Source organism: Spongiibacter taiwanensis, assembly GCF_023702635.1.
GTDB lineage: Bacteria > Pseudomonadota > Gammaproteobacteria > Pseudomonadales > Spongiibacteraceae > Spongiibacter > Spongiibacter taiwanensis.
The window spans coordinates 2,813,899-2,871,569 of record NZ_CP098455.1 but is presented as its reverse complement, the minus strand read 5'-3'; the positions used below and the strand labels follow the sequence as shown (position 1 = coordinate 2,871,569).

At 56.6% G+C, this 57,671-nt stretch carries 49 protein-coding genes and 1 tRNA gene (1 of these 50 running past the window's edge); 21 read left to right on the top strand and 29 right to left on the bottom strand.

Going from position 1 to position 57,671, the window contains the following annotated elements; translation table 11 throughout:
• Positions 1–352, top strand: partial view of a Sec-independent protein translocase protein TatB gene (gene tatB, locus NCG89_RS13075; protein ID WP_251086993.1) — the 3' portion only. 89 nt of this gene lie to the left of the window's left edge; the window shows 352 of its 441 coding nt (coding positions 90–441); its start codon lies off the left edge, out of view; it ends in the stop codon at positions 350–352.
• The gene (tatC, locus tag NCG89_RS13070; protein ID WP_251086992.1) at positions 349–1,110 is read left to right on the top strand and encodes a twin-arginine translocase subunit TatC; all 762 of its coding nucleotides are present in this window, start codon (positions 349–351) and stop codon (positions 1,108–1,110) included. Before tatB ends, tatC begins: the two co-directional genes overlap by 4 nt.
• A gap of 356 nt (positions 1,111–1,466) precedes the next feature.
• Here the strand turns inward: tatC and orn are convergent, their stop codons facing one another.
• Positions 1,467–2,006 (bottom strand): oligoribonuclease, encoded by a 540-nt coding sequence (orn, locus tag NCG89_RS13065; protein ID WP_251086991.1) that lies wholly within the window; start codon positions 2,004–2,006, stop codon positions 1,467–1,469.
• Between the two features lie 151 nt (positions 2,007–2,157).
• Between orn and rsgA the strand changes: the two genes are divergently transcribed.
• The 11 genes from rsgA to NCG89_RS13010 all read left to right on the top strand — a co-directional run bounded on the left by rsgA (position 2,158) and on the right by NCG89_RS13010 (position 14,466).
• Positions 2,158–3,165, top strand: a complete 1,008-nt coding sequence (gene rsgA / locus NCG89_RS13060; RefSeq protein ID WP_251086990.1) for a small ribosomal subunit biogenesis GTPase RsgA — start codon at positions 2,158–2,160, stop codon at positions 3,163–3,165.
• Positions 3,166–3,300: 135 nt separating this feature from the next.
• The gene (locus NCG89_RS13055) at positions 3,301–4,149 is read left to right on the top strand and encodes a sulfurtransferase (protein ID WP_251086989.1); all 849 of its coding nucleotides are present in this window, start codon (positions 3,301–3,303) and stop codon (positions 4,147–4,149) included.
• Positions 4,150–4,251: 102 nt separating this feature from the next.
• Positions 4,252–5,103, top strand: coding sequence for an archaetidylserine decarboxylase (asd, locus tag NCG89_RS13050; RefSeq protein WP_251086988.1), 852 nt, complete (start codon positions 4,252–4,254; stop codon positions 5,101–5,103).
• A gap of 186 nt (positions 5,104–5,289) precedes the next feature.
• On the top strand, positions 5,290–6,585 hold the full coding sequence (locus NCG89_RS13045) for a TetR/AcrR family transcriptional regulator (RefSeq protein ID WP_251086987.1): 1,296 nt from the start codon (positions 5,290–5,292) through the stop codon (positions 6,583–6,585).
• A gap of 330 nt (positions 6,586–6,915) precedes the next feature.
• Positions 6,916–9,192, top strand: coding sequence for a TonB-dependent receptor (locus NCG89_RS13040; RefSeq protein ID WP_251086986.1), 2,277 nt, complete (start codon positions 6,916–6,918; stop codon positions 9,190–9,192).
• A 92-nt stretch (positions 9,193–9,284) separates the two neighbouring features.
• Entirely contained in the window at positions 9,285–10,229 is a 945-nt protein-coding gene (locus NCG89_RS13035) for a DUF7064 domain-containing protein (RefSeq protein ID WP_251086985.1), read from the top strand.
• A 54-nt stretch (positions 10,230–10,283) separates the two neighbouring features.
• The gene (locus NCG89_RS13030) at positions 10,284–11,273 is read left to right on the top strand and encodes a DUF7064 domain-containing protein (RefSeq protein ID WP_251086984.1); all 990 of its coding nucleotides are present in this window, start codon (positions 10,284–10,286) and stop codon (positions 11,271–11,273) included.
• A gap of 21 nt (positions 11,274–11,294) precedes the next feature.
• Positions 11,295–12,266 carry a DUF7064 domain-containing protein gene (locus NCG89_RS13025; protein WP_251086983.1) on the top strand — a complete coding sequence of 324 codons (972 nt, stop codon included), beginning with the start codon at positions 11,295–11,297 and terminating at the stop codon, positions 12,264–12,266.
• 36 nt (positions 12,267–12,302) lie between these two features.
• Positions 12,303–13,538, top strand: coding sequence for a phosphotransferase family protein (locus tag NCG89_RS13020; protein ID WP_251086982.1), 1,236 nt, complete (start codon positions 12,303–12,305; stop codon positions 13,536–13,538).
• Complete coding sequence (locus NCG89_RS13015; protein WP_251086981.1) at positions 13,535–14,062, top strand: hypothetical protein; 528 nt, start codon at positions 13,535–13,537, stop codon at positions 14,060–14,062. Before NCG89_RS13020 ends, NCG89_RS13015 begins: the two co-directional genes overlap by 4 nt.
• Before the next feature lie 110 nt (positions 14,063–14,172).
• Positions 14,173–14,466, top strand: coding sequence for a putative quinol monooxygenase (locus NCG89_RS13010; protein ID WP_251086980.1), 294 nt, complete (start codon positions 14,173–14,175; stop codon positions 14,464–14,466).
• An 18-nt stretch (positions 14,467–14,484) separates the two neighbouring features.
• On the opposite strand, the gene NCG89_RS13005 is transcribed toward NCG89_RS13010, so the two are convergent.
• From NCG89_RS13005 to efp, 15 genes are all read right to left on the bottom strand, one after another.
• Positions 14,485–15,246: an SDR family NAD(P)-dependent oxidoreductase gene (locus NCG89_RS13005; protein WP_251086979.1), complete on the bottom strand. Its 762-nt coding sequence runs from the start codon at positions 15,244–15,246 to the stop codon at positions 14,485–14,487.
• A gap of 18 nt (positions 15,247–15,264) precedes the next feature.
• The gene (locus tag NCG89_RS13000) at positions 15,265–16,497 is read right to left on the bottom strand and encodes an MFS transporter (RefSeq protein WP_251086978.1); all 1,233 of its coding nucleotides are present in this window, start codon (positions 16,495–16,497) and stop codon (positions 15,265–15,267) included.
• Positions 16,498–16,539: 42 nt separating this feature from the next.
• Positions 16,540–17,526, bottom strand: coding sequence for an EthD domain-containing protein (locus tag NCG89_RS12995; RefSeq protein ID WP_251086977.1), 987 nt, complete (start codon positions 17,524–17,526; stop codon positions 16,540–16,542).
• Positions 17,527–17,576: 50 nt separating this feature from the next.
• Positions 17,577–18,263 (bottom strand): glutathione S-transferase family protein, encoded by a 687-nt coding sequence (locus tag NCG89_RS12990; RefSeq protein WP_251086976.1) that lies wholly within the window; start codon positions 18,261–18,263, stop codon positions 17,577–17,579.
• A 4-nt stretch (positions 18,264–18,267) separates the two neighbouring features.
• Positions 18,268–19,698 (bottom strand): FAD-binding oxidoreductase, encoded by a 1,431-nt coding sequence (locus tag NCG89_RS12985; protein WP_251086975.1) that lies wholly within the window; start codon positions 19,696–19,698, stop codon positions 18,268–18,270.
• 5 nt (positions 19,699–19,703) lie between these two features.
• Positions 19,704–20,018: a Rieske (2Fe-2S) protein gene (locus NCG89_RS12980; protein ID WP_251086974.1), complete on the bottom strand. Its 315-nt coding sequence runs from the start codon at positions 20,016–20,018 to the stop codon at positions 19,704–19,706.
• 33 nt (positions 20,019–20,051) lie between these two features.
• Positions 20,052–21,251: a cytochrome P450 gene (locus tag NCG89_RS12975; RefSeq protein ID WP_251086973.1), complete on the bottom strand. Its 1,200-nt coding sequence runs from the start codon at positions 21,249–21,251 to the stop codon at positions 20,052–20,054.
• Between the two features lie 61 nt (positions 21,252–21,312).
• Positions 21,313–21,729 carry an ester cyclase gene (locus NCG89_RS12970; protein ID WP_251086972.1) on the bottom strand — a complete coding sequence of 139 codons (417 nt, stop codon included), beginning with the start codon at positions 21,727–21,729 and terminating at the stop codon, positions 21,313–21,315.
• A 118-nt stretch (positions 21,730–21,847) separates the two neighbouring features.
• Entirely contained in the window at positions 21,848–22,609 is a 762-nt protein-coding gene (locus tag NCG89_RS12965) for an SDR family oxidoreductase (protein ID WP_251086971.1), read from the bottom strand.
• An 11-nt stretch (positions 22,610–22,620) separates the two neighbouring features.
• Complete coding sequence (locus tag NCG89_RS12960; protein ID WP_251086970.1) at positions 22,621–24,021, bottom strand: aldehyde dehydrogenase family protein; 1,401 nt, start codon at positions 24,019–24,021, stop codon at positions 22,621–22,623.
• Between the two features lie 187 nt (positions 24,022–24,208).
• Positions 24,209–27,721 (bottom strand): indolepyruvate ferredoxin oxidoreductase family protein, encoded by a 3,513-nt coding sequence (locus NCG89_RS12955; RefSeq protein WP_251086969.1) that lies wholly within the window; start codon positions 27,719–27,721, stop codon positions 24,209–24,211.
• A gap of 136 nt (positions 27,722–27,857) precedes the next feature.
• Complete coding sequence (locus NCG89_RS12950) at positions 27,858–28,940, bottom strand: AraC family transcriptional regulator (protein ID WP_251086968.1); 1,083 nt, start codon at positions 28,938–28,940, stop codon at positions 27,858–27,860.
• A 149-nt stretch (positions 28,941–29,089) separates the two neighbouring features.
• Complete coding sequence (locus NCG89_RS12945; RefSeq protein ID WP_251086967.1) at positions 29,090–31,210, bottom strand: TonB-dependent receptor; 2,121 nt, start codon at positions 31,208–31,210, stop codon at positions 29,090–29,092.
• 305 nt (positions 31,211–31,515) lie between these two features.
• Entirely contained in the window at positions 31,516–32,493 is a 978-nt protein-coding gene (epmA, locus tag NCG89_RS12940; protein WP_251086966.1) for an EF-P lysine aminoacylase EpmA, read from the bottom strand.
• Positions 32,494–33,063, bottom strand: a complete 570-nt coding sequence (gene efp, locus NCG89_RS12935; RefSeq protein ID WP_251086965.1) for an elongation factor P — start codon at positions 33,061–33,063, stop codon at positions 32,494–32,496.
• A gap of 48 nt (positions 33,064–33,111) precedes the next feature.
• On the opposite strand from efp, the gene epmB reads away from it, so the two are divergent.
• The 3 genes from epmB to NCG89_RS12920 all read left to right on the top strand — a co-directional run bounded on the left by epmB (position 33,112) and on the right by NCG89_RS12920 (position 38,033).
• Positions 33,112–34,122, top strand: a complete 1,011-nt coding sequence (epmB, locus tag NCG89_RS12930; RefSeq protein ID WP_251086964.1) for an EF-P beta-lysylation protein EpmB — start codon at positions 33,112–33,114, stop codon at positions 34,120–34,122.
• An 89-nt stretch (positions 34,123–34,211) separates the two neighbouring features.
• A complete protein-coding gene (locus NCG89_RS12925; protein WP_251086963.1) occupies positions 34,212–35,987 on the top strand; it encodes a cyclic-di-GMP receptor FimW-related protein in 1,776 nt (591 codons plus the stop codon).
• 39 nt (positions 35,988–36,026) lie between these two features.
• A complete protein-coding gene (locus NCG89_RS12920; RefSeq protein WP_251086962.1) occupies positions 36,027–38,033 on the top strand; it encodes an EAL domain-containing protein in 2,007 nt (668 codons plus the stop codon).
• 12 nt (positions 38,034–38,045) lie between these two features.
• On the opposite strand, the gene serB is transcribed toward NCG89_RS12920, so the two are convergent.
• A complete protein-coding gene (gene serB, locus NCG89_RS12915) occupies positions 38,046–39,257 on the bottom strand; it encodes a phosphoserine phosphatase SerB (RefSeq protein ID WP_285236378.1) in 1,212 nt (403 codons plus the stop codon).
• Between the two features lie 118 nt (positions 39,258–39,375).
• Here serB and NCG89_RS12910 point away from each other — a divergent pair, with 118 nt between their 5' ends.
• Positions 39,376–40,581 carry a hypothetical protein gene (locus NCG89_RS12910; protein WP_251086960.1) on the top strand — a complete coding sequence of 402 codons (1,206 nt, stop codon included), beginning with the start codon at positions 39,376–39,378 and terminating at the stop codon, positions 40,579–40,581.
• A gap of 12 nt (positions 40,582–40,593) precedes the next feature.
• On the opposite strand, the gene parC is transcribed toward NCG89_RS12910, so the two are convergent.
• Positions 40,594–42,843 (bottom strand): DNA topoisomerase IV subunit A, encoded by a 2,250-nt coding sequence (gene parC / locus NCG89_RS12905; RefSeq protein ID WP_251086959.1) that lies wholly within the window; start codon positions 42,841–42,843, stop codon positions 40,594–40,596.
• Positions 42,844–42,966: 123 nt separating this feature from the next.
• Between parC and NCG89_RS12900 the strand changes: the two genes are divergently transcribed.
• Positions 42,967–43,221: a hypothetical protein gene (locus tag NCG89_RS12900; protein WP_251086958.1), complete on the top strand. Its 255-nt coding sequence runs from the start codon at positions 42,967–42,969 to the stop codon at positions 43,219–43,221.
• 25 nt (positions 43,222–43,246) lie between these two features.
• On the opposite strand, the gene NCG89_RS12895 is transcribed toward NCG89_RS12900, so the two are convergent.
• Positions 43,247–43,426, bottom strand: a complete 180-nt coding sequence (locus tag NCG89_RS12895; protein WP_251086957.1) for a hypothetical protein — start codon at positions 43,424–43,426, stop codon at positions 43,247–43,249.
• Positions 43,427–43,547: 121 nt separating this feature from the next.
• Between NCG89_RS12895 and NCG89_RS12890 the strand changes: the two genes are divergently transcribed.
• The 3 genes from NCG89_RS12890 (at position 43,548) to NCG89_RS12880 (ending at position 46,766) form a co-directional block, all read left to right on the top strand.
• Positions 43,548–44,030: an FKBP-type peptidyl-prolyl cis-trans isomerase gene (locus NCG89_RS12890; protein WP_251086956.1), complete on the top strand. Its 483-nt coding sequence runs from the start codon at positions 43,548–43,550 to the stop codon at positions 44,028–44,030.
• A gap of 275 nt (positions 44,031–44,305) precedes the next feature.
• The gene (locus NCG89_RS12885; RefSeq protein WP_251086955.1) at positions 44,306–44,818 is read left to right on the top strand and encodes a DUF3015 family protein; all 513 of its coding nucleotides are present in this window, start codon (positions 44,306–44,308) and stop codon (positions 44,816–44,818) included.
• 67 nt (positions 44,819–44,885) lie between these two features.
• Positions 44,886–46,766 (top strand): Lnb N-terminal periplasmic domain-containing protein, encoded by a 1,881-nt coding sequence (locus NCG89_RS12880; RefSeq protein ID WP_251086954.1) that lies wholly within the window; start codon positions 44,886–44,888, stop codon positions 46,764–46,766.
• Between the two features lie 91 nt (positions 46,767–46,857).
• Here NCG89_RS12880 and pnp read toward each other — a convergent pair whose 3' ends face one another.
• The 10 genes from pnp to tpiA all read right to left on the bottom strand — a co-directional run bounded on the left by pnp (position 46,858) and on the right by tpiA (position 57,670).
• The gene (gene pnp, locus NCG89_RS12875) at positions 46,858–48,969 is read right to left on the bottom strand and encodes a polyribonucleotide nucleotidyltransferase (RefSeq protein WP_251086953.1); all 2,112 of its coding nucleotides are present in this window, start codon (positions 48,967–48,969) and stop codon (positions 46,858–46,860) included.
• A gap of 73 nt (positions 48,970–49,042) precedes the next feature.
• Positions 49,043–49,312 carry a 30S ribosomal protein S15 gene (rpsO, locus tag NCG89_RS12870; RefSeq protein ID WP_251086952.1) on the bottom strand — a complete coding sequence of 90 codons (270 nt, stop codon included), beginning with the start codon at positions 49,310–49,312 and terminating at the stop codon, positions 49,043–49,045.
• Positions 49,313–49,465: 153 nt separating this feature from the next.
• A complete protein-coding gene (gene truB, locus NCG89_RS12865; RefSeq protein ID WP_251086951.1) occupies positions 49,466–50,392 on the bottom strand; it encodes a tRNA pseudouridine(55) synthase TruB in 927 nt (308 codons plus the stop codon).
• A 3-nt stretch (positions 50,393–50,395) separates the two neighbouring features.
• Entirely contained in the window at positions 50,396–50,782 is a 387-nt protein-coding gene (gene rbfA, locus NCG89_RS12860; RefSeq protein ID WP_251086950.1) for a 30S ribosome-binding factor RbfA, read from the bottom strand.
• Positions 50,783–50,798: 16 nt separating this feature from the next.
• The gene (infB, locus tag NCG89_RS12855) at positions 50,799–53,558 is read right to left on the bottom strand and encodes a translation initiation factor IF-2 (RefSeq protein ID WP_251086949.1); all 2,760 of its coding nucleotides are present in this window, start codon (positions 53,556–53,558) and stop codon (positions 50,799–50,801) included.
• A gap of 30 nt (positions 53,559–53,588) precedes the next feature.
• A complete protein-coding gene (gene nusA, locus NCG89_RS12850; protein ID WP_251086948.1) occupies positions 53,589–55,091 on the bottom strand; it encodes a transcription termination factor NusA in 1,503 nt (500 codons plus the stop codon).
• A 48-nt stretch (positions 55,092–55,139) separates the two neighbouring features.
• The gene (rimP, locus tag NCG89_RS12845) at positions 55,140–55,595 is read right to left on the bottom strand and encodes a ribosome maturation factor RimP (protein ID WP_251086947.1); all 456 of its coding nucleotides are present in this window, start codon (positions 55,593–55,595) and stop codon (positions 55,140–55,142) included.
• An 842-nt stretch (positions 55,596–56,437) separates the two neighbouring features.
• Positions 56,438–56,523: transfer RNA gene (locus NCG89_RS12840), tRNA-Leu, on the bottom strand.
• An 8-nt stretch (positions 56,524–56,531) separates the two neighbouring features.
• Positions 56,532–56,915 carry a preprotein translocase subunit SecG gene (gene secG / locus NCG89_RS12835; RefSeq protein ID WP_251086946.1) on the bottom strand — a complete coding sequence of 128 codons (384 nt, stop codon included), beginning with the start codon at positions 56,913–56,915 and terminating at the stop codon, positions 56,532–56,534.
• A complete protein-coding gene (gene tpiA, locus NCG89_RS12830; RefSeq protein WP_251086945.1) occupies positions 56,915–57,670 on the bottom strand; it encodes a triose-phosphate isomerase in 756 nt (251 codons plus the stop codon). Before tpiA ends, secG begins: the two co-directional genes overlap by 1 nt.
• Position 57,671 lies beyond the last annotated feature (1 nt).

Below are 57,671 nucleotides of genomic sequence, written 5' to 3'. Positions count from 1 at the left end.
TACCACCTCCCTGTGGATCGGCCGCCTGCGCCGCAGCTTTAACAATATTCGCAAAGAAATTGAACGAGAGGTGGGCGCAGACGAAATTCGTCAGCAGCTGCACAACGAGTCAATTATGGCGTCCCTCAAAGAGGGAGAGCAGAAGCTGCGCAGTACCGTCGAGCGCACCAATCGCGAGTTACGCGATATCGAAAAAGCCGCCAACACTGACATCGCCGCCGCCGCGCCACAATCTGAGTTATCAGAGCCCACGTCGCCAAACGCTGAGACACCAGAAGCGCCGACCCCCACCGAATCGCCAAAATCACCCAAAACCACCCAGCCTGCTAGCGGGAAAGATGACACACCATGAGTGAGCGGCCCCACCCCGAGGAGGATGTTGGCCAGCCGCTGGTTGCCCACCTGACCGAACTGCGCAACCGCCTGCTTTACTGCGTACTGGCCATCCTTGTTTGCGCCCTGGCGCTGATGCCCTTTTCCGGCGAAATCTACAGTTTTGTGGCTGAACCCTTGCGGCGCTATCTGCCCGAAGGCAGCAGCATGATTGCCACCGAAATTGCGTCCACCTTCCTGACCCCCTTTAAATTAGTGCTGGTGGCCGCCTTTTGTCTGGCCATCCCGGTGGTGCTCCACCAGGCCTGGCGCTTTGTCGCACCTGGCATGTACCGCCACGAGAAGAAGCTCGCAGTCCCCTTGCTGGTCTCGAGTGTGCTGCTGTTTTACGCTGGTCTGGCCTTTGCCTACTACGTGGTGTTTCCACTGGTGTTTGGCTTTTTCAGCGGCATTACCCCGGAAGGGGTTTCCTACACCCCCGATATTGCCCGCTTCCTCGACACCGCGCTAAAACTGTTTCTGGCCTTCGGTATCGCCTTTGAAATCCCGATTGCCACGGTATTGCTGATCAGCGCCGGCGTGACCAGTGCCGCCGATCTGGCGAAAAAGCGCCCCTATGTGATCGTTGGCTGCTTCGTGTTTGGCATGCTGCTCACGCCGCCGGATGTAATCTCCCAGGCGCTGCTGGCCGTGCCGATGTGGTTGCTGTTTGAAGCGGGGATTCTGTTTGGTCGGCTGATACCCGCGCAGCGGGAGCCAGAAACGCCTGGCGAATAGCTAGACGCTAGACGCTAGACGCTAGACGCTAGACGCTAGACGCTAGACGCTAGACGCTAGACGCTAGACGCTAGACGCTAGACGCTAGACGCTAGACGCTAGAAAAGCATGATTTGGTACCGGCGCATGTCAAGCACTAAGCACACTTTTTTAATTCAACGCCAATCTCTATTCAGCGTCGCCCTCAAGACAAACTCCTAACTCCGTCGCCCCGGCCCCCGAGCCGGGGCCCAGTTGCTCCCATGTTCAAACCCCACTGGATTACGGATCGCAAACAGCGCGTCCGGAATGACGGATTTGGATTCTTCCAGAGACGCCGCGCCGAACGTCCGGCCAAGCAGCGCCAACCACCCGGCTCAGCGAATAAAATGCTCCCGGTAATACTGCAGCTCGGCGATGGAATCGCGAATATCATCCAGCGCCAAATGGGAGCTGCCCTTCTTTAAACCCGCCATAATCTCTGGTCGCCAGCGTCGAGCCAGCTCTTTCAGGCTGCTCACATCGAGGTTGCGATAGTGAAAATATGCCTCAAGCTTGGGCATTTCACGCGCCAAAAATCGCCGGTCCTGACAGATGCTATTGCCGCACATGGGTGACGCGCCTGACTCACTGTAGTTATCCAAAAACGCCAGGGTCAGGCGCTCCGCCTCGTCGGCGGTCATGCAGGTTTCTCTGACTCGCTTGGTTAAGCCCGAACTGCCATGCTGGCGAGTATTCCACTCATCCATACCATTGAGCACCTCATCGCTTTGATGAATCGCCAACATTGGCCCTTCAGCCAACACGTTCAACTCGCTGTCAGTGACCACGGTAGCGATTTCAATAATGTGATCGTTCAGAGTATCCAGCCCGGTCATTTCCAGGTCTATCCAGATCAAATTGGTTTTCTTCGACATTCAGCGGTCTCCGTCATCCCAGCGCCGACGGCCGGACTGGGCAAAATGGAATTGTAGCAGCGCCATTGCCCGGTCAGCATCCCAAACGCAATTTCATTGGTGGTGACTGGGGCATGCAGTAAACTGGGCGCCGAGCCCATAGAGAGCCCCAATGAGCAAACGAAAAATCAGCCGACAACAGCGCTGGCGCATCGAGAAAATTCAGGCCGAGCGCAGCGAGCGCGCCACCCGCCGTCAGAGCCAGATCGACGAGGCCATCAGCGAGGGCGCGCTCGGCCATGAACAGCACGGCCTGATCGTTAGCCACTTTGGCCAACAGGTCGAAGTCGAGGGCGATCAGGGGCAGCGCCAACGCTGTCATGTCCGCAGCCAAATTGGCGATCTGGTCACCGGTGACGCGGTAGTCTGGCGGGCGGGCAACCCCACCGGCGCAGTAGAAGCGAGACTGGAGCGCCGCTCGTTGCTTTCGCGGCCCGACAATCACGGCAAGCTCAAGCCCGTGGCGGCAAACATCGACAACATCCTGATTGTGATCGCTCCCCGCCCCCAGGCCCATGCCAACCTCATCGATCGGTACCTGGTCGCGGCAGAGGCTATCGGTATCAGTCCGGTGCTGGTATTAAACAAACACGACCTGATCGACGACGACAACCGAGAGACCTTGCAGGACATGCTGGCGCGCTACCGCCGGATTGGATACCCCATTATCGAAGCATCAACCAAAACCCGGGACGGGCTGGTGGGCCTGAAAGCATTGCTGAATAACAAGATCAGTGTCTTTGTGGGCCAATCAGGCGTCGGCAAGTCGTCCCTGGTCAATATTCTGCTGCCGGGCAGTGACCTGCGCGTTGGCGAGCTATCAGAGGGAACCCAAAAAGGTCGCCACACCACCACTACCGCTCGACTGTTTCACTTCCCCGAGGGCGGCAGCCTGATCGACTCCCCCGGTATTCGCGAGTTCGCCCTGTGGAACCTGAGCCGGGAAGAGATAGAGCAAGGCTTCATCGAATTCCGCCCCTTTACCTCCACCTGCCGCTTTAGGGATTGCCGACACGAGGCCGAGCCCGGCTGCGCCTTGTTGGCCGCTGTCGCTGACGGTCAGGTCGAGGAACAACGACTCATCAGCTACCGTCAAATAGTCCAAAGTTTAACCGGCTGAGCCTTTTGCCTGCGAAGGGTGTCCAAGCAACTCAACCGGGGCGGCAAACTGTTACAATCCGGCCCATAACACCATCAAAGCGGCAGTTTCCGTTTCACCGTGACCACAACCCAACAAAACGACGACAGGTTAACTATGAAAGACTGGCCATTACTCATCCAAGCCCGGGACCTGGTGACTGACCTCGACGATCCCAACTTGTTGATCGTCGATGTTTGCAGCCAGGACAATTTCCTGCGCCACCATATTCCAGGCGCCGTTCATATCAACCCCAGCGAGTTGCAGCGGGGGGAAAAGCCGGCGGTGGGCAAACTGCCGGAAAAGGCGGCGCTCGAGTCTCTGTTCAGCCGCATTGGCCTGACACCCGACAGTCATGTGGTGTGTTATGACGACGAAGGCGGCGGCTGGGCGGGTCGACTGATCTGGACCCTGGACGCCATTGACCACCAGCTCTACTCCTATGTTGACGGCGGCTTGCACGCCTGGCTGGCAGAAGGTCACCCGGTCGAAAGCGGTGAACACCAGGCCAGCCCAACCCGGGTCAGCGTCGAAATCAACACAACCCCCATCGCCGAAATTGAAGATTTCATCCACCTGCTCGACAACGCGCAGCTGGCCATTTGGGACGCCCGCTCCCCCCAGGAATACAGCGGCGAAAAAGTGGTTGCCGCCAGAGGCGGACACATTCCCGGCGCGGTCAATCTGGATTGGCTGGAGTTGATGGACAAGAACAACCACCTGCGCTTCAAAGACTTGAACGAACTGCAACAGCGCCTCAACGAACTGGGCATTACGCCGGACAAAACCGTTATCACCCACTGCCAGACCCACCATCGTTCGGGCCTGAGTTACCTGTTGATGAAAATACTGGGCTACCCCAACATCAAGGGCTACCACGGCTCCTGGGGCGAGTGGGGCAACCGGGAAGATACCCCTATCGAGACCGGCGAGCAGGCCAGCTCCGGCAGCGCCAATATGCCCTGAAGATGGGCTGCGAAAATCTGACAACGCGGCCTATTAACAACGCGTTTCGACCGTTACCAACCATCATCGCCAGACACCGTTAACCAGACTCAAGGACACGCCGTGAAAATTGCTTTTGTCATCCTGCAATACCTCCTCCCCCAACAGCTGCTGTCGCGGCTGGTAGGTCGGCTTGCCGAGTGTCAGACACCGTGGCTGAAAAATCTGCTGATCAAGCAATTTATCCAGCGCTATAAAGTGAACATGGCCGAGGCAATCGAGGGAGAAGCAGAAAGCTACCCCAACTTTAATGCCTTTTTTACCCGGGCACTGAAAGCTGATGCGCGGCCAATCTGCGCGGATGAGAACAGCGCTGCCTGTCCCGCCGATGGTGCCATCAGTCAAATCGGCAGCATCGCCAGTGCCCGCATCCTGCAAGCCAAGGGGCAGGACTACTCCCTCAGCCAGCTGCTCGGCGGCGACGAGGCCCTGGCCAGTCAGTTTCGCGACGGCGCCTTTGCCACAATTTACCTGTCTCCCAAAGACTATCACCGGGTGCATATGCCCCTGGATGGCGAGCTTCGCCAGAGTATCTATGTGCCGGGGCAGTTATTTTCGGTAAACCAGACCACCGCAGAAAACGTCAACAGTCTGTTTGCACGTAACGAAAGACTCATTTGTCTGTTCGACACCCCCGCCGGCCCCATGGCAATGATTCTGGTGGGCGCAATGATCGTGGCCGGCATCGAGACGGTGTGGGCTGGCCAAGTGGCACCGCCGCCCCGCCAGCTGACCCGGGTGGAGTATCCCCGCAGCGAGTCGATCAGCCTCAAAAAAGGCGAGGAAATGGGTCGCTTCAAGCTGGGCTCCACCGTCATTCTGCTGTTTGCCAAAGACCGAATGGACTGGGACAGCAAATTTACTGCCACCAGCCCAACCCGACTGGGCGAAAAGTTGGGTGAGCGCAAAGGCTAATTCCGCTGCAAAAGGGAGTGGGCCGAGTGACAAGCTTGACCGATTCGACCGCCCCAAGGGCTACAACCAGCATGAGCAAGCCGGACAAAAGCAACCGGGAAATTTACAGAACGAAAATAAGTCCATAACATCAAAGATTCGCTGGCTGCCAGAAGGGCAAGCCGGCCCCCAAACCCACGCCAACCAGTGAACCGCCGTACCGCCATGGAAAAACCCGACGACCTTGCCGAGCAGCTCATCGACCTCTCCCTCGAGCTGGTGTGCAATCTGGGCTTGGAAAACTATTCCATCAGAAATGTGGCCGCTGCAGCCAATTGTTCCAACACGCCGATCACGAGCCGCTTCAAAAACAAGTCGGGACTGATCCGGGCGGTGCAAAAGAGGGCATTCGCATTAGACAGCGAATTTCACAATCAGCTCGCTCAGCAACTGGTGGGTATGCCCATCAACTCGGCTACCCTAACCACCTTCTTACGCAGCTATTTGCAACAACGCAGCAAGCTGAACACTGCACGCTTTTGGTCAGAGGTCATCGCAAAATTTGATCAGGGCCTGTCATCCCGCGCCGAGATTCAGCGCTGGCACGACATGCGGATTGACTTCTGGCAACAAATACTGGCCCGCAGCGATATCCCCTACCACCCCCAGTTTGCCGAAACACTGTGCTGCTACCTGTTTATGGAGGAGTTTTACATTTACGAGCTGGCGGATGACCTTAACTATCAGCTGCTCATGGATGAAAGCATCAAAGCTCTTCTCAGCGGCAGCTTTGACGCCGAGCCCGAATCCCGCCGAGGTGAGGTAATACGCTGGCTCAATAAGAACTCTGCTCAGTTTCCGGACTTTGAACCCCACGAACGCTCAGAGCTGGCCAACCGACTACTGGATTTGGCCGGCGATGCCATCCGCAAAAAGGGCCTGAATGCCCTGAGCTTGCGCACCCTGACCACCAAGGCAGGCGTGTCCTCCGCCGCCATTGCTTACCATTTTGGCAATATGGCGAACTTCTCCAACGAGGCCCTGTGGCATGTATTGCTGCGGGAGCTCCCGGCCCAGTTCGACCCCACCAAAGTCCCCGAACGCCAACGCGATATCAAGGAGTGGGCCGATTATTTGCGGGTACTGACCCGATCCGCAGATGAAGGAAAGCCACCCGGGTTCTACAATGAGTATTCCCGCCTGACCGGACAGGCCTGCTTGCTCGCCAGACAGGATCACCTCCTCCACCCCCTGATCAACCATCTTAGGCAAATCGATGGCTGGGGAACCTATCGGGCCGGTAATGCTTTTTGGCCTGCCCAATTCAGCGTCGACCGCGGCAATGCCACCACATTTGGTATTTGGATCAAAGGCCGCTCGATGCTGCAAGAAGCGATTTCAGATCAAGCACTGATTCCGGCTGAGGAATTCATTAACGCCGCTGAAATTCTGCTGCAACCCACCGCCAAGTCCGAACCTCAACAAGCCGCGTCTGACCTCTGACAACTCCCATCTGGCCGTCAAACTCGCTCGCTTTTAGCGACCGCGGTGTACTTTTGCACTGCTGCCGCCCCCCGAAATTCCTTGCGCCCGGCTCCCAAGACCGCGCCGCAAAACCTTCAAAATTTGCCCAACCTCCATAAAAACACCGTGTGATATGTTCTGTTTTTTCAACTTAAAAAATATAACAATATGTTTTTTATACAATTTTTCAAATTAAAAAATTTGGTTGATTTTTAAAAACACCATCTGATAACCTTTTCGGCAGTGGGATTACGCCCCCTCAACAAACGACCGCATCACTACGACACAAATAAGAAAGCAGGAACCACCATGAAAAAACGGCCCTTAGATAAAAGTTTTCGCCTCTCCCTGATCGGTTCTGCCGTCTGCGCGGCAACCCTGACTCTACCCCAGCATGCACTGAGCCAAACGCGGGGATCCGTATTGGAAGAAGTCACGGTCACCGCACAAAAGCGCGAAGAGTCTGCCAGCGATGTCGGTATCGCCATCTCGGCGTTTTCGGCAGAGCAATTGGAAGCGCTCAACTTCAAAAATGCGGCGGACGTCGCCATGCAATCGCCCAACGTGGAAATTCGTCGCCACTTTGTCGGTAAGGGCTTGACCACCAACCTGTTTATCCGCGGCGTGGGCAATACCGACCTGAACAATGGCGCGGAATCACCGGTGGCGGGATTCGTTGATGAGTTCTACATGATCTCCAGCAGCACCGTCGACTTCTCCCTGTACGACATGGCCCGTACGGAAATTCTCAAGGGCCCCCAGGGCACCCTGTTTGGCCGCAACGCCACCGGCGGTGCTTTCTCCTTCTTCACCCAGAAACCCGAGGATGAGTTCAGCGCCTACGCCGAGGGCACCACGGGCACTGACGGCATTCTGCGCGGTGAAGGCCGCCTCAATCTGCCAGTGAATGATCAACTGAAACTGCGCATCAGCGCCTTCCACGACAGCCACGATGGCTTTACCGAGAACACCTATCCCGGCCGGGATGACTTCCGCGAAGGTAATTTCAATGCTTTCCGCTTTCAGGCGCTTTATGACGTCTCCGAACAATGGGAAGCCCTGCTGAAGTTTGAATCTGGCGAGGCAGAGGGCAATTTGGTGGGTGACAACCTCAACCCGATGATGAAACAGGGTGACGATATCGTGTTTGCACCCACCAACGGACTGGGTCAGCCAAAAGATGCCGACCCATTCAAAGTGGCTCACAACAGCGCCGATTGGGCCAGCAACGAGGTAAACAGCTTTCTGTTAACCAACAATTTTTACCTGGACGACCTCACCATCACCGCCATCACCGGTTTGCTGGACCAGGACTTCGAGCTGACCGAGGACTGCGATGCCAGCCCGGTCAGTATCTGTAACTACCACTCGTTCTACGAGTCCAAACACTTCTCCCAAGAGGTGCGCCTGAACAAACAGGCGGACAAGTACAACCTCACCGTCGGTGTGTACTACTTGAATCAGGATGCCGATGGCGGCCTGAACCTGAACGTGTTCAACGGCCTGGTGGACCCCAATGACCCCGATGGCGGTATTTTACAAGCCACCACCAATGATATTGAGGTGGAAGCCTACGCCTTGTTCGGTCAATTTGATTACTACCTCACCGAGGAGGTGACGCTGATCGCCGGTCTGCGCGCCCAGAACGACAAGAAGGACTTCTCTCAAAGCACCTATCAGTACTACGTGTCGGTGGCTGATTTTGATTTCGATGGTCCGTCGGATTTTCGCGCGCCAAACATCACTATTGAACAGACCCTGCAAAGCAATATTTTCACCCCCAGTAGCGCAGGCGATCTGACCAAGATCGACAAGGACAGCTATGCCGGCACGCTGCAGGCCAACTGGACACCGACCGATGAGGCGCTCTACTACGCATCCTTCCGTCGCGGTGTGAAAGCGGGCGGCTTTAATGTCGGCGTGGTCCCACTTGGCCTGGCCCCCGAAGCCTTCCCCTACGATCAGGAGACCCTCAATGCCTATGAAGTCGGCGGCAAGCTGTCCTTTATGGACGGCAAAACCCGGGTCAATATGGCGACGTTCTACTACGACTACAAAGACTATCAGGCGCTGAGCTTTGAGAATCTGGGCCAGTTCTTTGAGAACCGGGAAGCCAGCATCACTGGCGCCGAACTGGAAGTCTTCACCAATCCCATGCAGGGATTGGATATCATCCTGGGGGTAAGCTATCTGGACACTGAAGTCGAGGGCGTCATCCGGGCAGGTACCGAAATGGATACTGAAATGGGTGAAGCACCGAACAAGACCGCGAACCTGGTCGCCCGCTATGAGTGGCCCGTCGCCACAGGTTATGTCTCTGCTCAGATTGACGGCACCTACGTGGCAGAGCGCTATGGCGACATTCTTAACCAGACCGCGGCAACCCTGAAGAGCTATTCCGTATGGGGCGCCAACGTCACCTACACCCATGCCGACGAGAAATTCTTTGTCCGCCTGTGGGCAAAAAACCTGGGCGACAAAGAGGTGGCCACCTATCGCATCGAAGTGACCGACCTGGCCAACACCGGGCAGGACAACTTCATGGAACCTAGAACCGCAGGTATCACTGTGGGTTACCACTTCTAACACCTATCCAGACTTTCTCTCAGCCTATGTTTTAGGGGCGTCCGCCAAGGGCAGCGCCCCTAAAACAACCAGATTATCAACGGAGCGTTACCATGGCACTCGAACACGTCACCTCAGACCTGCCCAGCTACCCGGTGGAACACGGCAATCGCCACAATTTGACAGATCAGCCTTCAGGCGGCCGCCGCGAAGCACTAGCCTATATGTTTTCTAAACCGGAAATTGGCCTGGCCGCCTTTGTCTATACTTGGGTTGAAGACGGTGTCGCCGCGGCAGCCGTCAAAGTCTGCGGTCCCGCGGTTGACGCCGACATCGAAGAGCGCATCCCTGATACTGAAGTTCCCGACAGCATGGACTTTTACCACTGGAAAATCGGCGGCTTTGAGCACTGCATCGACGAACCACTGGTCAGCGTAGACCTCAATTTCCAGGGCGAAAAAATCCAGCTTAACTGTCGCTTTGATGCCCTTCATCCCACCTATCCGGCTAGCGCACACCCTAAAGGCTGCCCACCCTATTACGGCCTGGACCGCACAGAACAGCACGGCACCGCCAAGGGCAGCCTGACCGTAGCGGGTCAGACCTTTGACCTGGACGGCTTTTGTCAGCGGGATCACTCCTGGGGACCACGGGTATGGGGCCTGAACCAGCACTACAAATGGTTCCATGCCACCACCGCCGAATCAGCGGTGTTTTTCTTCGAAATGCAGTCTTTCGGCCAGGTCAGCCTGCGCGGCTACGTGTTCAAAGACCAGCATATGGCCCAGATCACTGGCGTGGACTACGACTACGCCTTCAACGACCAGATGTTCCACACCACCATTGATGTGGTGGCCAAGGACTCCTCCGGTCGCACCACCACCATCAATTGCACCGCGTTCACTCATACCGAGTTCAATGCCGACCCGATGATCACCCTGCGGGAAGCTCCCACCGCAGTCAAAATCGACGGCGTTTCCGGCTCAGGCTGGTGTGAATTCTGCTGGAACAAAAAGTACCTGGAGTTCGCCAAGGACTATGTCCATTTCCACCAGTAGCACCCTGCCGGTAGAGCCCGACAGCAGAATTCATACGTAAAGAGATATCGAACAATGATTACCGATGCAGATCTTGAGTATCACCATCACCAGTCAGATGACCCAACCTATGCTGAAACCTACTTCCTGATTTTTTCCATCCCCGAGGAATCCATCAGCGGCAACGCCTATGTGTTAGCTCGGCCCAATGTCGGGGTCGTGTTGTCATCGGTGTATATCAACAAGGGCATTTGCCATAACGCCTTTGAAGCCGAATTCGCCGATGCCCCAATGCACCTGCCGGCACCGGCTAGGTTTTCCGATTTCACCCTGGATAACGGCTTGTCCCTGAAGGCCTCCGAGGCGGGCAAAAACTACCACTTCAAGTACCAGAGCCGGGACCAACTGTGCCGCTTTGATCTGAACTTCGCCGGCATTATGACGCCCTTCGATGCCCTGGACCCGGACCACAACCCGATGCTTGACGCCTTCAGCAACCTTGAGGAGGCCACCGGTGCTGGCGACAGCTGGACCAAGGGGCACTACGATCTGGTCGGCCGTATTACCGGTGAGCTGGAGCTGTACGGCAAACGCTACCAGGTTAACTGTGTTGACGGCCTGGATCGGAGCTGGGGGCCCCGGCTGGAATGGAATGCGGCGCCGGTGTCGTGGATGCATATGTGTTTCGGCGACGATCTCGCCTTCCATTTAATCATGTCCCTGGACGTCAGCGACAAGACGCCAAAATACACCACCTTCCGCTTCGGCTATGTGGTGGTCGATGGCGAATCCTGCGGCGTCGTTTCGGCCACCGTCACTGGCGAGAACAGTGGCATGCTCGGCATGTTCCGGCGGGTGCAGCTGCGCGATGCCAAGGGCAGAGAGTGGGAAATTTTCGGCAGCGCCATTGCCGCTGCGCCCTGGCACACCGCCTACGGTAGTTTTATCTCTTTCCAGTCCCTCTACCGCTGGACCATCGGCGACCGGGTGGGCTACTCCAACGTCACCGACGTGGTTGGCCTGACTGAGCTGAGCAAAGTCTTCGCCAAGACCGCCGTCAAATAATTCGATGACAGGAGCATTAACATGATTACCCTGGACAGTTACAAGTTTCATGAACAGGACGGCAGTGACCGCACCTGGACAGAAACCATGTTCATTATCTTTTCTGTGCCGGAGGCCTGTATCAGCGGCTCTCTCTATGTCCTCACCCGCCCCAATATGGGGGTGTGCCACAGCGCCATCGAAATCCACCAGGGCATGTGTTTCCACCCCTGGCAAATCGACCACTGCGATGCCCAGATGCACCTGCCCTGCCCAGCGGATTTTTCCGACTTCACCCTAGAAAACGGCCTAACTTTTAAAGCTCACAGCGCCGGTGAACTGGAATATCGGTACGCGTCTCTGGACGGCTTCTGCGAAGTGGACCTGAGCTTCGAGGCCCTGTGTCGGCCCATTGACACCCACGATCCGGAGGACAATCCCCTAGCTGGTCAGTCGAAGGTGTCAGGCTACGAGGGCTGGAACAACGGCCACATGGAAGGCAAAGGCCGTACCCGCGGCAGCCTGCGCCTGGGCGACAAACGCTACACCATCAACTGCATCGACGGCATCAACAAGAGCTGGGGACCCCGCAACGACTGGGGCAACAAGGCGGCAACCTGGGTCCATGTTGATTTGGGCGAAGACCTCAATGCCTTTCTGATTCTGGGCATGACCATCGAGAACAAAGAATGGGTCTACGGTCCCTTTAAATACGGCTACATCAGTGAAAATGGCGAGCGGCGACCTATTATGAAGGCGAGGATGACCGCCCAGCGCCACGAGATGCTGGTGACCCGGGCCTTTGTGGAATTTGAAGACGACCAGGGCAATTGCTATCAGGCCGATGGTACCACTGTTGCCGGGGCACCCTGGTACAACTTCAACCCCTCCAGTGCCGGCTTTCAGACTTTGATGCACTGGCGCTGCGGTGAGCGGTCGGGATACTCCCATATCGCCGATTTTACCGGGCTGGGATTTTTATCCCGGGGTATGGCCGAAACTTTTATCGACTGACTAACGCAAGTGTCAACCACGTAGGGTGATAACAATATGAACGCACTACAACGCCTGAAGGACGCCGATATTCGCGAGCGTCCCAGCGAAGCGCTGATTCAGCGCATCCGCCAGCAATACCCCACCGAAACCGAGGTGGACGCGGTACTGACCCGCAAAATGCACCGCCGCAATGGCCCGGCCTTCCAGACGGTGAGTCTGGAGAAAATGCTTCAGGGCTGCCAGCAGCTGATCGAAACCCGGCTTGGCTACCCAGTCACCATCGAAGGGGCCAAATGGCTATCTGGCGGCGCCTCCAAACTGCAAGCGGTCTTCACCCTACAGTGGCGGGGCCCCGATGGCGGCCCGAACGACCGCGTCAGCAGTAAAATGGTACTGCGCACTGAGCCCGCCGCCTCGGTCACCGAGTCCAGCCGCAAGCGTGAGTTTCAGGTACTCAAAGCGGTAGCCGGCGCCATTCCGGCGCCCGTCCCTTACTGGATCGACGCGACCGGTGAGTTTTTGCCCTACCCCGGGATTATCTATAGCTTCTGCACGGGGGTAGCCAAGCCCTCTACCGATAGCGGCAAGGTGTCCGGCCTGGGACAAAACTATGGGCCAGGCCTGCGCAGCAAATTGGCGCCCCAGTTTGTCGGCATGCTGGCGACCCTGCACCGCATGGATGGCATCGACACCGCCTGCCTGACCGACTTTGATATGCCGGTGCTGGGCTCCAACGAAGCCGTCATCAAGCAGGTCAACGCCGTGCGCCGGATCTGGGAGGAAGACCGGCTGGAGGAAGAACCGATCATGGAGGTGGTCTACAAGTGGCTGATCAAGCACGCCCCCCCCATCGACCATATCTCGCTGATCCACGGCGATTACCGCAGCGGCAATTTTCTGTTCGACGAAGCCTCCGGAGAGATTACTACCTGGCTGGATTGGGAGGGCGCCGTGCTCGGCGACCGCCACCGGGATTTGACCTATGCCTGCATGGACACCTTCTCCCATATCGCCGAGGACGGTGTCACCCCGCTGGCGGCGGGCATGCTGCCAAGGACCGAACTCTACGCCGCCTATGAGAAAGCCTCTGGCCTAAAGGTCGACCCCAAACGGCTGACTTACTACAAACTGTTTAACCACTATCTAATCGTCGCTCTGATTCTCGGCGCCTCAGCCCGCTCTTCCTACGGCGCCCGCACCCATCAGGACGTACTGACCCACTATGTAACCGGCATCGGCTACCCCAGTCTGGCCGAAATCTGCGACTATTTTCAGGAGGCTGTCCAATGATGCAGTCATTTGATACCCAACTACAGGTGTCCCTGCGGGCCCTGAAAGATGTGGTCGCCCCCGCACTGGCCAGCGCCGAGGGCCACGTTGTTGAGCAACTCCATCTGGCTATTGCTACGCTGGAGTTTACCCGCCAGCGCCTGCCCTACGCCCGACCCTACCACCGGCTTGAGTTGCAAAAAATTATCGACCTGAGCCGCGAAGTTGCCGCGCTGATAGGCGATACACAGGCCACAGATCAGGCCGCACTGGCTACCGCCAGCAATGCCGCCAGCGAACTACTTGACCAGCCCGAAGCCCAGGTGGAGGAATACCTGATGTCCGGCCGGGCACTGCGGGAGCTGATCAGCCAAGCCGTGCGTCACTCGGCAGAGACTGCCCACGAGTCCGCACTGGATCAGCTGATTGTGGAGCGTCAGCGGGCGCTATTTACCCTCCAGAGGGTGTGGTGTGCCCCCCTTGGCCTGGATCACGAAGCGGCTGCCCTGCCCGCTATTGATGCACTGCTCGCGGAAGCGGGATAGCGCTGACGGCCCCGGGCCATCGACAACAGCAGCGGTTCCTGGATGAACAATTAGCGCGCTGTTTCGAGCAGCACAAAACAGCACTCACAACACCAGTAAGGAAAAGAGAAATGGCACTTCATGTGATACTCGAAGCTGAGACCCAAGAGGGCAAAGCAGATGATTTCAAAGCGCTTTTGACGGAGATATTACCCGATACCCGTCGCTATGAGGGCTGTATTCAGATCGAGATTCTGACTAACTGTGAAAACCCCAATGAATTTGCGGTGCTGGAGCAATGGCAGAGTAGCGAGGCCTATCAAGCCTACCTCAACTGGCGGGCTGAAACGGGCCTGTTCGATAGAATCGGGGCGCTGGTCAGCAGTGCTCCGAGCATTCGCCGATTTCAACGGGAAAATATTTAACCGGGATCGTGGCCGAATTTATTGTGCCATTACCATACCGAAAGCCTGCAGCGACGTGCCGGTGCTCCAGCCACCATCCACCGACAATACCTGGCCGGTGATATAGGACGCGTCGTCACTGACCAAAAAGTGGATAGCCGCTGCCAGCTCTTCGGGTCGCCCGATTCGGCCCAGCGGGGCAAACACCCTGGCATTTTTTTCGACCATGTCAGGCGCTTCACGCATGGCCATGGGCGTATCAATAATTCCCGGCGCCACAGCATTGACACGAACGCCGACCGGGCCATATTCCATCGCCGCCGTCTGGGTCATTGAGATAACGCCGCCCTTTGCCGCGCCGTATTCCGACCACTGAGGGAAGCCCCGCAGCGCCGTGATCGAAGTGAGGTTGACGATACTGCCACCGGCTTGCATCCGGGCCGCTGCCTCCCGGGTTCCAGTCTGGGCACTGAGCAGATTGATTCGCCAAAAGCGCAGGGAGTTCTCGTCGGAGTCGATATCAGCCATCATTCTGCCGGTCGAGACGGCGGCATTGTTAACCATAATATCCAGACGACCATATCGCTCAATGGCGTAATCACACAACCGGGCGATTTGGCCACCATCGCCCACATCAACCTGGCGGAAATCGCCGCCCCATTGGGCGACCTCTGCGCGGCAGTCGACAATATCCGCCACAATCACGTCCGCGCCGGCACGCTTTAGGCGTTGGGCCGTCGCCCAGCCAATGCCCGAGCCTCCACCAGTCACAATCGCAACCTTGCCGTTAAGAGAAAACATCGTAGCCTCCATAAAAAATTAAGGGGTTTGCGGCCGTGCCAGCGATTCTGCCCTACGGGGCCGAGCCGCTGGCAAAGCCAGACAGCAACCTGCGGCTAGCAACATTAGCCCGCCGCTGAGGAGCAATGCGGCATCATAGGAGCCCGCAGCATCCCGCACTCTGCCGACCAGGTAGGGACTGATGCCATAGCCCAGGGCAAACACGCTGTACTGCCAGCCGTAGATCGCGCCGTAATGTCGACGCCCAAAGTAACTCACCGTCAGGTAAGCAAGCAGATCGATCTCAGCGCCCGCCGCCAGGCCAAGCAGCGCGGCCGCCAGATAACCACTGTCGCGCCCATAAAGCGCCAGTAAGGCAATGCCGGCACCCGCCAGCAGCAGCACTGCAACGGACACCAGGATGGCCGGTAGTCGATCCAGGAAGTACCCCACCACAAGCCGCCCGGCGACGCTCGCCACCCCCACCGTCGATGCCATCTTCGCGGCTTGTTGAGTGTCGGCGCCCAAATCGACAAACAATGGGAGTAAGTGCACGACAACACCGGCGATACCGCAGGCCATAGCAAAGGCCATTAGCGACAACAGCCAATAACTGCGTTGGGATCTGGCCTGGGCATGGCTGAGGCCATCGGCTGGGGCGGCCGCAGAGGCATCTGGTGCACTGGTACTGCGAAAACCCCACCACACAAAGGGGGCAACCAGGGCGGCGATGCCTGCCAAGGCCAGATAGGCCTCCCGCCAGCCATAGGCGGTGGCAACCTCGGTTACCAGCCGCGGCACCCAGAATCCAGCAATGCCGGCCCCGGTCAGGGCGACACCCAATGCGATACCCCGGGCCGCAAAAAAACCAGTGGTGATCGGCCGCACCAGAACAATCGGTGTCGAACCTACTCCCACCACCGCGATGACAAAATAGGCAATCCAGAAGTGAATCAGCGAGGTCATGGTTGCAACCATCACCACAATCGCCAGGGCATAGGCCAAGAGGCTCAGCGCACCGATGACCGAGGCGCCATAACGGTCGCACAAGCGGCCAGCAAAGGTGCCAGTGAGGAATACTGCCAGGGTCAAGAAAGTCGCCGCCAGAGAAAGATCGCCCCGCGACCAACCAAACTCGGCCTGCAGCGGCGGAATGAAAGCACCCAGGCTGTAAAACATGGTGGCGGTCATGCCCGCCGTCAAGCCCAAGGCAGCGGCATACATCAACCGTTGTTGCGCGAACAACTCCCCGCGCTGGTCGCGATCAAACATCGCGCGCAACGCAGCCGGGTTGGCGTAGGATGATGCTCAGCATCAGGGGCGCACCCCCGAGCCATACACCGCTTGCAGCACGGCATCGGTAGTCTGATTATCGGCGCCCAATCGTTGAATAACCGCCGTGGCTGGCAGGCCTCGCACCCCCAACAGGGTAATGACACCATCCGCCACCATCGCATAGCGATGGCTCACGCTATAGGCCAATTGCAGGCGCTCAGCACCATCAGCCCCCGGCGTTTTGGCCAACATCGAATGTTGCTTAAGACAGGCAAGGCTGGCCTTCCGGTCGGCAAATTCCAGCTCCAGTGACGCATCCAGCACCTGGCGAGGTTGATGATTAACACCCGGCGCTGGCCAGGCACTGGCATCATAGGGCTGAAACAGATTAAGCCGCAGACGTTGGGGCGCGCACTGCTGCTTTACCGCCTCGGCAGCACGGCGCAGCGCGTGACGATAGTCCGCCTTCGACTCCCCAGGCGCCTTGCCAAGCAGCAAAATCAGGTGGTCTGTGTCGGCCTTCCACGACATCTGTGCAAAGGGTTCAGTGCGGGTCAGTGTTTCGCTTTCACCGGCCACGGCCCCGTACAGATAGGTACTGGAAAACACATTGACCTCGTCGTCTCTGATCAGCTCGGCCTGCGGGCTCGCAGCCAACCCCGCGATATCCTCCGTTGTGCAGAAGGTCACATCGGCAAAGCCGTCGAGCGGTTTGACTGTTCCAGCGTCGGCGGGCTGGCGGGACAGTTCCTCTACCGCCGCGCCGATATGGTATTGGCGATAGGTCCAAAAGCCCGGAATTCGGGTGGCCAGCATGCCGTGGATATCGCGCCAATAGGCCTGAAAGTCAGACTGGGTAACGTCCGCTTTCTTATACAGCAGCGCGACGGTTGCCAGCGGCCCGGCCTCACCCCTGCGACATCCATCAGGCGCGGCCTGCAGCACCGGCGCGCAGTACAGCAGCACTAGGGCGGCGTAAAACTTCAAAACAAGCGGGTTATCGCGTCGACCTGGGAGCCACATCATGGCGTCTCCTGTTCATTGTTATTGTGTGTTTATCCGGCCCAAACTGACGTCTACTTTCGGCCAGACTCGGCGGCCTTTTTCTCCAAGTAAGCCTGCATCGCGCCATCGCGCTGGTTGCAAATCTTGGCAATAAAGTCTGCCGCTAGGGCCTTATCGGCAAAACGTTTCAACAAGGGCGCCTTAGCCAAGAGATCCCAGCCGTATTGGTGCTGGGTCACTCTATTGACCAAGGCCAGACTAAAAAAGCTGTAGTACTCAGCCGCACCACAGGGCGAATCCAATAGCGACGAACACTGGCCCAACAAAATTTCCGAGGCCTGCAAACCCCGTTCAAGCACCGGGCGGACCTCATCCACGTGCACAGCATCATTTTTGCCCGCCCAAAAAACTCCTGGAAACAGACGGCGAGACGGCGACTCCAAATACAATTCAACAAACTTGGTCAATTGACGACGGCGGGCGCGCTCCAAAGCCGTGCCCGGCAACAAATCCTTGCCGGCAAAGCATTCATCGAGGTACTCAACAATCGCCAAGGTCTCGGAGAGATACTCACCCCGGTGGTAAAGGTACGGGATCTTTCCCATTGGACTGCGGCGCAAAAAATCCGGCGCCATTGAGGCGCCAATATGATGCTCCACCGGGGTAATCCCCTTGTGATACAGGCTTGCGAGCACTGCGTTGTAGCAGTTACTTACAGGCGAACCAAAGATTTCCACTGCATCATCTGCCGGGGTCAAGGGGTCACTCCTCAAGATCAATGACTTTGCCGGGATTCAAAATGCCATTGGGATCAAGACTGCGCTTGAGCAATTGCATCAGCCGCAATTCATTGTCGCCCCGTGACAGTGACAGAAAGTCCTTCTTCTCCAGGCCGATACCGTGCTCGGCAGAAATACTGCCGCCAATATGCTGCAGCGGTTGATACACGCACTCCTCCACCGCCCGGCGGGCACCCGGCTCGCTGCTGCCGCAGCCAGCAGCAATATGCAGGTTGCCATCACCCACATGACCGAGAAAACACAGCTGCCCCTCTGGCCAGAATTTTTTAAAATTCTCGGCAACGGTTTGCATATAAGGCGCCATATCGCCGATGGGCATACTGACATCAAAGGCCTGGAAGGGCTGCATTTCCTTGACCACGTGCTCCAGGTTTTCCCGGATCTGCCAGATGGCCTCACGCTCAGCACCCGACTTGGCGATAACAGCGTCGGCAATCAGCCCCGCCTCCGCAGCGTCAACCAGCACCTGTTCGAATTGGGCCGCATCAATGCTGTCATCAAAGCCCAGGGATTCGGTGATGACATAGTAGGGATAGTCACCGCTGATCGGCGCACGCTGCCGCCCGGGCTGGGTATTGATGCGGTAAAAGGTATTATCCAGCACTTCAAAGGCGCTGAGCTTGCCGCCCAGGCGACTGTCGATAAAACGCAGAAACTTGGCGACGCTGGCAAAATCATTGAGCGCTAATAGCGCCGCGTTATCGCTGCGGGGCCGCTCATACAACCTCAGCACCAACCGGGTAATCACCCCAAGGGTGCCTTCGCTGCCCATAAACAGCTGTTTGATGTCATACCCGGAGTTGTTCTTCAGCATCTTGTTCATTGAGCTGATAACACTGCCGTCGGCCATCACCGCCTCAAGCCCCAGCACCAGTGACCGCATCATCCCGTAACGAATCACCCGAATACCACCGGCGTTGGTGGCGGCGTTACCGCCAACCTGACATGAACCTCGGCCACCCAGGTCCAGCGGAAATATCAGATCGTGAGGCTCAAGCTGCTCTTGCAGCGTCTGTAAAATCACCCCCGATTGAACGGTAACCGTGCGATTGACCGTATCGACTTCCTCGATGGCATGCAGACGCTCCATCGAAAGAATTAAATCTCCGGGACGCGTCTGGGTGGCGCGCACCCAGCCGGACATTCCCCCCTGAGTCACCACCGGCTGTTGACGCGCATTGCACAGACGCAAAACCTGAGAGACCTCCTCCGTGGTACTGGGCCGCACCAACAATCGGCTTTCCACCCGCTCCATGAAGTAGCCGGGATAGCGACTGCTTACCGCTTCACCTTCCAGCACCCCCGTATCGCCAACAATGTCCCTTAAGCTCGCAACAAATTGCTGATAATTGCTTTTCTGCGCGGCTAATTCGACCTGATCACTCTGACTCATCTGATTTACTCCACAGTGATCGTCACCGCGCCACCATCAACATGCACAGCGTAGGTCTTTTGGCTCAGTGAAGGGTCCATCAGGCATTCACCACTGCTCAGGTCGTATTCCCAACCGTGCCAGGGACAGGTGATGACCTTCTCGTCCTCAATGACTTCGCCCCTGCACAGAGGGCCACCCGCGTGCCCGCACACACCGTCTACGGCATAGAATTCACCGCCAATATTCACCAGCGCAATCACCAGATCACCGTGCTGCACCTTGTGGATTTTGCCGGGCGCCAGGTCATCGATTTTCCCAGCGTCAATCATCTCTGCCATTTGCTTTCTCCTTATCTTGTCTGCCGCCGCACCTCACGCCAATTCGTAGCGAACCGGCAAGGTGATCGGGCCGCGGGCAAAGTAGGAATCAATCCAGCGAACCTCTTCAGGTTGCTGCAGAGGTTCCAACACTTTAAAGCGGTCAAACAGTTTGTTCACGGCAATGGCGGCCTCGAACTTACTCAGAAAACTGCCCATGCAGAAATGCGGGCCCTGGCCAAAGGTGCAGTAGCCGCGCACGTCGCGCTTAAGATCAAAGACGGTGGGGTCGGGGAATTTTTCCGGATCCCGGTTGGCACTACCCAGCAAGGTCATCACCATGGTGTTTTCCGGAATGGTGACACCATTGAGCACCACTTCGCGGGTGGTATGACGAAACAGGCTTTGTACCGGTGGCTGCCAGCGCAGCTGCTCCTCCAACAACTGGGGCACCAGCGAGCGGTCGGCCCGGGCGGCAGCGAAGGCTTCGGGGTGATCGTGATAACCGGCCAGCAGGCCGCCCAAAAGATTGGTGGTGGTTTCGGTGCCACCGATCAACAGCAGTATCGCCAGGTTGATCACTTCGATTTTACTCAGGCGCTCGCCATTCACCTCCGCCTGAATGAAGGAACTGATCATATCGTCACCGGGGTTCTCTGTGCGCTCGTCCACCAGCTTGCTGAAGTAGGCCCGCAAGCTATCCGAGGCATGTTTTATCTCGGCCAGGCGGGCGTCGTCGTAAATCGCTCTGTTTGACGCGGCCAACAGATTATCAACCCAGTGTTTGAAATCCAGGCGCAGGGATTTATCAATGCCCAGCATTTCGGCGATCACACTCACCGGAAAAAGGGCTGCAAAATCCCAGGCCATATCAAAGGTGTTATCTTTTGAAACAGAAATGGCGTGATCTACCAGGTCGTCTGATATCTGCTGAATTTTTATTTCCAGCTTCTTCAATTCCCGGGGCAAAAAGGCCTTTTGAGCCAGCGTCCGGGTGCGCAGATGGTCCGGCGGATCGAGGGAAATCATCGGCTGAACTTCCGGCGCCGGGTCGTATTCACCAAGTAAAATGGGCCAGAATTTAGACGACGAATAATTATCCGAGTCCGTCAAGACCGTCATGATGTCGTCGTAGGCCGCCACACAAAAACCCTGCATGGACTCGGACCAAACCACAGGCTGCTTGGCCCTGAGCTCGTCGTAAAAGGGGTAGGGGTTCTGCTGAAAATCAGCATTCATTGGATCAAACTGCATGATGACACCTCAGCGGCACAGCCCCACACACACGCCTGCCGCTTTTAAAAATGAATGGTTTTTATACTTTTACAATGTCCAGCTGCCGGAAAATTCTGAGCAGGTCGCAGATGCTCTCCTCCCGGGTAATTTTGCCGTCGGCGTTCCACTCCATCAGGGTCATGCCCCGGGTCTCGGTCTCCTTGCCCTTGGCGGGCAAGCCGAGAAAATCACCGGCGTGTTTGCTTTTCCAGGTCCACTGGAAGCAGCCGCGGCGTTCGTCGCCGGCATAATCAAACACGTCAAAGTAGTCGTACTTAACATCCGGATTGCTGTTATCAAAAATGGCATGAAAATTTTTCAGGGCTTCCAGGTCGTTCTGAATTTCGATCTGCATGTTAATGTCGATGAAATAGAACTCTGGCGAATACAGGCTGATTAACTCTTCACCTTTGCGGTCAAACAGCTTGATCCAGTATTGAACCCAATCTTTATTCATTGTGTTGTTCCCGTTACTTATTGTTAGTGGCGTAATGTCAGTCTACTAATGGGGGGCGCCGTCGTTGAAGGGCAGGGACGGCCAGACTGAGGCGATCCCGGCCAAAGCTTTCAGCCTGTCACTTCAGCAGCACGCCGCCGTCCAGGGCGATAATCTGACCACAGACAAAGGCACCTGCTCGACCACAGAGCGCGATGCACATCCCGCCCATATCCTCCGCCGTCCCCAGGCGCCCCCGGGGAGTGCCGGCCACAATGGCATCCTTCAAGCCCTCCTGGGCAGAGAAGAAACCATCGGTCATTTCACTGGGGAAAAATCCCGGCGCAATCGCATTGACGGTGATGTGTCGGGCGCTGAGGTCGCTGGCCAGGGTGCGGGTCAGCTGGTGCAGCGCTGCCTTGCTGGCGCCGTAGGCATAGGCCATGTTGCTGCCGCCCATAATGCCCGCAATCGAACCAATATTAATCACCCGGGCAGGATCATCGGCGCTTCCCGCGGACAACAGCATCGGCAATAATTTTTGCACCAGAAAGAAGGGTGTCTTGGTGTTGAGCGCGAGCACGGTGTCCCACTCACCTGCCTCCATATCCTCCACCGGCGCGGCGGAAAAATAACCGGCGTTATTCACCAGAATATGGAGTTGCTTCTCCTTCTTCTGCAGTTCCGCAACAAGGGCATCAATACCCGCCTCACTGGCCAAGTCACAGGGGATGGCCAGGGGATGATCGGATTCCCCTGCCGAGCGAGAGGCGATATACACCCGCGCACCGGCCTGGGTTAAGGCCTCGGCGATCATTTTACCGATGCCTTTGTGACCACCGGTCACCAATGCGACCTTGCCATCCAGGCTGTATAAACCGTCTAAAAATGCATTTGCCACAGCGCTACCTCTTATTTTTTGATATTCATTACGCGCAGGTTGCAGTATTCCAGCAAGCCTTCCCGACCGGCTTCGACCCCAAGCCCCGAGCCTTTACTGGTGGGGAAGGGTATGGCCGGATCGATGGCGCAATGTTGATTCACCCACACGGTGCCCGCCTGCAGTCGCTCGGCGACAGCCCGCGCCTGTTCAGCATCCGCCGACCACACCGATCCGCCCAGCCCCAGAGGCGAGGCATTGGCCCGGGCGACCGCGTCATCAATGTCCCGGTACTTGATAATCGGCAAAATCGGACCAAAGGGTTCTTCGTCAACCAGGCGGTGTCCGTCGCTAAGGTCACGCACCAAGGTCGGCGTAATGAAATAGCCCTTACCCTCGGGAATCTCACCACCGCAAATGATCGTGCCGGTCTCCCGGGCCTCCTCGAGGAAGCCTTTGACTTTGTCATACTGGGCCGCATTCTGGATCGGGCCGAACATGACATCCGGGTCCATGCCATTACCCATCACCGCCTGCGACAAGCCAGCGGCGAGGACGTCGCATATCTCGTCGTAACGGGATTCATGCACGTAAAGCCGCTTGATCACCGCGCAGATCTGGGCGCTATTGAAAAAGGCGCCAAAGATCACATCCCCGGCGATGGCGGCGATATCAACATCCGGCAGCAGTATGGCCGCGTCATTGCCACTGAGCTCCAGTGTCACTTTCTTCAAATTGGCGGCGGCGGATTGCAGAATTTTCATGCCGGTAGCCGTCGAGCCGGTAAAGGCCACCTTGGCAATATCGGGGTGGTTGACCAGGGCTGCGCCGAGATCATTGCGATCCGCAATAATATTCACCACCCCCGGCGGAAAAATCTTGGCCAACAGTTCACCAAACTTGAGGGTGGACAACGGCGAGGTCGGTGCCGGTTTGAGTACCACGCAATTTCCCGCCAATACCGCAGGTGCCAGCTTGTTAATCGCCAGGTAGAGCGGTGCATTCCAGGGGAGAATGGCGGCCACCACTCCAAGGGGCAGGCGCTGCAGTTCGATGCGCGTGGCCTCGTCGTCGTGGAGCACCTCCGGCGCCAGGCTCTGCTGACTGTAGAAGCTGCAACTCTTCTGCACCAGCTGTAACTCGAAGTGCGCTAGCGGCAGAGGCCGCCCTACTTCCAGGGTCACCAGCTTGGCCAGCTCGGCCTCGTGGGCAACCGCCGCCTCCGCCAGCGCAGACAGACAGGCTGCCCGCTCTTGCAAGGGCGTAGCCGCCCAACCCGGCTGGGCGCGCTTGGCCGCCGCCACAGCGGCATTGAGCAGGGCCTCATCGGCGATGGGACTGGCTGCAATAACGGTTTCGTCAGCTGGATTGATCACGTCTATGTGGCCAGCACCATCCACCAGCTGGCCGTCGATCAACAATTTGTAAGACATATCTTCCTCTCGCCTTGATTATTTTTTCCGCTTGGCAGCCACGCTGCCGAGGACTTGGCTTTCTGAAACTTACCCTAAGCCGTCACTGGGAGCGAAGAGCAAGCCACCCACCGAGGTGGCCATACGTGCCAATAAGTTGCCCCGGCACAGCAAACTGCCTCGCCGTGCCGGGGCCCCTGGGCGGGAATCATGGTGTGTAGTGCGCTACCGCCTCCACCGCAATCAGCTCAGGACGACTGGGGTCCACACCGCCATTGTTAAAGGTTGCCCACAGGCGCTGCTGGTCCTGACGAGCCGCCTTCAAATGACGCTCCTTCACATGGCCGTAACCGCGAATCGCCTCTGGCAGCGACGCAATGGCAACGGCTGAGTCGTAGTTGTCCTCGGAAAGCGCGGCAAGCAGCGCATCCACATCGGCAAAGTAATCCTCGATCAGCTGCCGTTCCAGCTTGCGCTCTTGGGTATAGCCAAAAATATCCAGCGCAGTGCCCCGCAAAAACTTCATTCGGGCCAGCACCCGGAAGGCAGAAAACACCCAGCTGCCATATTCACGCTTTTTCGGCAGGCCACTGTAGCGGTCAGTTTTGGATAGCAGCGGCGGTGCCAGATTAAATTTCAATTTCATGCCGCCCTGAAACGCTTCGTTCAACTGGCGTTGGAAGGCTGGCGCGGCGTACAGCCGAGCCACTTCATACTCATCCTTATAAGCCATCAACTTGGCGGCGTAGCGGGCCACAGCCTTCGACAGCGCCTGGGACTTTGATGGAAAGGCCCCATCGGCCGCAGCAACCTTATCAACCAGCTTCTGGTAACGGCTCGCATATGCCGCATTCTGATAATCCGTCAGCAAGGCAACCCGGTGAGCAACAATATCGCCCAAATTCTCCAGCTTGTCCGCAGCCGGGGTGCTGGCGACGCTGTTGAGCAGGGCTTCGATCTTGCCGGGGGCATGGGCACACAAGCGCCCGAGGTTAAAGGCCTCAAGGTTGAATTTGACCGCCACACCGTTGATTTCGATGGCCCGCTCAATGGCCGCCACCGACAGCGGCAACAGGCCAAGTTGGGCGGCGTAACCCACCAGCATCATATTGGCGGCAATGGAGTCACCCGACAACACCTGGCCCAGACCACTGGCATCCAGTGCGTGAACGGCCTCCTTGCCAACCATCCCGACAAAGCGCGCCAACAGATCCCGGCTGCTGAACTGCATGTCCGGGTTTTTCTGGAAGGCCGCTGTGGGCATAACTTTGGTATTGGCGACAATTTGCGACTTGTGCTGATTGATGGTGAGCTGGGGCTCGGCAGACTGGGCCGCCACCATATCAAAGGCCAACACCAGATCGGCTTCACCGGCGCCCAGACGCTGGGAGCCAATCTTGTCCCGGCTGTGGGCTATGCGCAGATGGCTATAGACCGCGCCATTTTTCTGGGACAAACCGGTCATATCAAACACCGACGATTGCTTGTGCTCCAGGTGGGCCGCCATCGCCAGTACCGCACCTACCGTCACCACACCGGTGCCACCAATACCCGAAATCATTACCCCGTAGCTATTGTGAATTTTCGGTTGCACCGGCTCCGGCAGGTCGGCAAACAAGCCCCCTGACAGCTCGGCCTTTTCGGGCTTGCGCGGCTCCCCGCCCAGCACGGTGACAAAGGAAGGGCAAAAGCCCTTCACGCAGCTGTAATCCTTGTTGCAGGTGGACTGATCCACTGCGCGCTTGCGGCCCAGCTCGGTTTCCAGGGGCACCAGGCTGACACAGTTGGATTGCACCGAACAGTCACCGCAACCCTCGCACACCGCCGGGTTAATGAACATTCGCTTGGCAGGATCCGGAAAGTTGCCACGCTTGCGACGGCGCCGTTTTTCGGCGGCGCAGGTCTGCTCGTAGATCAGCACCGTCAATCCTTCGACCCTGCGCAGACGGTCCTGCACCTCCATCAAGTCATCCCGGTGGTGAACCTTCACCCCCGGCGCCAGACCGCTGTCAAGGCCGTAGAGCTCCGGCCGATCGGTGACTACCACACATTCCCTGGCCCCCTCCGCCAGCACCTGACGACTGATTTCCCCCACCGAGAGGTTGCCCTCAACCGGCTGTCCGCCGGTCATGGCAACGGCATCATTAAAGAGAATTTTGTAGGTGATGTTCTGTCCAGAGGCCGCCGCTGCCCGTATGGCCAGCAAGCCGGAATGGTAGTACGTACCGTCACCCATGTTCTGAAAGATATGCGGCAGTTTGGTGAAGTGGGCCAGACCAATCCACTGACCACCCTCGCCGCCCATATGGGTGTTGGGCATCATGTAGTCGTGGTGATACAAGGCCATGGAATGGCAGCCAATGCCGCCCGCGCTGTAACTGCCGTCGGGTTTTTTGAGGCTAGAGTTGTGGGGGCAACCCGAACAGAAGAACGGCGACCGGGCAATGGGCGCCACCGAGTTTTCGGCGGCATAGGATTGTTCGGCGCGGATCTCCGCCGCCTTGGTTTTGATTGCCTCATCGGCCATTTCGGCGCGCAACAGCCGCTGAAAAATGGCCAGCGCCACATCCGACTGGGTTAACTGGATGTCTTCCGCCAACAGCGGCTGCCCCTGCTCGTCCTGCTTGCCAACAAGCCGCGGCCGGGGCGACTGATTAAACAGGATACTGGCAGCTTGCGGTTCGACAATCGCCCGCTTTTCTTCGACAAACAGCAGCTCCTGTTGCCCCTGAGCAAAGGCGCTCACCCCCTCAGGGTCAAGCGGCCATACGCAGCCGATCTGCAGTACCGAAATACCCAGTGCCGCGGCCCGTTCCCGGTCGATGCCCAGCTTGGTCAGGGCCTGCATGACATCCTGAGTTGCCTTGCCCGCGGTGACAATACCCAGCTTGCGTTGGGGCGCGTCCACCAGCACCCGATTAATGCCATTGGCACGCACAAACTTATGCACCAGTGGCATCCGGTAGCGGGTCACCACCACATCACTGCGCAGCCGGTCGATATGGGTGGAGACAAAGTGCACCCCCTCCTCCGGCAGCTCGCCCTTGTCGGGGTAGATAAAGTCATAGCGGGACAGATCCACGTCGACCGTGGCGGTCAACTCGAGGGTCTCATTGGTCGCCTTAAAGCCGGTATACAGGCCTGAATAGCGCGACATGGCAAAGCCAGCAGCACCAAAGTCCAGGCAGTCCTGCACATTGGCCGGGGCCAGAATCGGGATGCCACAGTGCATGAACGCCCGCTCACTCTGGGCGGCGAGGGTGGAGGATTTTCCGCCGTGATCGTCCCCCGCCACAACCAGCACCCCCCCATTGGGATGGGCGCCGCCGAAGTTGCCGTGCTTCAGTGGGTCGCAGGAGCGATCCACACCGGGTGCCTTGCCATACCAAATGCCAAAAACACCATCGACGGTCACCTCCGGCGTATCGGCCAGCTGCTGCGTTCCCCATACGGCGGTGGCAGCAATGTCCTCGTTAACACCGGGCTCAAAGACAATGTTGTTTTCTTCCAGAAGGCGCTGAACCTGCCACAGGGCCTGATCATAGCCGCCAATCGGCGAGCCGCGATAACCGGAGATATAACCACCGGTATTGAGGCCCCGGGCGCGATCCAGCGCCTTTTGCAGCAAGGGCAGACGCACCAGCGCTTGGGTGCCGGACATCAGCACGGTGGTATTTTCAGCAAGGTATTTATCGTCGAGGGCGACCTGTCGCAGGGCCATGAACTCTCCCAATTTTCATTATTTCCACTGTGCGAAACAGTAGCGGTTTCGCAGTTGAAGGAACATGACGCAGGAGACCGGCACAGAGCCATCTGTGCCAGAATTTGCTGACCAGGGGATTTAACGCCGAAGACGATTATTGGGAGAAATCGTCATCCTCGGTCCCATCGATACCGGGAATCTGTTGCTGCTCCACACGCCAATCCGAGGGACGGCGCCCGGTCCAACTCTTGAAAGCACGGGAGAAGGTGCCCCGGTCAGAAAAGCCCAACTGACAGGCAATCTCTTCGATGCTCATCTCAGTGTGCTTCAGATAGGAGTAGGCCTGCTCCTCCCGAAGCTGACGCAGTATTTCGTGGTAGGTGGTGTTTTCCTCGGCCAGACGTCGGGCCAGGGTCCGCTCGGTCATGGCGATGCTCTGGGCCGTTTCTGCCCGAGAGGGCTCGCCGTTGGGGAGCTTTACCAGCAACACCTCCCTCACCCGCCGGGAGAAACGCCCCTGCAGGCGGTCCGCAAGATAGCGAGCCGCCAGTTCATCCAGCAGAGAAGCGACCTCCGGATTGGCGCCGGGAATCGGTCGAGCCAGATCGTCGTTACTGAATGACAGATAGTTGCTGGTCTGGCCGTAGCGAATCTCGCAGCGAAACAGTGCCTCGTACTCCTCGGGCTTCTCCCCTGGCGCGTGACTGAAACCCACCTCAAGCGGCTGCAAGGCCTCGTCGTGCAGCATCCAGCGACAGTATTCCAAAAAGCCAGCAAGCACCGTATCAAAGGCCTGGTAGCGGGGCACACTGCCGCCGGTTTCCAGCGCGATCACCAAGTCGCTATGACCTTCCCGCTCGTGAAAATGCAGCACTGCGGAATCTGATATCAATTTGGCAAAACGGGAGAAACGGTGGGCGGCGGCACGCAAATTATCACTGCACAACATGGCCTGGCCGACCACATGATAACTGGAGGGCCGGATATGCCTCGCCACCTTCAGCCCAAAGTTAGCGTCCCCGGAGCGCGCGACCGCCAAGCGCCATAGCTCGGTCACCTTTTCCTGACTATAACGATCGCCAAAATTTTCCAACCTGGCGGGGTCCATTCCCACCTCGGCCATCAACTGACGGTGATCAAGTCCCGCTTCATCCATCGCATGGACCATAGCGAGCACATATCCCGACAGCGCCGTTCTGCCACCTGCCGAGGAAGGCGCCCCGTTTGACTTGTTCATATTATTTGTCGGCCAAAAATGAGGCTTCATTCTAGACGACCGCAAAGTTGCTGAGAACCGCTGACGGCTGCCTGGGCGATGCCGCCTGGCCGACGGGCATACAGCGGCTTTCATTCACCCTCCAAGAAATTGGCAGCCACCATCAACCACTAAAAATGATAAGTGAAATCAATACCATAACTGCGTGTCGGTGCCCGGTAATTCACCGACAACACACCCAGTAATGGCACGATCTCCTGATAGTACTCCTCATCGGTCAGATTCTTGCCCCACAGTGCTATCTCCCAGCGCTCCTCACCCGCCAGGGTAAGGCGAGCATCCACTAGGGTAATGGGGTCGCGCTCGGTGCCCTCGGTATTGGCAACATCCCACCAAATCGAACCGTAGCGGCTGACTTCGAGGCGGGGCGTCAGGGTAAGATCACGGTCAAGCTGGTAGGCTTTGCTGAGGCCGAGCGTCGCGGTGGTCTTGACCGAGCCGGGCGCAACATTGCCCTCAAAGGCCGGGTTCGGTCCAAATTCGCTGATTTCGCCGTCGGTGTAACCGAAGCCGCCAAACAGCTCCCATTCATTGGGCAGCAAAGCGGTAAAATCCACATCAAAGCCCCGCAGCTCAACCTCGTCAATTGAGGTCACAGTCTGTAGGCCCGCCGAGGGGAAAAACTCGAATTGCTGGGCCCCCTCCACCACCGTATGGAAAACACCGGCGTTAATACTCAGGCGCTTGTCAAAAAATTTGCCTTTGAAACCTAACTCGAAGGAGTCGGAGGTTTCTTCGTCAAACTGGTCCTGGACATAGATATCGCTCTCGGGAACTCCCGCCCCAGCACCGGCTGCTACCAGTGCGGCGCGGCTACCCAAAGGATTGAAACCACCACTCTTGTAGCCTTTGCCATAGTTGGCATACAGAGTGATATTCTCCGCAGCGAGATACACTAGCGAAACCTTGGGGGAAAAATTGCGGAAGGTTTCGGAATCGTTACAGGCAGAGCGGGGAATCGAAAAGGCCTGGACACACAGGTTAAACACATCTGGCGCCTTCTCTGTAACCTCTCGCTTCTCGATATCATAGCGACCGGCCAACTCAAGACTTAAGCTATCTGTCAGATCAATTTGGGTGTTGGCAAATACGGCGTAGTTACGGGTTTGAAATTCGCTGGCGGTGTAACTGACGGTCGGCGCCGCACTGTCAGGACCATCCACACCCCGAGTTTGTAACATCGTGCCATCCAGGTCCTGGCTCAACTCGCTGAACTGGTCTCGATCAAACTGCATCAGATACAGACCCGCCATCCACTGCACTCGACCACCAGTAGCCGAGCTGATGCGAAACTCCTGAGACACCACTTCGTCCTGATAGGTGTACATCTGCACCAGCGCACCAGCGCTGCCACTGTCTGCGATGTAGGGTACGCCATCGCCACCAAAGGTCTGGTCAAAGCTGTTATAGCTGGTAATAGATCGAAGGCTACCAAAGTCGAACTGGCGCTCAATATCCAGCGCACTATCAAGCATTTCCTCCTCGGAAAAGCCCTCGACATTGGAAACAAACGGCAACATCAGATCAGCATCCAAGGCAGTCACCTCTACGTCACCAACAGGCACCCCGGCAAACTGCCCGTTGTACGCGGTGCCACCGCCGTTGGAATCGTGGGCCGCCAGCCGGAAGTTAATGTCAGTGAGGTCATCAGGGGTGTAAAACAGGCGCAGGCGTCCCAGGGAGGACTGGGCCCGCTGCACTTTTTCGCCTGTCAGGTCATTGGTAAAGGGACCGTCCGTCTCGCGAGTGGAGCCGGCAAGTGCAAATTTCAGACTATCGCTAAGAGGGCCTCCAAGCCCCATACTCATGCGGCTCGTGCCAAAGTTTCCGAACCCCGCTGACATCTGCCCTTCGACAATATCGCCGGGGCGTTTTGTCGCGATGACGATGGCGCCCGCAGCGGCATTGCGGCCATACACCGCCGACTGGGGCCCTTTCAACACTTCGATTTGCTGAATATCGAACAGGTCTTGGTTAAACGCTTTTAGCGTTACCAAAGGGACACCATCGATCACTACCGCCACATTGGGATCGGAATTTCGCACCGCAGTTTGGCCGCGAATATTGACGTACACCTCACCGGCATTGTCCTCGATAAAGGTGACGTTGGGCACCGTTGCCAGGAAATCCCGGGGGCGTTTGATTCCTGCCTCGGCAATATCTGTCTCCGTCAACACATTAACCGATGAGGGGACATCCTGAAGGGCCTGATCACGCTTCGTTCCTGTCACGACAACTTCTTCCACTTGTATATTTGCCAGTGATGACGTGGAGGAAAATAGAAAAATCACAGTGCTCAATAAGAGCCGGGCGCATTGATTCATAGCATTCACCAAAGTCTAATTGTTATTGATTCTGTGCAGTAACAGTCAGCGCGGTTAGCACACTTGGCGAGGGTAGGAGTACAGCGGGGCAATGAAGAGGGCAATTCGCGTCAACAGGAAACCAAACAAGACAATAATCGGCCACTGTCTACGGACATAAGCAACAATACTTATAAAAATGATGCTCAGGCTGAAACTACCCCATCATCGAGTCAGGCGCGCTCAAGGGGAAAGGCAATCACCTCATCAATGCTGGTCGCATCGCAGGCCAGCATCACCAACCTGTCAAAACCCATGGCCACACCGACACAGTTCGGCAGGCCTGCCTGCATCGCTTTTAATAACTGCCGGTCGATGGCGGGGCGGGCCTGCCCGGCGGCATCCCGGCGCTGATGATCAATGCCAATGCGGCGAATCAGCTCAGCGGCATCGCCCAGCTCATCATAACCGTTGGCTAATTCCATACCGCGATAAAAGGCTTCAAAGCGGCGCGCCACGGGTAAGCCATCGGAGTCGACTTCAACCTTAGCTAGCGCCGCCTGGGAGGCGGGAAAATCATGGACAAAGGTAATGCTGTGGGGATCAAAACCCGGTTCCACCACGCTGGACATTAACAGTTGCAGCCACAAGTCGGGATCGTCACTGTCAAAGCTGATGTCCATCCGGGCGCGGGCGCATGCGGCCAATTCGGGCGCATTGACGACCAGAGGGTCGATCTGGCAGTGGTCGAGAAAGGCCTGTCGATAGCTAAGCTTTCTGACCGCAGGCGCTGCACCCAGGGCCAGCGCGATAACCTCGGCGACCTCGTCCATCAACTCGTCAAAAGACAGACTCGGTCGATACCACTCCAGCATGGTGAACTCGGGGTTGTGACGGCGGCCGCGCTCCCCTTTTCTAAACGCTTTGCAGATTTGGTAGATGTCGCCAAAGCCCGCTGCCAGCAGGCGCTTCATCGCGTATTCTGGCGAAGTTTGCAGATACATCTGCTCTTGGCTGGAGCGCTCGGCGGGGCTGTCAGGGCGCTGGGCGGCAATGGCTTCGATATTGGGGTCGGTCACTGGCGCCGAGGCGAGTAGCGGCGTCTCCACTTCCAGGACATTTCGCTCGGTAAAAAAAAGACGCAGGCTGGCTAGCAGCTGCGCCCTTTTTTGCAGAGCTTCCCGGCTAGCCGTGGGCTGCCAGGAACTCACTTAGCTTTTCACTCGACTAACGTACTCACCACTGCGGGTGTCGACCCGAATCACCTCACCCTGGTTAATGAACAAGGGCACTTTAACCACGGCACCGGTGCTCAGGAACGCGGGTTTGGTGCCGCCCTGGGCGGTATCACCCTTGAGTCCCGGATCCGTTTCAGTGATTTCCAACTCGACAAAATTCGGCGGGGTCACCGACAACGGCGCACCGTTATAGAGGGTCACGGTACACACGTCCTGCTCTTTCAACCAGTTGATGGAATCGCCCACCGCTTTGGTATCCGCTTGAACCTGTTCGAAGCTGTCGGGGTCCATAAAGTGGTAAAACTCGCCATCGGTATAGAGATATTCCATCTCCACATCCATCACATCGGCGCCTTCCAGCGATTCGCCTGACTTGAACGTTCGCTCCCACACTCGGCCGGTGTTCAAGTTACGCAGTTTGACTCGGTTGAAGGCCTGGCCTTTACCTGGTTTGACGTATTCGTTATCCAGGATGGAGCACGGTTCCCCATCAAGCATTACCTTGAGCCCGGAGCGAAATTCGTTGGTAGAATAATTAGCCATGTTGGTCCTCGCCGACAGCGTTATTTTCCTGAAAGTAAAAAGGCCACAATGATACCCGTTAAAGACGCACTTTGGCAGACCGAAAATTGGCAGCAACAGATGCGAAACGTGATTCGGGAGCCCGAGGAACTGATGGCCAGACTGGGCCTGGACCCCTGCCGGGAACCGGCGCTGGCGGAGGCCTTAAAACTGTTTCCTTTGCGGGTACCGGAGGCCTTTGTCGCCAAAATGACCCGGGGAGACTGGCGCGATCCACTGCTGTTGCAGGTCATGCCCAGCGGGGCCGAGACCGTCACCACGCCGGGGTTTTCCGACGACCCTCTTGAAGAGCGCAGCGCCAATCCCGTGCCGGGGCTGATTCACAAATACCGCAGCCGCGCTCTGCTTATCACCACCCCCTCCTGCGCCATTAACTGTCGTTATTGTTTTCGGCGCAGTTTCCCCTACCAGGAGAACAGCCCGGCCAGGCGCGACTGGCACGCTGCGCTGAACTACATTGCCCAGCGCAGCGAACTCCACGAGGTGATTCTCAGTGGCGGCGACCCCCTGGTGGCAAAAGACCAGACGCTGGCGGAGTTGATAAAGCAGATTGCCGCTATCGAGCACATCACCACACTGCGCATCCACACCCGGCTTCCGCTGGTGATGCCCGCCAGAGTCACCGCTGAGCTGATCGACACCCTTTGCGCGACCCGCCTGCAAACGGTGGTTGTGGTGCACTGCAATCACCCCAACGAACTGGATACCGAGACGGAATTGGCCTTCAGCCGCCTTCGCGCAGCAGGTGTCACCTTGCTCAATCAGAGTGTGCTATTGGCAGGGATCAATGACACAGCGGAGGTCCAGGTCGCCCTGCAGAAAAAACTGTTTTCTCAGGGGGTACTGCCCTACTACCTGCATCTGCTGGACCGGGTCCAGGGCGCGGCCCATTTTCAGGCCTCCGAGGCAAGCGGCATCGCGCTGATCAAGGCGATGCGGGCCACCCTTCCCGGCTATCTGGTGCCCAGATTGGTCCGGGAATTGCCGGGGGAAGATAGCAAAACCCCTATTGCGATATGACCAAGAACCGCGTAAAAACATAGGGTTATAAAGATGTATTGCACAGCCACCATAACACTGACGCGCAGTGGCAATAGCGATGGAAGACTATGACAGATAATTCGGGCGCCAAAACCGCGCTGCCGGAACCCAGCCGGGACAAGCACAGTCTGTTTGTCATGACCGCGCCGGCGGCCAACAGCTGGCTGCAAACGCTGCCCCGGGCAAACCTGGGCGAGACGACCAAGCAGCTCTATTTGGCCCTGTCCGAGTTGAATCAGGTTAAGTGCAAAGGCAAAGATCGCCTTGACCTGCTGGAAGCCTTTCGCCCCGATATTCACGCCGCCGTCCGCGGCCTGTCCCAACACTATCTTGGCAAGCCGATCAACCTGCCAGAGAAAGTCGAAAAGATCGTTTCCCTGGCCGACACCCTGAACAAGCAGCTTATCTTGGGTTACCAACTCGCCTTTCGCAGCCTGCCCCAGGAAAGCCGCCTGCTCAAACCCACCGATGCGATGGCAAAGTGCCTTCACCGGATCATCGCCGAGCAGTCTCGCATTCTGCTGCGCACCTACCAGTTGCACCGCAGCCCGGCCACAGGCTTCTGGCTTAAGTTGCACCACCTGTTTCAGTTGGCCCGGGAGCACAAACTTCTCAAAATCAAAATCGCCGACCCGCACTATGGCGGTGGCCGCATTGGCGAGGCCTATAAACGGGCTCTGCTGCTATCCTGCTGCCGACCTCACCAAATTCCCCAGCGTTTTCTGGCCGGCATCTTTGATGAGCTGCATAAGCTGGCAGGCCTGGCAGAACTGCGTCACGAACGTCTGGAAAGCTGCGTCTTTCTGCTCGACCCCGACGCAGACCAGCCACCTCAGTATCGGGAACTGGTGAGCCGCGCCCCCAGCGAAGATTGGCTGGGCATCGACACCAAACCACTGACCACCCTGGGCAGCGACGAGCTATTTGCCAGCAACAGCCAAATTCCCAGTCTGTTGCAGGAACGCATTTTGCTGGCATGGGCCTCGGCGGCCGCTCGCTCGTCAGAGCGCCAGCCTTGCGACATCCCTGCCAGACTGGTGGTGGGACTCGGTGCCTGTCACTACTTCCTCGCGGAAGAAATGGGCTTTGACGCCTTCAAAATTGACAGCCATGCTGCCGAATCTTCCCCCGACCCCTTCGTTGAACGAACCCACTCTCAGCCCTGGGATGACTCCCCCGCGGTCGAATCTCACCACTCAGTGGACAAGCAGCACTGGAATTTTGGCTACAAGCGCGGCGATGAACTGGAAACCATTAACTACAGCCTGCCCAGCGATTCCGTTAGCACCCAAACTGCCCACACCGAATTTAGCTACGTTGAGTCGCGTATTCTCGATATCAGCGACACCGGCTATCGTATAGGATGGTCGGCGCCATCAAATTCGAAGCTGCGCAATGGCGAAATTATTGCCCTGAGCCCCAATGAAAATGCCGATTGGAGCCTCGCCGCAGTTCGCTGGATTCGCAACGAAGAAAACTTTCAGATTGGCGCCGAATTGCTGGCGACCCAGGCCATCCCCTACAGCATCAGGGTGTTGCAGGCGGGCTTGCCGTCTACCGATTATCAGCGCGCCCTGTTAATTTCGGGTTCCGCCGGGCACCGGGAGCCCAGTGTACTGGTGCCGGCCTTGTCGATTTTTCGGAAGGGGCAGTCAGTAGAGCTGCTGCGTCCAGGGCACGCGCTCAAGGCTCGCCTGGTCGAGGCGCTTGAAGAGGGCAATGCCTTCAAAGTATTTAAGTTAGACGAATTCGGATCGGTCAAGAAAAAGGACGAACACAGCACACCCCGCATACGCAAGGAGCAGGACGACGGTCAATTCGGACAAATTTGGGATGTGCTGTAAGCCACCAGAAAAACGCAAAATAGGCGTTACCGTAATCACATGATGCACAAACAAATTATCCACGTCCTGCTGGTGAATCTCTCGGACAGCGACGCCGAACAACTCGGTAACAGTTTTCGCAAAACCGGCCAAGTTGTCAGAGAAGACCGGGTCAGCAGCGGTGAGCAGCTGAGCAAACGTCTGTCCGACCAGCAATGGGAGCTGATCGTATTTGATGACGAGCGCGCCAGCCTCGACATCAAGCACTGCGGTAACATGCTGCGCAAACAGGGCATCGATATCCCGGTGATTTTCATCGGTGATGCCGACCCCCTCAGCCCGCCCGACCCAGTGATTTCTGCCGTTTTTGGCAAATATGAGTTTCCCCGACTGGCCGCCGCCGCGCTGCGCGAAATTCAGGGACTGCAATTGCGCCGCCAGATGAATGAGCTGCGCCATTCCCTCGAGGTCGCCGAGCAGCGCAGCCAGCTGTTAATGAATGAATCCAAAGACCCGGTCGCCTACATCGTCGATGGGATGATCATCCATGCCAACCGGGTGTTTTGTGACGGCCTGGGCTATGACGACCTGGACGGTTTTCCGATCGTTGACCTGGTCGAACACAAGGACCAGGAACGGCTGAAGAATGCCCTGAAACAGCAGGGCAAGGGCAAAGAAGACCGGCAGCTCGAGCTGGCGTTTCGCGGGCGTGACGGCAGCTCCCAGACCAGCATTGTGCATTGCAGCAATACCCAGTACGACGACGAAGACTGCATTCAGGTCCTGTTGAGCGAACTTGGCGCCGATGGCAACTTCGGCAACATCGATGAAACCACCGGCCTGGCCACCCGCCATTACTTTGAGCAGTCGTTCCAGGAATTTATCGAAAGTGAGCGAAACAACAACAGCTCGCTGCTGCTGATTTCCATCGACAACTTTCAGCGTTTGCGTCAAAAGACCGGGCTGAAAGGCGCCGAACTACTGGTGGCGGAGCTGTGCGGACAGTTGCGCATCGCCCTCAACGCACAAATTTATGGGCGCATTGGTGACGACATTGTCGCTGCCGTCGCCCACCACGTTCCCTCGCAAAATGCCTTGGAAATGGCCGAAGACCTCGTCAAAAACGTGGAAGAGGGCATATTTGAAGTCAAAAAGCAGTCCATTCAATTGACCTTGAGCGTGGCGATCATGCCCATCAACCACCGCACGCCACCGGCGGCCAGTGCGGTCCTCGACAACAGCTTTGACTTCCTTCAACGATTGGTGGATAGCGGCGGCAACCAGGCTCAGATTGTGCGCCGGGAGCGCCAACAATTGGAAAACAGCCAGTCGGCCGCCAAACTGGTTCAGGAAGCCCTCGCTGAACAGCGACTGCAATTACTGTTTGAGCCAATGGTCAATCTCGGCAGCGCCAGCGGTGACCATTACGAGGTCAGCCTTGATCTGCGTGACCGGGCCGAAGGCGAAATTACCGCCGGTGAACTGCAGCGCAATATCGAACGGGACCCCGATCATAACGAACTGGATCGCTGGATGGTAATGGAAGCCACCAAGCTGCTCGCCAAAGAGCGGCTCGGAGGCAAAGACGTCAAGCTGGTGATCAATCTCAGCGGCAACGTTTTCCACGACCAGGAATTTTGCTCCTGGCTAGGTGTGGCTATCAAGGCCGCCGGTCTGCCTGCCAGCGCCCTAACACTGCAATTCAGCGAGGAAAGTATCAGCAATAGCCTGAAGCCGGCACTGGATTTTTGTAAGCAGTTTCAAACCATGGGCGGTGAGATTGGTGTGCGTAATTTCGGCCGGGTTAAGGCCTCAGACAAGTTCTTGAATCATATTCAGCCGGGCCTCGTTAAACCCGGCATTCGCAGCAGTGATTCGCCAGACAACAGCCAAATTCGCGACTTTATCCGCTCCGCCAAAACTCTCGGCAGCCGCATCGTGATTCCCAATGTAGGCAGTGCCGCTACGCTCGCCATGCTTTGGCAGCTGGGACCGGATTTCATCCAGGGCAGTTACGTGCACGAACCCCAGCCCAGCATGACCTACGAGTTTTCGGCGTTCAGCTAACCTACCGTCGCACTAGCTGCTGAGCCGGTCGCTGATTCCCAGCAAATAGAGAATGCCATCAAGCCCCAGGGTGCTGATGGACTGCTTGGCATTCTCCCGAACAATGGGCTTGGCGCGAAAGGCAATGCCCAACCCGGCAATGCTGAGCATTGGCAGGTCGTTAGCCCCGTCACCCACCGCAATCACCTGTTCCAAGTCAATGCTCTCGCGACGGGCAATCTCGCGCAGCAGTTCGGCCTTGCGCTGACCGTCCACCACGATCCCTTCGACCTCACCACTGACCTTGCCGTCGGCAATGGCCAAGGTGTTGGCGTAGACATAATCGATGCCCAATTTGGCCTTGAGATATTCACCAAAATAGGTGAACCCGCCCGACAAAATGGCCGTTTTGTAGCCCATGCGCTTGAGGGTCGAGATCAGCCGCTCAGCGCCCTCGGTGATCGGCAGGCGCTGGGCAATGCCCTCGAGCACCGACTCATCCAGGCCCTTCAACAGCGCCACTCTGGCCTTGAAGCTCTCCGTGAAATCGATTTCACCGCGCATGGCACGCTCGGTGATTTCCGCCACCTGGCTGCCAACCCCGGCAGCAGCGGCAAGCTCGTCGATCACCTCGGCCTCGATCAGCGTGGAGTCCATATCAAAGGCCACCAAGCGCCGGGTACGGCGAAACATATTGTCTTCCTGGTAGGCGATGTCGATGTCGAGTTCACTGGCGAGACGCAGTAACTCCTGCCGAAAATCAGACGCGTCGGCCAGAAACCCCCGCACCGACAGCTCCACGCAGGCCTTTGACTGCTGCGCCCCCGCCGCCAACGACACCCTGCCCGACAGACGGTCGATTCGGTCGATATTCAACTCGTAGCGAGCCACGATGTCGGTCACCGCAGCAATATGGCGGGCGCTGATTTTCCGGGCCAAAAGGGTGACGATGTGGCGCTGCTTGCCCTGGCCACTCACCCACTGTTCATAGCTTTCGGGGGTCACTGGCAAAAAGCGAACCTGCATCCCCATCTCGTGGGTGCGAAACAGAATATCCTTAAGAATGCTGGAGGCCTCCAGCCCGCTGGGCACTTCTACCAGCAACCCAAGAGTCAGCGAATCATGAATCACCGCCTGGCCGATATCGAGGATATTGACCTGGTGATCAGCCAGAATACCCGTAATGGTGCTCGTCACACCCGGCCGGTCACTACCGGATATGTTTATCAGAATAATCTCGTTCACTGGGGACTCCCGCTGCAGACGGCGTATTGTAGCGGGTGATTGCATTCCACCCAAGGCCGCAAAGCCTTGATATACTCGCGGGCAAAACAGCGAAATTGTCACCCGCCTGGATACCCGAATGCTCAAGCAGCTGCTCAAGCTCCCCCTCTCTGCAAAATGCGGATTTGTCGCCGCGTTGATCTGCGCCCTGGCCGGCCTCACCCTGTTGATCACCAGCATGACCGCCAGCAAACAGATTCTGCTCGAAACCACCCGCATGATCGGCCAGCAGTGGACCAACCAGCTCGCCTCTCAAAGCCAGCAGTCGCTGCTTCGCAACGACAAAGTTAGCCTGCAGGCGATTCTCCAAGACTACATTAACAGCCCACTGGTGGTGTACGGCAGCATCGCCAACACCCGGGGCGAGACAGTGGCCGAGGCGGGCCATTGGCGCACGGAAAACCTCAACTATGAGGCCCCAGTCGCCGGAGACGGCAGCCTGGGCGCGGTCAAGCTGTCCTTAAGTCAGGACATCATCAGCACCGAAATCAGAGACCTGGGAAAAACCCTGCTGATCCTGACCGGCATTCTGGCGGCGTTGAGTTACGCCCTGGTCGCGGTGCCGGTGCGCAAGGTCGAGATGTGGATGGACCTGGCCAGAGTCCGTCTGGCCCAACCGCTGCGGGAGGACACCCCACCCTACCACGCCAGCGACAGCCTGGGGCGGCTGCTTCAGGACATTCATAACCCCGACGTTAACTTGCTGCCCCCCGGCGAGCACCGATATCGGGATTACTATGTGCTCCATTGCCACTGGCAGGCATATGACCAGCTACAAAGCCAAATGGCCCCGGACAGTTTCACTGCCCACCTTCACAATAGTTATGCCCGCGCCGAAGCCATTGCCCGGCTCTACCACGGTCAGCTTATCCCCCATCGCAGCACGGCGATAACCATGCGCTTTGATTATCACGACGACGCCGACCACCCGCTATTTCGAGCAATCTGTTGTGCCGAACTATTACAAAAGCTAGACCGAGCGCTAAAGACCCGGGCAGGGGTGGCTCATATCGAAGGGGAAGGTCAAGATTGGGAGTGCGCGGCAATGGAGTGCGCTGCGATTGAGCGCCTGCACGATGTGACTGCCGAAGGTCGCGGTATCTGGCTGGATGACACCTGCAAAGATCACGAGCGCCTGGACGCCTGGGTAGACTACAAGGGCAATCGCGTCAGCACGCTGAAGGCGCCCTACAGTGATCTGTTAGACCGTCAGCAGACCCAGCTAAAGAACCTGAATCTCGCCGGCCGCTTCAATCGGGACGAGGATGGTATTGAGGAGGCCTAGCCTCCCCAAAAGTTACTCCACCAGCAAACCATCAACTCGCTGAAAACCTCTGGGCAACTTATGGCCCCGGCGGCCTCGATCTCCCAGGTAGTGCTCCAACTCGGACAACTTCAGGTTCAGATGGCGCTTGCCGGCAACCACTTTGAGGACTTGCCCCGGGCCCATCACCGCCACTGAAATCACATACTCTTCACGAGAGGCCGCCCGAGCGGCGGGGATACCGATCATTTTATTGCCCTTGCCCCGGGCCATCACCGGCAGTTCACCCAGGGGGAACACCAGCATGCGCCCCTCGGTTGTTACCGCTGCCAGGTAGTGGTCATCGATGGCGGGCACCGCGACCGGGGGCAACACCTTGGCCCCATTGGGCAACGTCAACGCGGCCTTACCAGCCTTGTTCTTGCCTTGCAGGTCACCCAGCTTGGCAACAAAGCCGTAGCCGGCATCACTGGCCAGCACAAAATGGCTGTCATCGCCGCCCATCATCAGGCCTTCGAAGCTGGCGCCCGAGGGCGCGTTGATCCGCCCGGTCAAGGGCTCCCCTTGTCCCCGGGCCGACGGCAGGCTATGGGCGGCCACCGTGTAGGCACGACCACTGTTGTCCAGAATCACCACCGGTTGATTGCTCTTGCCCAAAGCAGAAAGCTTGAAGCGATCACCCGATTTATAACTCAGGCCGGCGGCATCCACATCGTGCCCTTTGGCGGCGCGAATCCAACCCATTTGCGACAGCACCACGGTAACCGGATCAACGGCCACCACGTCCTCTTCCGAGAAGGCTTTGGCTTCGCTCCGGGCAACCAGGGGCGAGCGCCGGTCATCGCCGAACTCGTCCGCCACCTGAAGCAGCTCCTTACGCACCAGGGTTTTCATGCGCCGGTCAGAGGACAGAGTCAATTCGATGGCATCGCGCTCCTCGGCCAGCTCCTGCTGTTCACCGCGAATTTTCATCTCTTCCAGTTTGGCCAAGTGACGCAATTTCAATTCCAGAATCGCTTCAGCCTGGGTGTCGCTGAGATTAAATCGGGACATCAACACCGGCTTGGGCTTATCTTCCTCGCGAATAATCGCAATCACCTCGTCAATATTGAGGTACGCAATCAGCAAGCCATCAAGAATGTGCAGGCGCTTGAGCACCTTATCCAGGCGAAACTCCAGCCGGCGCCGGGTAGTTGCGGTACGAAATACCAGCCACTCACCCAGAATCTGGTCGAGGCTTTTTACCTGGGGGCGGCCATTGGTACCGATCATGTTCATATTGACCCGGTAGCTCTTCTCCAGGTCAGTGGTGGCAAACAGGTGGTTCATCACCGCCTCGCAGTCCACCCGATTTGAGCGGGGCACCACCACCAAACGGGTCGGGCTCTCATGGTCTGACTCATCCCGCAGGTCCACCACCATCGGCAGCTTTTTAGCCTGCATCTGCTGGGCGATCTGCTCCAGAATTTTCGAGCCCGACGCCTGGTGAGGCAGCGCGGTGATCACAATATCGTCACCGTCCTTTTGCCACACTGCCCGCATCTTGAGAGAGCCCTTGCCGGTCTCGTACATTCTCTGCAGTTCGCTGCGCGGGGTAATAACTTCCGCTTCGGTAGGAAAATCAGGCCCCAGCACATGCTCGCACAGCTCGCTTACACTCGCTTTGGGGTTATCCAGCAGGTGAACACAGGCCGAGACGACCTCTCGCAGGTTGTGGGGCGGAATATCGGTTGCCATGCCTACCGCAATGCCGGTGGTACCGTTGAGCAGTACGTTGGGCACCCGGGCGGGCAGATTAGCAGGCTCGTCCAGACTGCCGTCAAAATTCGGTGTCCAATCTACCGTACCCTGCCCCAACTCGCTGAGCAGCACCTCGGCATAGCGATTGAGTTTGGACTCGGTGTACCGCATCGCCGCGAAGGACTTGGGATCATCCGGCGAGCCCCAGTTACCCTGGCCATCAATCAAGGGATAACGGTAAGAGAAGCTCTGGGACATCAGCACCATCGCCTCATACACTGCGCTGTCGCCGTGGGGATGGAATTTACCAATAACGTCCCCCACCGTCCGTGCTGACTTTTTGTGCTTGGCGGTGGCTTTCAGGCCCAACTCGCTCATGGCATACACAATACGCCGTTGCACCGGCTTTAAGCCGTCGGCAATGCTGGGCAGTGCGCGGTCGAGAATAACGTACATGGAATAGTCCAAATACGCCTTCTCGGTATAGGTTTTCAACGAAATCTGTTCAACGCCATCGGCGCCGATGGCAATAGAGTCGGTCATAGGGCCAATTCAGTCCTTATTCATCCGTGCAACTAAACACTTACCACGCTAAGGGTAATTACGAAGAGCCAGCCACGGGACAGCGTTTCTATACTGGACTCACCCTTTAAGAGGAGACGCGACATGGCAATCTCAAACGTGGTGACGCTAAACGAATATCGTAGCAACAATGAACAGATGATCATTGACGATATTAGCGCCCAAGCCTTCCTGTTTTTACAGGAACAGGCGCAGGAGCATAAACTCTCCATGCGAAAATTGCTATTGGAGCATCTGCTCGGCCTGGCTTGTGTTGTTAAAGCCGTTGAAGGGCCAGAAGAGGCCAAGAAGTGGCTGGACAAAATCGGCGCAGAAATCACCCAAGAGCTGAATTTCTGACACAGGCCCAAAAATTGAACAGGTTTTAATGCGCTGTGGTTTTTATAAAGCCACAGCGTTCACAGCGGTACACCGTCACCAGCTTCCCCTGCTTCACATCAAACTTTTTAGCAGTATCCACTTTCCATTTATGATGCCCTTCACGGCAGAGGCTATTCGCCTTCTTGCCGCCCCCTTTGCGGGAGAACGGGAGTACTTCGCCCATACAACTCTCCGATTCGTGATACCGCCTAGCAAAAGTCCCTTGAAGCTACCACTACGAACGAATGCGCATTACTATACGCCGCCTGAACCACCCGCGCGATAGCCCGCTCCAAGGAATTCCTATGCAAATATCAAAAAACGCCGTTGTTTCCTTTCACTACAGCCTGAAAAATGCCCAGGGCGAGGAGCTGGAGAACAATCGGGGCGAAAATCCGACCCTTTATCTCCATGGCGCGAACAATATTATTCCCGGCCTTGAAAAAGCCATGGAAGGCCGCTCAGCCGGAGACAGCTTTGAGGTCGACCTTACCCCAGCCGAAGCTTACGGCGAACGCCGAGAGGACATGGCCCAGCGTGTTCCAGCGAAATACCTGAAACACGAAGGTAAACTGCGCCCCGGACAGACCGTGCGCATCAACACCGACAAGGGTATGCGCAGCGCCACCGTCATCAAAGTCGGTAAGTTCTCAGTCGATGTGGATATGAATCACCCACTGGCGGGACAGCAGCTTCACTTCTCCATCGAGATAGCCGATGTTCGCCAGGCCACCGCGGAGGAAGTGCAGCATGGTCATGCTCATGGCGTGGGTGGGCATCAGCACTAACGTTCTCTTACGAATAAGCAGGGGACCTAGTCCCCTTGCATAAATCGCTTACCTAAAAATAATCCTTTAAAAGATTCCTGACGATAGTATTTCTCCTTGGCCTTTAGCCGTCCCACTAAACCTATTAGTCTCTAAATAGACGGCGCAGAAATGCATAAAGCAGGCTTAAAAGGAGGCCAAGGAACCAACCTTACCCACAGCAATAAAACTGACTTTACTCAGCTTAATATTGCTGTTATTTTTCCCATATTATCACTTCTTAAGGAAAAGAAATAATGGTTAACTTCGGGAAAGCACTCCTCTCTTTAACAGCCGCGGCGACTTTTTTTGCGACACTATCTACAGCAGTAAACGCTGAAGCTGAGCAAGCAGCCGGATCTGGACCAAACCCTTACGTAGACTGCGGTATTGGCGCGGCATTATTCCCAAATACCCATTGGGCGGCGATCAGCTCTAACGTGATCTGGGACCTAGGCTCAACCGCACTAACCTCTGCAACGGCTAGCCCTGAGACCTGCAACGCGAAAACTGTTGCCACTGCACAATTTATTCTCGAAACATTTGACCAACTTTCAGAGCAAACCGCTGCAGGACAAGGTGAACACGTCGCCACAGTCCTCTCGCTTTACGGTTGCAATGGTGATGAAAGCGTCATTGTTCCACGACTCCGCGCAAGCGTAGCAGAAAAAATTGCTTCTCCAGCCTATAGTCAAAAATCACTTATTGAAAAATCTGCTGACTACTATTCGTCACTGAGTACAGCTGCTCAAGGCAGCTGCTCCGCGTAAAGCACCCCTCGCCGGGCTGCGTCCTTTTGCAGCCCGCTTTTCCCACTGTTACCAAGAAAGTGCCGATATGCGTTTTCGTCGCGCGAAGTTGCAGTGCGTTCTCTGCGTTTTACTCCTACTCAATGGTTTCGCATCAGCAGAACCCCTGGCACATCTGCATGAAAAGGCAGATCAACTAGGCCTGGCTAATCATCCCCAGTGGCTACGCCTGCTACATTATCAACCAGTCTCTAGGGATGGAATCAGCCAAATTAGCAGCCCATCATTCTTTCTATCTAAGAGCGGGGCCTCAGACTCTACTGCAGAATTATCCGCCACTATCGACGCAATGTTTCATGGCGATATAACACCGGAAGGTAATCACCCCATTTGCCGTTTCCCAGCCCGATACTTGTGGTTGAGCCGATTGCTTGGTATTCACCGAGAAGAAGCACTTCTGCTTTGCAACGATTTTCAGAAATACGCGATGGACGGCAAAATTGACTCAGTGAGCTTGGTATTCGCGACGGGCTTCCTTGGTAACCCAGCGTCATACTATGGCCACTTACTCCTGAAATTGAACAAGTCGGGAAAAGTCGAAGAAGGACGCTCACTACTTGATACCAGCCTCAACTACGGCGCTATTGGTATCGAGGGCGACGACCCTATCACCTATATTTTTAAAGGTATTTTTGGGGGTTATGATGGCAGCTTCTCCCATATCCAGTTCTATTTTCACGATCATAATTATGGTGAGGAGGAAAACCGAGACCTGTGGGAGTACCAACTGAACTTGCCCAGAGAGGATTTAGAGCTTTTGGTTGCTCACGGCTGGGAGCTTTTAGATAAACGCTTCACATACTATTTCTTCAAGCAAAACTGCGCCTATCGCATGGCGGAGCTGCTATCGGTGGTCACCCCTGCGACCACATTACCTAAAACACCTCTATGGACCTACCCCCAGTCTGTACTGCAAAAGGTAGCTCGCGAAGATAAACTCGTGGCGCAACGCATTTATCATCCTTCTCGGCAATCGCGCTTTTACAGCATTTACCGAGGGCTCAACAGCCATGAGAAAGCCCTTTTTGCCGAGCTGGTTGCCCACCCGGAAAAAACAAAGAATTTAATCGCAAAGGCGAACGAGCCAGTCCAGTATGCAGTCTTAGACGCACTCATAAATTACTACCAGTTTATTCGGAAAGAGTCAGGCGGGGACTCAGGCAATGCAAATGAGCTGTATCGGAAAGCTCTGCTGCTAAGGTATCAATTACCACCCGCACCACTGAGTAAATTTGAAGGCACAGTTACCCCTCCAGATGCAGCCAGATCACCCAGTTACGTTCAAATTTCTGCTTCAAGCTCCAACCAGTCGGACAAGATCGCCAAAGAGTTTTGGATTCGGCCAAGCTACTACGACGAACTCGATGGCGAGGCCGGCCATGCACCTTACTCAGCATTAACCATGGCGGGAATAAAATTACGCTATGTCGAGGATGAAATCACAGTCAGATCTTTTGATGCCATCAGGATACGTAACGTTGCCAACAACGCTACTGGATACTTCGGTGACCGGCCCGACGTTTGGGAGCTACGCGCTGGACTCGAGTCAGTAAATGCGGTTTGCGACGACTGCCTTGTGGGTGTGGCCTCTGGCGAATGGGGGCGGGGATACAATTGGTCAAGCAGCGTGAACAGCACGTTCACTTTCGAAGGAAAATTGCGAGAAGACTATCAAGGTTCCGGAACACTAATATCTGGTGCAAAAGTACAGCTCATTGCCCACTTAAGCGAGTCCCTTAGCTTGAGACTCAACCAAACTTTTCGGTACGCGCTCGACAACCAGTACCAAGAAGAATCTGTCGGAGAGGTAACGCTTCGTGTACGACTGGGACGCCAGGTAGATTTTCGAATGGGTTACGTTAAGTCAGAGGGAGACTATTTCCAAATGGGAATCGGTCATTACTGGTAAGACAACTTTTATGGCTCAAGAAATTTCCAAAGTATAAAAAACCCCGCAGAAGCGGGGTTTTTTATTTGCTACTAAGCGATGCGAAGCAATCTTACTCTTCGACTTGCTCTTCAGCAGCTTCTTTTACCACTTCCTTCATAGACAGCTTAATGCGGCCGCGCTGGTCAACGTCCAGCACTTTAACCTGCACTTCCTGACCTTCTTTGAGGTAGTCGTTAACGTTCTCGACGCGCTCGTCAGAAATCTGGGAGATGTGCACCAGGCCGTCTTTGCCGGGCAGAATAGTGACGAAGGCACCAAAGTCGACGATGCGGGCTACCGTACCGGTGTAAGTCTCACCCACTTCGGCCTCGGCGGTGATCGCCAGAATCCGGTTAACCGCAGCATCACGGGAAGCGGCATCAGCGCCGTACACCCGTACTGAACCGTCGTCTTCGATATCGATTTGAGCTTGCGTCTCTTCGCAGATCGCACGAATCGTCGCGCCGCCTTTACCGATGATGTCACGAATCTTGTCGGAGTCGACTTTCATCATGTGCATACTAGGGGCGTTGTCAGAAACGTCCTGACGGGAGGCCGACAGCACCTGATTCATTTGACCCAGGATATGCAAACGCGCTTGCTGAGCCTGCTCCAAAGCGATTTCCATGATCTTCTGGGTGATACCTTCGATCTTGATATCCATCTGCAGGGCGGTGATACCGTCGGCTGTACCAGCCACTTTGAAGTCCATGTCACCCAGGTGGTCTTCATCACCCAGGATGTCAGTCAGTACGGCGAAGCGCTCGCCTTCTTTAACCAGACCCATGGCAATACCGGCCACCGGCGCCTTCAGCGGCACACCGGCATCCATCAGCGACAGGCTGCCAACACAGACCGAGGCCATGGAGCTAGAACCGTTGGACTCAGTGATCTCAGACACGACACGAATGGTGTACGGAAACTCTTCTGCGGTGGGCAGCACAGCGGCCAGACCGCGGCGGGCCAGACGGCCGTGACCAATTTCGCGACGGCCAGTGCCGCCCATGCGACCACACTCACCTACAGAGTAGGGAGGGAAGTTGTAGTGCAGCATAAAGCCATCTTTACGCTCGCCTTCCAGCGCATCGATCAACTGGGCGTCCCGGGTGGTGCCCAGGGTTGCTACACCGATTGCCTGAGTTTCACCGCGAGTGAACAACGCAGAGCCGTGCGCTTTGTTGAGCATGCCGACTTCAACAGCAATGGGGCGTACAGTACGGCTATCGCGGCCATCGATACGCGCTTCGCCATTGAGGATGCGCTGGCGAACAATCTGCTTCTCCAGCTTGGAGAATACGGCTTTCACGTCGTCAGCGCTGAACTCGCTACCTTCGCCGGCCAACTGCTCGACGGCCTGCGCTTTGAGTTCGCCCACTGCGGCGTAACGCTCCATTTTGTCAGTGATGCGGTAGGCATCGCCCAGACCGGCTTTGAAGCCTTCGGCAACTGCACCCATCAGCGCAGTATTTTCTGCCTCTGGCTGCCAATCCCAAACGGGCTTACCTGCTTCAGCGGCCAGTTCGTTGATGACCTGAATGGCCGTTTGCATCTCTTGGTGCGCGTACAGAACCGCACCCAGCATCTGGTCTTCGGTCAGCTGTTGAGCTTCGGACTCAACCATCAGCACGGCATCTTTTGTGCCGGCAACCACCATGTCCAGCAGGCTGGTTTTCAACTGGCTGTAGCTGGGGTTGAGCAGATAGCCTTCTTCGGCGGTGAAGCCAACCCGAGCGGCACCGATGGGGCCAGCAAAGGGGATACCGGATACGGCCAGGGCTGCAGAAGTACCAATCAGCGCGGCGATATCAGGATCGTTGTCCTTGTCCGCAGACATGACGGTACAGACCACTTGGACTTCATTTTTGAAGCCATTGGGGAACAGTGGACGAATGGGGCGATCGATCAAGCGAGAGGTCAGGGTCTCTTTCTCAGAGGGACGACCTTCGCGCTTAAAGAAACCGCCGGGGATTTTGCCAACCGCGTAGCTGCGCTCTTGGTAGTGCACAGACAAGGGGAAAAAGTCCTGACCAGGGCTCGCAGACTTTGCACCAACCACAGTACACAACACTTGCGTCTGGTCGATAGTAACCAATACAGCGCCGCTGGCCTGACGGGCAACGCGGCCGGTCTCCAACGTGACGGTCTGACCGCCCCACTGGAATGTTTTAGTAACGGGATTCACAGAGTTTATCCTCCCAATATAGGGGTTTTAAAAGTATGAGGGGGCCGCCAGGACCCCCTCACTTATTCTTGTTTTAGCGACGTAGACCGAGGCGCTTAATCAGATTGGTGTAACGCTCTTGATCCTTGCGCTTCAGGTAATCCAGCAATTTACGGCGCTGGTTTACCATGCGGATCAAACCACGACGAGAGTGGTGATCTTTCTTGTTGCCTTCAAAGTGACCTTGCAGTTTGTTGATATTGACGGTCAACAGGGCAACCTGAACTTCGGGGGAACCAGTGTCGCCCTCGGCAGTTTGATACTCTTTAACAACTTCAGCTTTTTCAACAGCAGACAGTGCCATGACTATTTCCTCTTTAGGGATATGCACTAATTAAACGAGCCTGACCGCGCATATCCACAGACAGGTTCGGGGTCTCAACATCGCATCCCCCGCAGGGAGCCGAGTAACCCAGGGTTTTTCTCCCGACGGGGGAGAAAATTTGGCCGCGCATTATCACATATTTGCAATCAAGCGGCGAGGTTTCACCCGAAAATCGTCCAAAATTTCTCCGATTCCCATAAAGCGCCCCTGATGATCAAACAGCGTCGTGGTCCCGCTCTGCCCGGCACCTGGGTGAAATACCGCCTGCCCCTGACGAAGAAAGTGGGCCGCACTATCGCCTAGATGAATGGCTGGCAGATGGCCAAGGGCCTGCTCGACGGGTATCAGCAGGGTGTCGAGACCCGCGAAATCCTCCGCATCCCTCAACTGCTGCAAGACATCTAACGACACCACCCCTTGTTCAGTAAAGGGTCCGGCCGCAATACGACGCAGGGTCGCCACATGAGCACCGACGCCCAGTTGCTGGCCGAGATCCTCCGCCAGCGACCGGATATAGGTGCCCTTGCTGCAGCGCACACGGACTACCGCCTTGGCCTGAACACCCGGTTCAAAGTGCTCCAACTCGTACTCATATATTGTTACTGGCCGCGCCTGGCGCTCAATCTCAATCCCCTTCCGGGCCAGCTCGTAAAGCGGACGACCATCCTTTTTTAGCGCGGAGTACATGGGGGGAACCTGCTCGATGTCACCGCGAAAGTCTGCGATCCGCTCATTGAGGAGGGCTTCAGTGAGATCGGAGGCATCCGCCTCGGCGATCACCTCACCATCTGCATCTGCGGTATTGGTCTGCTGACCAAACACAAAGGTACTGCGATACGCCTTGTCGGCATCGAGCAGATATTGAGAAAACTTGGTTGCCTCACCAAAGCAGACCGGCAACACCCCGGTCGCGAGAGGATCCAGGGCGCCGGTATGCCCCGCCTTGGCCGCGTTATAAATAGCGCGACACACCACCATCGCCGAATTGGATGTCCGGCCAGGGGGTTTATCCAATAGCAGAATGCCGCTGATATCGCGGCCTTTGCGCTTGCGACCCACCGATTAAGACTCGCCGTCGTCCTGGTGACGACTGCGATCAGCGTCGACCGCATCCTGAATCAGCTTACTCAGACGCTGGCCACGATCGATACTGGCATCGTAATAAAAGCGCAGTTGCGGGGTGGTGCGGGCATTATTGATTTTGGCAACCTGGCTGCGCAGGAATCCCGCAGCCTTGTTCAGCACCGCCACGGAGTCTTTGGCCTCCTCGGCGGTGTTTTTGCCCATTACCGTGACAAACACCTTGGCATGACTGAGATCGCGACTGACTTCCACGTCGGTCACGCTCACCATGCCCAAGCGGGGGTCCCGAAGCTGGAGCTGGATCAAGGTCCCCAGCTCTCGCTTGAGAAAGTCGGCAATGCGCGCGGTACGGCTAAATTCCTTCACAGACGATTTTCAACCTCTACAGGCTACGGGCCACTTCTTTGACATCGTAGACCTCGATCTTGTCGCCGGGACGGACATCTTTGTAGTTCTTCACGCCGATACCGCATTCCAGGCCGTTTTTGACCTCGTTGGCGTCATCTTTAAAGCGGCGCAAAGACTCCAGTTCGCCTTCGTAAATCACCACATCGTCGCGCAGAACCCGGATCGGCTTGCTGCGGAAGACACTGCCTTCCACCACCATACAGCCGGCGATGTCACCAAATTTGGGCGAGCGGAATACGTCGCGCACTTCGGCCACACCCAGAATTTCTTCCCGGCGTTCGGGGCTGAGCATGCCGCTGAGTGCCGACTTCACGTCGTCGATCAGGTCATAGATAACACTGTAGTAGCGCAGGTCTACGCCTTCCGTTTCCGCCAACTTCCGGGCACTGCCGTCAGCACGCACGTTAAAACCAAACATAACGGCATTGGCAGTCAGCGCCAGGTTCACGTCGGTTTCGGTGATACCACCGACACCACCAGAGACGATATTAACGTTAACTTCTTCGTTACCCGCCTCACGCAGTGAGGCCTGGATCGCCTCCAGCGAGCCGCGTACGTCTGCCTTGAGTACCACATTCAAGGTCTTGCGCTCTGCAGACTCCATGCTCTCAAACATGCGGTCGAGTTTGGCCGCCTGTTGACGCTTGATCCGCTGGTCACGCTCGCGAACCTGGCGGAAGTCGGCCACTTCCCGAGCCTTCTTGTCGTTCTCAACCACAACAAAGGAATCACCCGCATCTGGCGTGCCGTCCAAGCCGAGAATCTCAACAGGAATAGAGGGGCCCGCTTCTTTCACCGGCTTGCCAACTTCATCAAGCATCGCCCGCACACGACCGTAACACTGACCAGCCAGTACGATATCACCCTGACGCAGGGTGCCGTTCTGAACCAGCACCGACGCCACCGCACCACGGCCTTTATCCAGGCGAGATTCAATCACCAACCCCTGAGCAGGCACATCGGCCGCCGCTTTGAGCTCCAGCACTTCTGACTGCAATAGCACTGCATCCAACAGCTCATCAATTCCCTGACCGGTGTGAGCTGACACGTATACGAACTGCGTATCGCCGCCCCACTCTTCAGAAATCACTTCCTTGGTAGACAGCTCGTTCTTCACCCGCTCTGGGTCAGCACCCTCTTTGTCCATCTTGTTCACTGCAACCACAATTGGCACACCCGCAGCACGGGCGTGAGCAATCGCTTCTTCGGTTTGCGGCATAACACCATCGTCAGCCGCAACGACCAGAATGACGATATCGGTACTCTTGGCACCACGGGCACGCATTGCCGTAAATGCGGCGTGACCCGGGGTATCCAGGAAAGTAATCATGCCGTGACCAGTTTCGACGTGGTACGCACCAATATGCTGGGTAATACCACCCGCCTCGCCGCTAGCAACCTTGGTCTTACGGATGTAGTCGAGCAATGAGGTTTTACCATGGTCAACGTGCCCCATCACCGTGACTACCGGAGCACGGCCAACCATGGTGCCGCCACCACGCGCCACCAGTTCTTCTTCCAGCGCCTCTTCCACGGCATCCTCTGAAACAAGCTTCACTTTGTGGCCCATTTCTTCAACCACTAACTGAGCCGTGTCCTGATCGATGGCCTGGTTGATGGTTACCATCATGCCCATCTTGAACATTTCCTTGATAACCTCAGCCGCCTTCACCTTCATTTGTGAGGCGAGTTCACCGGCGTTGGTCGTTTCGGGAATGGCAACTTCGTACACAATTTTCTCCGTGGGCGCCTGGAAGCCATGACGTTGCGCATCCTCGGGCAACTTCAGGGTTTTCTTCTTCCGACGACCACCAAAGCTGGTACCCGCCTCAAAATCGTCACCTTTCTTCAAGCGACCTTTTCCACCTTTGCGGCGCGGCCGATCATCGTCATCCTGAGACGTTGGTGCCGCACGACGGTGATGGCGTGGCGCAGGGCCATTGCTGTCATCGCCAGACTCTTTGGATTTCTTGTTGCGCGCTTTGCGCTCTTCCTCTTCGCGGCGCTTTTCTTCAAGCACAGCAGCGCGACGGGCCTTTTCTTTTTCTTCTTCTTCTTTGCGCCGCAAGATTGCGCGCTGACGAAGAATTTCTGGGTCGATATTGGCCGGGTCCTCTTGAACCTCCTGAACCTCGGTGTATTCGTCCTTAGGCGCAGCTGCAGCGGGCTCCTCTTCGACCGGCGCGGGAGCGGACTCTTCCGCCTCTACCGGTGCAACCTCAGCGGGCTCTTCGGCAACCGGCTCTGCTGTCTCGGCCTTTTCCTCTACCTGCTCAGCCACCTCAGGCTGTGCTTCAACCGGCTCAGGTGTCGAGATCGGCTCAACAGCTGTGGCCTCTTCGCCCTCAGCATCAGGCGCAGCATTCTGCTCTTCAGCTTCCGCCTCTGCGGCCTTCAGGCGCGCTTCTTCCTCGGCAGCCGCTTGCAGCTCCGCCGGATCGCGCTTGACGTAAGTACGCTTCTTACGCACCTCGATGTTGACAGTTTTCTTGCCAGCACCACTTCCCGTTTTCAGAGTACTCAGCGTCTTCCGCTTGAGGGTAATCTTCTTGGGTGCTTCAGCAGATTCGCCGTGACTGCGTTTTAAGAAAGTCAGCAGGGTTTGCTTGTCTTCATCAGACACTGCCTGATCAGCCGAACTGTGCGACAGACCCGCCTCTTTCATTTGCCGCAAAAGACGCTCCACCGGTGCGCCGACGACTTCGGCGAGCTGGCTTACGGTAACTTCAGCCATTCATCATTCTCCCTAAACTATAGGACTCGCTTAATTTGCAGTATCGTCTTCGTCTGCAAACCACGGGGCTCGAGCTGTCATAATTAGCTCAGCGGCCCGCTCTTCGGTCATGTCTTCAATATCGAGAAGATCTTCAACGGCCTGCTCTGCCAGATCCTCCATGGTGATAATGCCGCGACTGGCCAATACGAAAGCCAAATGCCGCTCCATACCCTCCATCGTCAACAGATCTTCTGCAGGCTCAGCGCTATCAAGCTGCTCTTCGCTAGCAATAGCTTGAGTCAGCAGCGCGTCTTTTGCCCGGGCACGTAGCTCCTGGGCGATATCCTCATCAAACCCTTCAATAGCCATCATTTCCTCAAGGGGAACGTAGGCCACTTCTTCCAGGGTGGTAAAACCTTCGTCCACCAGCACCATCGCCACGTCTTCATCAACGTCCAGGGCTTCAACAAAGCCGGCGACGATCTGCTCGGATTCCTGCTCGTGTTTTTCTGCCATTTCATCAACGCTCATCACATTGATGACCCAACCAGTCAGCTCACTGGCCAAACGCACATTTTGGCCCGCACGGCCGATGGCTTGAGCGAGATTGTCTTCGGCAACACCCACATCCATGGTGTGGGTATCTTCGTCTACCACGATAGACTCCACTTCAGCCGGCGCCATCGCATTGATCACCAGCTGGGCAGGGTTGTCGTCCCACAGAATAATGTCGACTCGCTCATTGCCCAGCTCACCAGATACCGCCTGCACCCGCGAGCCCCGCATGCCGACACACGCACCAACTGGGTCGATGCGGCCGTCATTCGTCTTCACGGCGATCTTCGCCCGGGAACCGGGGTCGCGGGCAGCTGCCCGAATTTCAATCACCTCTTCGGATACTTCCGGCACTTCAATCTTGAACAGCTCAATCAGCATTTCCGGGCAAGCGCGGCTCAGAAACAGCTGCGGCCCACGGGCTTCGGGGCGTACGTCGTGCAGAATGGCGCGAACCCGATCATTGATACGAAAGACTTCACGCCCGACCAACTCTTCACGCGGCAGTAGTGCCTCGGCGTTGTTACCGAGATCCACAATAATGCTGTCGCGAGTCACCTTCTTCACCGAGCCACTGAGCAGCTCACCAACCCGGTGCAGATACTCTTCCACCACCTGAGCACGCTCGGCTTCACGAACTTTTTGCACGATCACCTGCTTGGCGGTTTGCGCAGCAATCCGACCAAAACCAACATTCTCAACCTGCTCTTCGTACACATCACCCGCTTTCAAGCTGGGGTCGTGCTCATGAGCCTCTTCCAGAGTGAACTGGGTACCCAGCAAGGCGAGCTCCTCATCGGGCATGACCTCCCAGCGACGGAATGTTTCGTAGTTGCCGGAAACACGGTCAATCACGACGCGAATATCGGAATCTTCGTCGTAGCGTTTTTTTGTTGCAGTGGCCAGAGCCTGTTCAATCGCTTCGAAAATGATGCTCTTAGAAACACCTTTCTCGTTAGAAACAGCTTCAACCACCAGCAAGATTTCTTTACTCATTGTCCGCCTCGTTCCGTAGCCGGCTATAAATAAGACAACGGCACCCTTTTAAAAACTGGGCACCACATTCGCTTTTTCAATGTGTTGGTGCGGAAGCAAATATTCATGCTCATCCACCCGCAACACGATGTCCTCATCCTCAATCGCCACCAGGCGACCGAGAAATTTGCGCCGCCCCTCAAAGGCAACGCGCAACCGGATGCTGATATCACTACCAACATACCGGGCAAACTGGTCTAGGCTGTACAGCGGCCGGTCCATCCCGGGTGATGACACCTCCAGGTTGTATTCACCAGCAATCGGGTCTTCTACATCGAGAATACCGCTGACCTGATGGCTCACCTTGGCGCAATCATCCACACTGATACCATTGTCGCTATCAATGTAAATTCGCAGAGTCGAATGGCGCCCCTGGGCGTGGTGCTCCAGCCCCCAGAGTTCATAGCCAAGTGCTTCAATACCCGGCCGTAACATCGCCTCAATCTTGCCGCTTTTGCCCGACAACGTACTCTCCGCCAATCAAAACAGGATGCCACCAATAAAAAATGGGCCCGAGGCCCACTATCGAAATTCCATGACGTACGCCTTGCGGCGATACGAAAAAGCCCCTGCGTAAGGGGCTTTAAAGAAAACTTCTAACCAAGTATCAAGCGAGGTGCCCTACGCTTATGTCGACGCGCCCTGAGACGCAAAATCCGACCTACTCTCAAGAGAGCGGCATTATAGGACCGAGGCCTGAATAGGTCAAGGCGAGTCGCGACCCCCAGCGCCGCACCACCTCTTTCAAGTGCCAACACAAGCGAGCCACTGCAACCTTCAAAAACCAGGGCAACGACAACCCTCTACCGACGACCTGCAACACTGAGCCAATGTCGGACTCACAGACAAACAAAAATAAAGCGCTTCTTAGAATCCCAACAAAAACGCACGGCATTATAGGCATCAGCGTTACTCAACCGATGGTCCGCAGGGCCGAGCGACAGCGAGCCAGCGGGGAACGCAGTCACCCCGAAGGCATATAAAAAAGGTAGCCCGTTGGACCACCCTCCTTGTATTGGTGCCGACAAAAACGCACCGCGTTTTTGGGCATCGGCGTTACTCAGCCGATGGTCCGCAGGACCGAGCGACAGCGAGCCAACGGGGGACGCAGTCACCCCGAAGGCACAAAAAAAGGCAGCCACTTGGGCTGCCTTCCTTATATTGGTGTCGACAAAAACGCACCGCGTTTTTGGGCATCGGCGCATCGCAGCCGATGGTCCGCAGGACCGAGCGACAGCGAGCCAACGGGGGACGCAGTCACCCCGAAGGCACAAAAAAAGGCAGCCCGTTGGGCTGCCTTCCTTATATGGTGCCGAAGGGGGGACTTGAACCCCCACGAGCGATGCTCACTACCCCCTCAAGATAGCGTGTCTACCAATTCCACCACTTCGGCTAATTTGCTTAATTTGCGGTCGGGATCTCCGAACCGGCAGCACCTTGCTCAGGCGCGGCAGGAATTTCATCCGGAGTCTCGGCGGGCGCATCCATTACTGGCGCCACATCGCGACTCTCTTCCAAAGCAGGAACCTCAATAATATCTTCACTGAAGCCACTCTTTTGTTTTGCCACATAGGCCAACGAGAGACTAGTGAGAAAAAACAAGGTGGCAAAAATCGCCGTCGCCCGGGTGAGGGCATTACCGCTACCCACGCTGCCAAACAAGGTTTGCGAGGCGCCCGCACCAAATGAGGCACCCATATCTGCTCCCTTGCCTTGCTGGATGAGGATCAAGCCAATGATCGCCAGCGCTGCCAGGACGTGAACTATTAAGATAATCTGTTCCATTATTCCGCCGCTCTGCATATCGCAGAAAATTCTTTTGCATCAAGCGATGCACCACCCACCAGGCCACCATCAATATCCGCCTGAGCGAACAGTGTCGCCGCATTGGCCGCCTTAACACTGCCACCGTAAAGGATGCGCAGTTTGGCCGCCGTCGACTCATCCCGCTTGGCAAACAGTGCGCGGATAAACGCGTGCACCTCTTGCGCCTGCTCAGGACTTGCCGTTTTTCCGGTCCCTATGGCCCACACCGGCTCATAGGCAACCACTATTTTCTTTAGCTCTTCACCAGACAGCGCACTAAAGACCGGCGCCAACTGGGCAGAAATCACATCCAGCGTCTGGCCATTTTCCCGCTCAGCATCGCTCTCGCCGACACAAACCACAGGGACCAAGCCCGCCGCCAACACTGCCTTGGCCTTAGCCGCAACAACCTGACTGCTTTCGCCATAAAGGCTGCGCCGCTCTGAGTGACCCACAATCACATATTGGCAACCCACGTCACCAAGCATGGCGGCGCTGACCTCGCCAGTAAATGCACCCTGACCTGATTGATCACAGACATTTTGGGCGCCCACTGCAACCGGCGTTGCCGCCATATCCGCTGCCACCTGCGCTACGTACACCGAAGGAGGAAACACCGCGATATCAATGCCCGGCTCGGCTGGCAGGGATTTCAGTAAGTCAGACAACAACTGTTTTATGCCAGCGCTATCACCGTGCATTTTCCAGTTACCTGCTACTAAAAAACTTCGCATG

Coding starts and splice junctions, on each gene's coding strand:
- rpsO (WP_251086952.1), bottom strand. CDS start 49,312: ATGGCACTGTCTGCTGTTGAAAAAGCTGAAGTTGTTAAAGAGTATCAA.
- NCG89_RS13035 (WP_251086985.1), top strand. CDS start 9,285: ATGGCACTCGAACACGTCACCTCAGACCTGCCCAGCTACCCGGTGGAA.
- tpiA (WP_251086945.1), bottom strand. CDS start 57,670: ATGCGAAGTTTTTTAGTAGCAGGTAACTGGAAAATGCACGGTGATAGC.
- NCG89_RS12980 (WP_251086974.1), bottom strand. CDS start 20,018: ATGGCAGAGATGATTGACGCTGGGAAAATCGATGACCTGGCGCCCGGC.
- NCG89_RS13005 (WP_251086979.1), bottom strand. CDS start 15,246: ATGTTTTCTCTTAACGGCAAGGTTGCGATTGTGACTGGTGGAGGCTCG.
- secG (WP_251086946.1), bottom strand. CDS start 56,915: ATGGAACAGATTATCTTAATAGTTCACGTCCTGGCAGCGCTGGCGATC.
- NCG89_RS13010 (WP_251086980.1), top strand. CDS start 14,173: ATGGCACTTCATGTGATACTCGAAGCTGAGACCCAAGAGGGCAAAGCA.
- NCG89_RS12975 (WP_251086973.1), bottom strand. CDS start 21,251: ATGCAGTTTGATCCAATGAATGCTGATTTTCAGCAGAACCCCTACCCC.
- NCG89_RS12900 (WP_251086958.1), top strand. CDS start 42,967: ATGGCAATCTCAAACGTGGTGACGCTAAACGAATATCGTAGCAACAAT.
- NCG89_RS12895 (WP_251086957.1), bottom strand. CDS start 43,426: ATGGGCGAAGTACTCCCGTTCTCCCGCAAAGGGGGCGGCAAGAAGGCG.
- NCG89_RS12960 (WP_251086970.1), bottom strand. CDS start 24,021: ATGTCTTACAAATTGTTGATCGACGGCCAGCTGGTGGATGGTGCTGGC.
- NCG89_RS13025 (WP_251086983.1), top strand. CDS start 11,295: ATGATTACCCTGGACAGTTACAAGTTTCATGAACAGGACGGCAGTGAC.
- NCG89_RS13000 (WP_251086978.1), bottom strand. CDS start 16,497: ATGTTTGATCGCGACCAGCGCGGGGAGTTGTTCGCGCAACAACGGTTG.
- NCG89_RS13055 (WP_251086989.1), top strand. CDS start 3,301: ATGAAAGACTGGCCATTACTCATCCAAGCCCGGGACCTGGTGACTGAC.
- NCG89_RS13015 (WP_251086981.1), top strand. CDS start 13,535: ATGATGCAGTCATTTGATACCCAACTACAGGTGTCCCTGCGGGCCCTG.
- NCG89_RS12910 (WP_251086960.1), top strand. CDS start 39,376: ATGCTCAAGCAGCTGCTCAAGCTCCCCCTCTCTGCAAAATGCGGATTT.
- NCG89_RS12920 (WP_251086962.1), top strand. CDS start 36,027: ATGATGCACAAACAAATTATCCACGTCCTGCTGGTGAATCTCTCGGAC.
- NCG89_RS12890 (WP_251086956.1), top strand. CDS start 43,548: ATGCAAATATCAAAAAACGCCGTTGTTTCCTTTCACTACAGCCTGAAA.
- NCG89_RS12885 (WP_251086955.1), top strand. CDS start 44,306: ATGGTTAACTTCGGGAAAGCACTCCTCTCTTTAACAGCCGCGGCGACT.
- NCG89_RS12995 (WP_251086977.1), bottom strand. CDS start 17,526: ATGATGTGGCTCCCAGGTCGACGCGATAACCCGCTTGTTTTGAAGTTT.
- infB (WP_251086949.1), bottom strand. CDS start 53,558: ATGGCTGAAGTTACCGTAAGCCAGCTCGCCGAAGTCGTCGGCGCACCG.
- efp (WP_251086965.1), bottom strand. CDS start 33,063: ATGGCTAATTATTCTACCAACGAATTTCGCTCCGGGCTCAAGGTAATG.
- rsgA (WP_251086990.1), top strand. CDS start 2,158: ATGAGCAAACGAAAAATCAGCCGACAACAGCGCTGGCGCATCGAGAAA.
- NCG89_RS12925 (WP_251086963.1), top strand. CDS start 34,212: ATGACAGATAATTCGGGCGCCAAAACCGCGCTGCCGGAACCCAGCCGG.
- parC (WP_251086959.1), bottom strand. CDS start 42,843: ATGACCGACTCTATTGCCATCGGCGCCGATGGCGTTGAACAGATTTCG.
- NCG89_RS12880 (WP_251086954.1), top strand. CDS start 44,886: ATGCGTTTTCGTCGCGCGAAGTTGCAGTGCGTTCTCTGCGTTTTACTC.
- NCG89_RS13020 (WP_251086982.1), top strand. CDS start 12,303: ATGAACGCACTACAACGCCTGAAGGACGCCGATATTCGCGAGCGTCCC.
- NCG89_RS13040 (WP_251086986.1), top strand. CDS start 6,916: ATGAAAAAACGGCCCTTAGATAAAAGTTTTCGCCTCTCCCTGATCGGT.
- NCG89_RS13030 (WP_251086984.1), top strand. CDS start 10,284: ATGATTACCGATGCAGATCTTGAGTATCACCATCACCAGTCAGATGAC.
- NCG89_RS12955 (WP_251086969.1), bottom strand. CDS start 27,721: ATGGCCCTGCGACAGGTCGCCCTCGACGATAAATACCTTGCTGAAAAT.
- NCG89_RS12950 (WP_251086968.1), bottom strand. CDS start 28,940: ATGAACAAGTCAAACGGGGCGCCTTCCTCGGCAGGTGGCAGAACGGCG.
- orn (WP_251086991.1), bottom strand. CDS start 2,006: ATGTCGAAGAAAACCAATTTGATCTGGATAGACCTGGAAATGACCGGG.
- tatC (WP_251086992.1), top strand. CDS start 349: ATGAGTGAGCGGCCCCACCCCGAGGAGGATGTTGGCCAGCCGCTGGTT.
- nusA (WP_251086948.1), bottom strand. CDS start 55,091: ATGAGTAAAGAAATCTTGCTGGTGGTTGAAGCTGTTTCTAACGAGAAA.
- epmB (WP_251086964.1), top strand. CDS start 33,112: ATGATACCCGTTAAAGACGCACTTTGGCAGACCGAAAATTGGCAGCAA.
- NCG89_RS12970 (WP_251086972.1), bottom strand. CDS start 21,729: ATGAATAAAGATTGGGTTCAATACTGGATCAAGCTGTTTGACCGCAAA.
- NCG89_RS12985 (WP_251086975.1), bottom strand. CDS start 19,698: ATGAGTCAGAGTGATCAGGTCGAATTAGCCGCGCAGAAAAGCAATTAT.